The organism is Calyptranema fuscum S582 (assembly GCF_055793305.1).
On record NZ_JBSLYH010000013.1, the window covers coordinates 1 to 57,671 of the forward strand.

Below are 57,671 nucleotides of genomic sequence, written 5' to 3' on the forward strand. Positions count from 1 at the left end.
TTCAGGCGCGTAGCGCTATATTGCATAGGCTTTGCCCACTGACTAAAAATCAGACCATAAACACCCCTTGCCGAATTGATGTATGCCTCGTGTCAGCTACGGTCCTGAAGCCAAAAAGCGATCGCTACACCTGTTTGCAGCCCTGCTTAGCTACGCCAACGATGAGTTGGACTGTGATGAGGGTGCTCTGGATGCAATGCGATCGCACATTCAGATCCACTGGCAAACCGAGCAACGATTGGTCGTGCGCACCAAACTACGGTTTCTAGAAGCTCTGACCCAACTGGCAAAAAAACCTCTCAGTGGCGACCAGATCAAAGAAGCCCTACGCCGATTTGAAGATTATTTAGCCATTCTGGATGACAATCGTCCCAACAAAGGTGGATCGGAAGTTTGGCACTTTACCCTCAATCTTTGGCATGGACGAAACCAGACGTTGCATGTAGATGGTGGCGATCGCTCTGCCAATCTGCATCGCTTTGAGCAGGAATGGGAACACCGCCGCCCCCAGAAATCTAAGCCAGAGACGGGAAACTCAACCCACCTCACCCCGGCAACTTCCCAGCCTCAAGCACAGACACTGCATGATTCTGGCTCCCTCGCCAACGATCCCTTGCCCCTGGCTGATGATCCCTGGTGGCACTGGTGTCAAGAGAGTCTTGAGGCACAGCATTATCAACGGCTAACCACCAATCCCCTCACCCTCACCAATGGAGTTGCCTTTGACCTGCATGAACTCTATTTGCCATTGGGCTTACTGGAACGTCGCGAACAAAAGCGTCACGGGCACTATCAACAGAGCCTCGATCCCTTATCAAATCAAGGGTCAGTGTTTGAAGATGCTGACGACATAGAGGCAGATTGTGTTGTGTCGTTAGAGGAATTTTTGAGTCGGTTGCAATCGGCAGGTCAGCACCGAGTGGCGATCGTGGGTGAACCTGGTGCCGGTAAAACCACGTTGTTACAAAAGATTGCCACCTGGTTATTAGCACAACAGGCATTACCCATCTGGATTTCTCTAGCGGATCTGCAAGGAGCACCGTTAGAAGATTACTTGTTGCAAGACTGGCTCAAGCACGCAACCCGTCAGATCCGGGTTACACCGGAGTTGCAAGATGCTTTTGCCGACCAATGCCGTCAGGGACGGGTGTGGTTGCTGCTGGATGCCGTTGATGAAATGGCAATCGATGCAGCAACGGCTCTCAGTACGCTGGCTCGTCAACTGCGCGGATGGATTGCCGATGCCCATGTGGTGCTGACCTGTCGATCGAATGTTTGGGATAGTGGTAAGAATGCGATCGCCTCATTTCGCACCTACTGCAACCTTAGTTTTAGCAGCGGCGATCGCCATGACCCTAGCAATCCTGATGATCAGGTGGGAGTGTTCATCGATCGCTGGTTTCAGGACAGACCGGAATTAAGCCAGCAGCTGCGGCAAGAACTCAGCCAACCCAAACGTAAGCGCATCAGAGATGCGGTTAAAAATCCGCTTCGACTCGCTCTGCTGTGCCGCTCCTGGTCGTTAACGCAGGGCACCCTACCCACCACGAAAACCCTGCTCTATCAACAGTTTGTGGAAACGATGTATGACTGGAAGCAAGATCGCTTTCCTACCGCGATCGCCCAACGACAGCAGTTAAACCAAGCATTGGGACAGGTTGCCCTGCGTGCCCTGCGGCAACCCGAGATCCGCTTTCGCATCCCTCATTCGTTTAGCCAAGCTGCCTTTGAAGAGGCACTGGAGTGGATGACGTTGGCATTGCAACTGGGGTGGCTCAATCAAGTCGGCATTTCCAGCACAACAGGCGAAAAGGTCTATGCCTTTTATCACCCGACCTTTCAGGAATATTTTGCCGCGCAAGCGATTTCTGATTGGCAGTTTTTCCTGGATCCAGCCCACGATTGCCCCATTTTCAGTCCCCTCTGGCGGGAAGTGATCTTGTTGTGGTTGGGCAGACCGGATGTTGCATCCACGGACAAAGAGGCATTGATAGCCGCATTGACTCAGTTTGAGGATGGTTGTGGAGGGTTTTATTCTCATCGTGCCTATTTTCTGGCAGCAGCGGGGTTAGCAGAATTTCCCCAATGTCGTCAATCTCAGGCAATTTTAAGACAACTTCTGGAGTGGCGTTTGGGCTCATGTCCGACTCCTGTAAGTGAAGGCGCAAGAGCCGCCTTTGCGCAAGCCGATCGCCAGTGTGCGATCGCTGTCTTAGAAGCATTTATTTCCTCGGCTGAAAATCCATTTGCTCGCTGGCAAGCCGCTTATACGCTGGGCAAAACCATCGATCCAGGCAACGGGGTGGCGATCGCTGCCTTAATCCAACTCATCCACACGCTCCATAACGAAACCCTGCGGTTGCAAGTGATCGAAAGCCTGGGCAAAATTACGCCAGATCATGCCATCGTTCTTGGTTCTCTCGAACAGATCATGGCATCCACCCAGGCAGATGGGATTCGGCGTAGGGCTGCCTATAGCCTGGGAAAACTCCAGTCCGGTCATCCTGACGCGATCGCCACCTTAGAACACCTGATCGCTACAACGTCTCATGCCACGTTGCGCTTACGCACTGCCGAAAATTTGCTTGCCCTCGATCCTAACAATGCCACTGCCACTGCCCTAATGGAATCGCTGCCCCAGAAACTGGCAAAAACGAGCCAACGGTATCTGAAAAAATCAACCCAACCTCAGGATCTAGAACGTTGGATCGTGAGCCTGGAACACCGCTTAGCTGCTGCCAAGGATGCCGTTAACCAGCGGCGCATTGCCTATCGTCTGGGAACCTTACAACCCGGACATGCTCAGGCGATCGCCCAGTTGCTGACGCTTTTGCTGTCACCGGAGTCAGCCCCACTTTACAAACGAGTCGTTGAGGACTTGAAGGATGTGTTACTCGATTCGCAATTGCCTCAGGTGGTGGCTCGCTTGAACCCCTGGCTTTTGGACTCCGCCCGCGACCCCTCACTCAACCCATCGGTGCAAGCGCAAGAATGCTATAAGTTGCTGTGGTACTGCGCGCAACGCCTGCCGTATCAAACTTTTTTGAGGGCATCCCAAACCGGGGAGGTTTAAAAGTAAAAACCCTCAAACTGGGGGGTTCGAGGGCTGGAGTTCCTGAAAATCGTCACTGTACTAAATCATGACAATGGTCTGAGGAATCCACAAGAGGGGTCTGACCCACTAAATCAATCAATTTGCCCAAAATTTCCTAAAAAAGTCTACCTATCGACGGAAATCCCCATTAATCGTTTAACTGAAGAACCACTGCTTAATACTAATCTTTTATGAAGTTGCGCCAAACTAGAACCCCCTGTAGTCCCCCTTGGCAAGGGGGACGGCGACAGCCGGGGGTTGAATAAGACGCAGCTTCACATTAAATCGGTATAAGCCGCAGATTTTTTGTTGTGTGCCGCGCTCCGCGCGGCACACAACAAAAAATCTAAACATATCCAAGCGTGAAGCGCTGTAATAGGGATGTGGGGGTGAAACCGCCGGTTTCACCCCCACATCCCTACCCAAAACCCGTATCGGCAGCTGAGTAACACCCTCAATGGGATGCTGCCGTATAAATTTCTTCAGAATTACGGTCTTCGATGGGAATGTAAGGAGCGTTATGAGTACCTGTATAAATCTGGGTGGGTCGGAAAATGCGGTTTTCAGCCAGTTGTTCTTTCCAGTGGGCTAACCAACCGGCAACCCGAGCGATCGCAAAGACCGGGGTGAATAGATCGGTGGGAATATTCAGTTTGCGATAGACCAGGCCCGAATAAAAATCGACGTTAGGATAAATTCCTTTTTGCCCCAATTTCTCAGCCACTGCTTGTTCTAAAGCGATCGCCACGTCGTAATATTCGTCTCGCCCAAATTTTTCAAACAATTGCTCGGCAAGCTCTTGCAAAATCGTTGCTCTCGGATCTTTGACCTTATAGACCCGATGCCCAAATCCCATAATTTTGGTTTTGGATTCCAGGCATTTTTCCAGATATGCCGGGACATTTTCAACCGAGCCAATCTCTTCCAGCATCGTAATCACTTCTTCATTGGCTCCACCATGAAGCGGTCCCGCCAGCGTTCCTACTGCGGATGCGACAACCGCATAGGGATCGGTCAACGTAGACGCGGTCACCATAGCTGAGAAAGTAGAGGCATTAATTGTGTGCTCAGCATGGAGGGTTAAGCAAATGTCAAAAATCCGAGCGGCTAAGGGATCGGGTTCCTGCTCATTCAACATGTACAGGAAATTAGCGGCATAGTCTAAATCATCGCGGGGTTGCACCGGATCGTTGCCCTTGCGAATCAGCTGGAACGCTGCCACCATCGTCGGAATTTTGGCTAACAGACGCACCACTGCCGCCCGAATATAGGCAGGATTATCGAGCGCCCGCCGAGAATAAAACAACCCGAGAGCGGCTGCACTGGCTTGTAATGCATCCATCGGATGCCCACTATCCGGAAAACATTTCATCATGTCGCGGATGCGGAATTTGAGGCGACGATGATATCGAATTTCGTGTTCAAATGCAACGAGTTCATCTTGGGTGGGCAATTCACCCCAAATCAACAGATAAGAGGTCTCTAAAAACGTGCTGAACTTTGCCAGTTCTTCGATTCGAATGCTGCGATATTCTAAAATGCCCCGTTGACCATCTACGTAGCTAATGCTGGATTGTGTGGCTGGAATACCTTCCAAGCCCGGCTTATATTCGCAAACCGTCATAGTCTCACCGTGCGCCCGTAATGAACATACCTAGATTGTCTGAGAATGAGTCAACTTTGTCGCTGGATGGAGCGGTTTGGCAGCCAATTCAGCAAAATTGACGTAATTCCCGATTGACATAGTGTATATCTTAAGTTTTGCCGATTCTATATCTAACACCACACGATTTGTTGAGATAAGGGAGCGATCGCCGTCTTTACTTCATCACCCAGGTCGTCCACATGATGATAATGCTGACAAAGAAGATCACCCAAAGCAACGGAATACAATCGGATTCACTCACACAGAGCTGTCCATTTAACAAGTTTTGCTCCGTACTGGAGGTAACAGCGACCAGCTTGAGCGATTGATAAGAAATAGGAACTAACGTTGCAGCATCTTGATGAATTGACGCGATCGCAATATTTTCTTCTACCATATTAAAATCGTCCTCTCAGATCGAAATGCTTTGTATCTCTTAGGGTATAGCGATCGCAGGAGTTTTTCTGGCAATTTTTCTAAACCCTATTAAAATCGGGAGTCGCGCCATGCGCGACTCCCGATTTTAATAGATGAACATTCCCCAGGAATGTTCTAAATTCGGCTATCTTTATCTGGGATGCCTGATCCCTCAAAAGTTGGGAACGAGGTTATCCATCCAGGTGAGAGACGCAGGTTGGGGCACATTGCCCGTTTGTTGCAGATGGCGATAGAGCCGATTTAAGGCACTCATATAGGCATAGGCAGACGCCACCACAATGTCGGTATCCGATGCTTGCCCCGAAAAATAGCGGTCTTGATGGCGCAGACGAATGGTGACAGTGCCCAGAGCATCAATGCCTTCGGTCACGGATTGGACAGAGAATTCAACCAGTTGGTTTGGGATCTGGGTCAGCCGACTGATGGCTTGACAGACCGCATGAACGGGACCCGTTCCGACCGCAGCATCGGTGAGAATTTCGCCATCGGGTTTGACGATGGTAACTGTTGCCGTAGGACAGGCGCAGTCGCCGCAGGTCACTTGCACATGCTCCAGTTGAAACCCCTCGCTAACCTGGACTTGAGTTTCATCGCGGACGATCGCTTCTAAATCCCAATCGGAGATATCTTTTTTCTTGTCTGCTACGTCTTTAAATCGGTGGAACGCTTTATTCAGATCCTCTTCACTCAGTTCAAAACCCAATTCTTGCAAGCGCGTCCGAAAGGCATTGCGACCGGAATGTTTGCCTAAAACAATTTGATTTTCTGACAAGCCGATCGAGGCAGCATCCATAATCTCATAGGTTTCTCGATGCTTCAGCACGCCATCCTGATGAATGCCCGATTCATGAGCAAAAGCATTGACGCCCACGATCGCTTTATTCGGTTGCACCAGCATTCCAGTCAACTGCGAAACCAGACGGGATGTCTTATAAATTTCTTGCGTGTTGACCTGGGTCAAGGGCAACTCAGACTCAACGGGACGCCCAAAATAGGGATTGAAGTATGCCTTACGCACCTGCAATGCCATGACAACTTCTTCGAGAGAGGTATTGCCTGCCCGTTCGCCAATACCGTTAATTGTGCATTCGATCTGGCGAACGCCTGCTTCAACCGCTGCCAGCGCATTGGCAGTGGCTAACCCCAGATCATTTTGGGCGTGCATTGAGAGAATGACCTGATCAATATTGGGGACATTGGCTTGAATGCCCTGGATCAAGCTACTAATTTCTTTGGGTGTGCGGTAGCCAACGGTATCTGGAATATTAATCGTTGTCGCACCTGCTGCGATCGCCCGTTCCAGCACTTGATATAAATAGTCGAGATCAGAGCGCGTCGCATCCATGGGCGAAAACTCGACATCTTCGACAAACGATTTAGCATAGGCAACCATTTCTTCCGCGATCGCCAGCACTTCACTACGAGACTTGCGCAATTGGTATTGCAGATGGATGTCTGACGTAGACAGGAAAACATGAATCCTAGAGCGAGCTGCCGGTTTGAGCGCGTCCGCCGCTGCCTGAATATCTTGTCGTACCGCTCTTGCCAAACTACAAATGACGGGGCCACCTGCGCCACCCACCTGTTGGGCAATCGTTTGCACGGCTTCAAAATCGCCCGGACTGGAAACTGCAAACCCCGCCTCAATCACATCGACCCCCAGGAGAGCCAGTTGATGAGCGATCGCCAGTTTTTGATCGACGTTTAGCGTGGCACCGGGGGACTGCTCACCATCACGCAACGTGGTGTCGAAAATAATCACTCGATCGGGCTGAGGTTCAATGCTCATAAGGATCTCCTGGAACTATGCTGGGGAAAGCTGATCTTGACTATTTTATATTGTATACGATCTGATTTCGTATACAATATAAAATATGAATTTAAATGACCTGGCAGCGACAGTGCTGCAACAGCAGCGCAGCACCCCCGATCTGATTGCCGATGCCTTACGGCAAGCGATTTTGCATGGGCTATTTACAGAAGGGCAATCGCTTCGACAAGATGAAATTGCTACTCGGTTTGGTGTCAGCCGAATTCCGGTGCGGGAAGCATTGCGGCAGCTAGAAGCTGAAGGCTTGGTGATTTTTCACCCCAATCGAGGAGCCATGGTGACGACGCTTTCGCCCGCAGAAGCCCAGGAAATTTATGAAATTCGCATTGCTCTAGAAACGACGGCTCTGCGGCTTGCTATTCCGCAACTGGTAGAAACCGACCTGCAAAAGGCAGATGTGCTTCTGGCAGCGTTGGATCAAACCGTAGATATTGGACGTTGGGCAGAACTGGACTTTCAGTTTCACCGCAGCCTCTACATCCCTGCCAACCGTCCGCGACTCTTGAGTTTGATCACTACCCTTCAAATTAATAGCGATCGCTATCTGCGTCTTTTGATTGCCAATGCCGACGATTTGATACCTTCTCAAAAACAGCACCATCAACTGTTAGAGCATTGCAGACAAAACCATGTCGATGCGGCGATCGCCCTGTTACATCAGCATCTAAGCTATACTCAATCCCAGCTGGTGACGTTTTTACAACACCTGTAAGCATCGTGCAGCTCATGGCATAGCTTAATCCAGCCATACAATTTGGGATGGGTGCCGCGCTTCGCGCGGCACCCATCCCAAATTTCATAGATTTTATAGATCAAATCAGCGGCAAACTGGCATCATCTTGCCTTGCCAGTCTAAGCCCGATTCACTCAAGCGAAATGAATGCGCTTCAAATCCATCTGTCTGTTGCGAGGGATGCAGCAAGATTCAGTGGAAAGTTGTAATCAGACCTATCCCAAGACCTATCCAATTTGCCAGTTCAGTACTTGCCTTACGATTCATGTGCGATCGCTTACTTTGACTCGTTACAAGCTAAGCGTAAGCCTATAGGTTTAATAGATTGCACAAATAAAAGTTATTTGTGTAGCTCAACTGAATCTAATAATGAAATAAACAGAGATTTTCTAACCCAAGAGTTATCTCTATTCAAAACAAACAAAGTATATCTTTGGATATATGTTTAGGGTTTATAAAGTAAACTAATTTACTGATACGTCCGTATGTTTTCGCAACAGTGTGTTTTTTATTACTATCTTTATTTTCTTTAAGTGATTATGCGTATCCATCAAGGATCCTTACGAAAGTTTTACTTTCATGACTTAATTAACTCTCTTGATTAACCCTTCTTTATCAAGAGCCATTCTTACCTGTTTTTTGGCTCAGGATAGGTAAGTTTTTAAAGAAGACGTACGGTTGTTTTTTGATTTTTCAAGATAAAAATCAGACACAATTGATACATTTAATTCATCTTCTGAGCCATTGAATGCATCTAAATTTTATCTTTATAAAGATGGCTGAAAAACCCACATCTATCCCTGTGAAGAGGTTTAGGAAATTCTTACGAAATTTTTAAGGAGGATTGCGCTTACCGACTTCGTTACAAGTGATACGTCTATGTAACGTTTGATTTCTATTAAGCTAAATTACCCCTTTATAAATTCAAGAAATTGATTTTCAGACAACCTTAGCTCAGCTTACCTTTGAGCTTAATTCAAACTAATCTTCACCCCTGTTTCATTGATTTATAAAGGGTCTTCATTATCGCTTTACGTATAACTACGGGATTAACCCTTAACTTTCTATTCATAAGTGTGCTACCCATTTAACTCCATGCAGGATCTTAAGCTACCTTCCCTAGAGCAAAAGTTGCCTTCCCGCTCCATGCTATCCAATCTGTTAATTACTCTAATTAGCATTGGTCTGATTGTCTGGACACTTCAACTTTTGCGGACTCGCTTCACATCGGTTGTCAGCATTGACGCCGTGATCAATGGTGCGGTTGTAGACATCAAAGCACCCCAACAGGGCATCGTTTCAAATGTAGCGGTCGCTACCGGAGAAAAAACTCAATCCGGGCAGTCTATCTTGCTTTTGAACAATGAGCAGGTGAGTGAACTGCAAGTTCAAGAAATTAATAGTCGTTTGAATCAATCCAGAGCAGATTTACAAAGTGCTCGGGCTCGCTTAGATCAACTGGTCGCGCTGAGTCAGATCTCTGCCTCTGATAATCAAGCCCAATATCATCTAGAAAACCTGGAGGTTGAGCACTCTATTGATCAAGTGGCTTCAGACTTAAGAGGGGCACAGGCACGATTGCAGCTGGCTAAAATTAGCCGCGATCGCGCAGAACAGTTGCAATCTGAAGGGGCAGTATCTCTGGCAAATCTAGACAGTGCGATCGCTGAAGTTGAGCAACGGCAAGCCGAGGTCGATAGCCTACAAAATCGCCAGGAGAGCTTGCAAGCCAACCAGGAAGCCGCACAACTGGGTTTAAATTTAGACCGGACTCGGAGCAATTATGACCCCAGAATTCGGTTACAAGAGTTGCAATTTCAAATTTCAGAGCAACAACAAAAAATTCAACAGCTAGAACAAAGCATCAAAAACTCTGAGGCAGAGCTGGCACAGGCAAAACTGGATGCCGAACGTCACCAAAAAATTCAAATCAATGCATCCACAAACGGTGTGATTTGGAGCTTGGCAGTGCAACCCGGCACCTTTGTGCAGCAAGGAGAATCTTTGGGCAAGTTGCTGGATTGTAGCCGTCGTTGGGTGGATGCGTTTGTGGATGAACAAACCTTGCGATCGCTACAGGTTGGCAGTCTGGCAAGCATTGAGCTGTATGGGGATGCATCTAAAACATTAACAGGGCGAGTCGGCATGATCCGTTCGGGTGCAGGACGCCTTTCGGTCGGAGAAGATGTTGCCGTTCCAGTTGTCTCTAATACGCCACGCAAAGCTCAAGTGCGGATCAATCTCGATCCAGAGACGAACCCAGCGGCACAAGAACAACTGTGCTATGTCGGCTATACCGGCAAAGTGACCTTCGATATCCGTTAGCTCGGAGATACATACGGCAGATATTTCTAATCCATTAAGGCGACGATGCTGGGCTAAGGGAAAAGGGATTCTGCTCCTTGCAATCAATACTTACAGGTAAAAAATCGTCCTAGATGTCGCGTCCGAATGGTTTGCAGGAGTGCAGACTGCCATTCGAGATTCATGACACCTAGTTGATGTTTCGCAACGATTTCTGTAAGGGGTACGCATCTATAACCCGCTTGATAGCTGGGTTTAATCAGTCGAACCAACATTTCTGAATCCTACTCAACCTAAACTTATGCGCCTACTCCCTAAACCTCCTAAAACATCGGTCAGACCCCATCCGCTACCACCTTCTCTACAGGTACCAGTTCCAGCGCCTCAACCCATTGTTGCCCAACACCAACATATTTCTCCTTGGGTTTGGCGGTTGTTTATGCTCAGTTTGGTTGCGTGGTTTGGTGCTGTTTTGGTTGCGGTTGGGCGTCCTATCCTGATTCCGTTAGAAATTGCCAACCCTACCTTTCTAGAAGCTACATCTGGATTCCTGCAAGTTCCGGAAGATATCAATCAATTATGGTTACCCACCGTTGGTGTGGTTGGATTATGTGTAGTGCTGCGCTGGATTAAACCGACGAATCCTAGTCGCCTGATTGTTCGCAGTGTCGTGGCTTTTTTTGCGCTGCGCTATCTGGTCTGGCGATCGCTGGTTACGCTCAATCTTTCCCATTGGCTCAGTATCAGCATTAGTCTAATCTTTTTGATTAATGAACTAGTTTGGGTCGGGTCTTACATCCTTTACTTTTTTCAATCCACCTGGACTACTGAAAAACGCCGCCATAAAGAAGCGGATCGCTACGCTCAAGCCGTTCTTGCCGGTGAATATTTGCCTACGGTCGATGTCTTCGTGCCTAGCTACAAAGAGCCGGAATACATCGTTCGTCGAACCGTGATCGGATGTCAGGCAATGGATTACCCCAACAAAACCATCTACATTCTGGATGACACCCGCCGCCCCCACATCCGCGAGTTGGCAGAAGAACTGGGTTGCCAATACATCACCCGTCCTGACAATAAACATGCCAAAGCTGGCAACCTTAACAATGCTTTGGGGCAAACGAGTGGCGAATTGATTGTCATCATGGACGCCGATTTCGTCCCTTTTAAAGATTTCCTTACCCGCACGGTTGGCTTCTTCCAGAATCCCAAAAATGATTTAGTGCAAACCCCACAACACTTTTACAATCCCGATTATCACGCTCGCAATCTAGGGTTAGACCGCTTTTTGCCCAATGATATGGAGCACTTCTTTGGCTTTGTTCAACCCGGTCGGGATGCCGGCAACTGTGTGATTTGTTGTGGCACTTCTTATGTCGTCCGTCGCAGCAGTCTGGAAGCCGTAGGTGGATACTATACTCGCTGCTGTGTTGAAGACTATCAAACCTCGATTCGGATGCTGACCGAAGGTCATCGTCTGATTTATCTCAATGAAATTCTCAGCATGGGTGAATCGACTCGCACCTTCGCTGACTTTATTGACCAACGTCTGCGCTGGCTTCAGGGCAATCTGCAAGTCTACTTCTGCGGCAACGAACTGCCCATCTGGTCTAAGTTAAATTGGTTTCAGAAAAGCTACCACCTGACGTTGATCTTGTTTTGTTTCAATCCAGTAGTGCGATTGATTTCGTTAGTGGTTCCAATGCTGAGTCTGTATTTGGGTGCTTCTCCGTTGGTGGCATCGGTAGCAGACTATATTTACTACGCCATTCCTTTCTTGCTGCTGTACAACATTAGCTTCACCTGGGCAACCAACTATCGCCTTTCTGCTTTCTGGAACGAAGTCTATGAAACTGCATTTTGTTTCCCAGCGTTAGGACGACTCTGGCTGGTGTTACGCAATCCTTTTGCCAAAGCCAGCACTGCCACCCGTAAAGGGGTGAAAGAAGAAACGAAAAACTACAACCTGCACCTGACCTGGCCACTACTGGTGTTGATTGCATTGACACTGGTGGGCTTATTTATGCATTACGGCGGTTACTTTCTGGGTTGGTGGCCCCATCTTCAGTATGAATATCCCGGTAAAGGATTACTGGTTTTTTGGACCATCTATAACCTGGTTGTGATGTCGGTTTCCGTTTTAGCCAGTATTGACCAGCCCGTGCGTCGAGTGGTCGATCGCTTTCCCTTACGGACGACCTGCAAACTCACCATCGGCAATCGCCTGTACTGGGGACATACCAACGACTTGTCTGAAACCGGAGCCAGTGTAACTCTGACCACAAGCTATCTGGATTCAGATATTGATCCGAATGAACCAGCGTCTTTAGAGTTTGTGGAACAAGGATTTGCCGTCAATCTTGAAGTCTTGCGTTGGGGCATGAAAGATCATTATGTGAATGCCTCTTTGCGCTTTACAGATATGACGCTAGAGCAAAATCGGCAATTGGTCACCTGGTTGTATGGCAATATGACGTCGTGGAAACAGCCCAAGAAACCAGGTATTTTAGATTCACTGTTGGCACTGATTGCCGCTGTTTTGAAACTGAAGCCTGTGTTAAGCAAGTACACTTAATCCGTCAGCCTAGTGTTGCAAACACCAAATTTTGCAACACGGGGGGTTGGGGGCTTCGCCCCCAAGAAGGGGTGCAACCCCTTCACCCCTTACAAAACTTTCGTTTTGCTGTACTAGTGTTACAAACACCAAATTTTGCAATTGGGGGGTTGGGGGCTTCGCCCCCAAGAAGGGGTGGAACCCCTTCACCCCTTACAAAACTTTCGTTTTGCTGTACTAGTACAGGAATCCCTATGGGAAAACATGGGTGTGGTGCGGCTGTACCACGCCCATGTTTCTTATATAGCAGCCGAGAGGCTGGTTGAACGGGGTGCAGGGGTGAAACCCCTGGCTGGGGGCGCAGTTCCCACACCCCCACTGTCCTAACCATCTACTCAATTTTCCAACGCTACCCAATAAAGAATCACACTTTAGCTAGATGAGGAGCAGGTTATGCTCAAGCTTTTCAAACAGTACTTAGGCTGGAGTCGATGGGGACTATTGGCTGGTGTTGGTGCGATCGCCCTGTTTGCCCTGCATCTCCTGACGACGTCTCCGACTCCATCTGTTTCCCTTCCATCCGATCTGAGCGATCGCATTACCGCTCTCAGAACCACCGCCGTTGTCCTTCAGATCAAAGATGCTAATGGGAACCCGATCGAAAATGCTAAAGTCCATCTCCAGCAAACTCGGCATCACTTTCCCTTTGGCGTTTCGTTACGCACCGATATGTTTGCAGATGGCGGTAATAGTGCCGACCAAAATCAGGCTCTGACAATTGCTCAAACCCAGTTTAATGCCAGTGTGCCGGAAGATGCACTGAAGTGGTATTCGACAGAACCAACCCAAGGTCAAGTCAGCTACACCGATGTCGATCGCATTTTAGCCTGGAGTGAGCAACATGAGTTGCCCATGCGCGGTCATCATTTATTTTGGGCAGTCGAAGAACGCAACCAGGATTGGTTAAAATCACTTTCTGAAACTGATCTGCGAGAGGCAGTTCATCATCGCGCCACTGAGATTTGTACGCGGTACCGAGGACGTATTGCAGACTACGATGTGCTCAACGAAATTTTGAATGGTGATTTCTTTCAGAAACGGTTAGGCGATCGCATTATTCACGATATGTTTCTCTGGTGCCATGACGCCGATCCAGACGCTCAACTTTACACCAACGAATACAACATTCTCAATGGCGAACAACGCGATCGCTATATCGATCTGATTCGTTCTCTCATTGCGGACGGCGTGCCGTTGGGTGGGATCGGGATTCAAGCCCATATTCGCCAAGATCTAACCATAGAGGGAATGCAACACAACCTGGATCGGTTAGCCGAATTGGGATTGCCCATTAAAATTACAGAGGTGTCGGTGGTTGCAGATATAGATGCTGCCCAGGCACAAGAATTAACCGATTTATATCGAGTGGCGTTTGCCCATCCGGCGGTGCAGGGCATCTATTTGTGGGGATTTTGGGAAGGGTCTAACTGGGAACCGCGATCGGCACTTTTTCGGCAAAATTTTGAGCCAAAATTGGCAGCACACGCGTATCAAGATCTGGTCTATCGGCAGTGGTGGACGGATGAATCAGGTACAACAAATGATCAGGGAGATTATTCAACCCGAGCATTTTTTGGCAATTATCATGTCACGGTTGAGGCGAATGGGCAGACCAAAGCAATGGAGTTTCGTCTTCTGCCCGATGAGCGATCGCCTGCTGTCGTGAGTATTACGTTTTAGAGGGTGGTGAGAGAGAGCCGTGCGGAGCACGGCTCTCTCAACGATTTGTACTTCACACCATGGAGAATTGCTGTACGTGCCAGGGTCAGTGCCAAATTCTCATGCCAATTTAATTCGCACCAGATACCGTAAGGGCGCATCGCGATGCGCCCTTACACTAGATCGGTGTGTCGTGGAGTCTGTTTAGATCGGATCAGCATGTCCTAAATACAGCAGCGCGTTAAATTCGATCGTTAGAATAGCAATGTCCTGAGTCAGCAGGGAACAGTGCATGAAAAAAAGATGGATCGGACTCATGGTCTTACTGATAACATCCTTTGGCATTGTTCTAGGGTGGAACTGGACTCCATTGCAGCCCATATCCAGAGCGATTGAAGCCAGCTTTCAGCCGTCATCCACGCCGGATGTCATCCATCCACCCACGCTTTCTTTAAATCCCCAGACCAGCCCACAGGAGCCACCCACAGTCGATGCCGATCGCCTGATGGCAGATCTGACTGCGCTATCCTTCAGTCGATCGAGTGATGCCGACCGCGATCGCGCCCGTCAATATATTATTCATTCGCTAGAATCAGCTGGATGGCAACCTCAAATCCAGGCATTTCCGGGTGGCGAAAATATTATTGCCGACCGACCCGGCACTGACCCGGATGCAGAGATTGTGTTGCTGGGGGCGCATTATGATTCTGTAGAGCGATCGCCCGGAGCAGATGATAATGCTACGGCTGTTGCGGCTACGCTAGAAGCTGCCCGACTTTTGGGCAGTTTGCCAACGCCTCAAACCCTGCGGCTTGTGTTGTTTGATCAGGAAGAAGCCGGATTGTTGGGAAGTTTGGCGTATGTCGATCAACCTGACCATCGTCAGGATCTCAAAGGTGCGATCATTTTAGAAATGTTGGGTTACACTTGCCAGACCGACGGCTGTCAACACTATCCGCCCGTATTGCCTATCACACCGCCCACCACTCGTGGAGATTTTATTGCCATCATTGGCGATCAGGGGCATATGAACCTGATTGATAGCTTTGTTCAAGCCAGTCGTTCCGACTTGCCCCAGATTTTAACCTTGCCTGTTCCCCTACTGGGACCTTTCACCCCCGACCTACTTCGCAGTGACCATGCTCCGTTTTGGAATAAGGGGTTGGGAGCTGTGATGGTGACTGATACTGCAAACTTTCGTAACCCCCACTATCACCAACCCAGCGACACCTCCGATACCTTAGACCCAGAATTTTTCTCCGGTTCAGTGCAATTGGTGGTGAATGCGGTGACTCATCTACTGAGCGATCGCACGTAGACTCCCATGAAGGCGTTAGCAATTCTGATGGATTTGAATGCCACGACGCTGCATCGTTTGCTCAAATAAATCGGTGGGCAATGCCTCTTCAACGGCCCATACCCCCGGTTTTTGTAACTGCCCGGATAACACCAGTTCGGCAATGCTGCCGGTGCCATAGCCAGCGGCGATCGCTGTATTGTCATGCACCAGGGTCGAACAATACGTATAGGGCTGTCCGTTTTTGCTGCCTTTGACTTCACAGCGAATGCCGACGCCAATGCCACTAAAGCGATCGCTGACCTGGGTCATGCGCTGGCTGACACGAGAAAGAAACTCGATGCCATTGGGGTTGCGCACCCACGATTTCGGGAAAATATGGGCAGCAATCCAGGTGAGGTGATTGTAGAAATCGGGCACTGAGCCAAATTTTGTAATTACAGTTTTTACTGGAAACGCTTCGGCTAGGGTGAATGTTTCTGGCATTTCATACCAGTAAACGTGGACTTTGTTGTAGGGCGGCGGTAATTGCAGGGGTTGGCGATCGCTATAGGGTTGAACCTGTTGCCAGCGACCGTCGATCCAGGCAGGAAAGGGATTGAGTAAGCCCAAAAATGTAGTTCGCAGTACCGTCAATCCGGCTCCACCAGAACCGCCCACTACATAACTTAAGTGAATTTCTTCGGGGTGTTCCATTTGCTCAATTCCCTGACGCACCATACTATTCGAGATGCCAGGGAAAATGCCTGTATTGATAATGGCTGTGATTCCGGCGGCATTTGCCGCATCCCGGTAGGCTAATACCTTGCGTGTAAAGCCGACATTATCACACACATCGATATAGTTGACTCCTTGTTCAATACATAGCTTCAGTACCGATTCATCCCGATGATGGAAAGGCCCTGCACAATGAATCACCAAATCAGATTGGGCGATCGCGTCCCTTAACTTCTCCAGTTCTGCCAAATCTAACTGCAAAAAATCACACCGAGGCGATCGCATGGAGGAGATACGACTGCTCGTTTTACCTGTAATAACGATTTGAGCTGAGGTGTGGTTGAGGATATCTTGAGCCACACAATTGCCGATGCGACCTCGCCCACCCAAAATCAAAATGCGCTGAGTCATGTCTAAAAATTAGGACTGCTATATCGCCTATTCTATGAAATGACGCGCATGGCTCGGCAAAAAACAGAAAACCCCCAAATCCGGCAGAGGATTTGAGGGGTTTAATCAGGGTGCATCTACCATTCCAATGTTCTAATCGACCCTGCTGTTATCCGGAAAAATTTGAAATTGATTTATAGCAATGCTCAATAGCATGACGTACAAGGTGTTGTGAGAGCCGCGCGGAGCGCGGCTCTCACAACCACAATAAATGCTTAGTTAATCCCTAAGTCGGCGAGGAGTTGGCGATCGCTATCGATTTCTGGGTTGGCGGTAGTCAGGAGTTTTTCTCCATAAAAAATAGAATTAACCCCTGCCAAAAAGCAGAGGGCTTGAGCTTCGCGGCTGAGGCTGGTGCGTCCTGCGCTGAGGCGAATTCTGGCTTGGGGCATGAGAATCCGAGCGGTAGCACACATGCGCACCAGATCAAAAGAATCGACCGGCGTTTGCTGTTCTAACGGGGTTCCGGCTACTGCCACCAATGTATTGATAGGCACGCTTTCGGGATGAGGATCAAGATTCGACAAGATTTCCAATAAGCGGGCGCGATCGTGCAGTGTTTCGCCCATGCCAATAATGCCACCGCAGCACACCGTAATTCCTGCCTGCCGCACCCGGTCTAAGGTTTGCAAGCGATCGTCGTAGGTGCGGGTGGTAATAATGCGATCGTAATATTCGGGGCTGGTGTCTAAATTGTGGTTGTAAGCGGTTAGACCTGCGTCTGCCAAGCGTTTTGCCTGCGAGTCATTGAGCATTCCAGCCGTGACACACGCCTCTAGCCCCAACTGCCGCACCCCCCGCACCATCTCTAGCATCGCCTCAAACGATGCTCCTTCGCGAATTTCACGCCATGCCCAACCCATACAAAAGCGGCTGGCACCCAGGGCTTTGGCTTGCTCGGCTTGCTCAATTACTTCGCTAACATTGGCGATCGCCGGTTTTTCGACAGCTGTTTCGTAATGGGCAGACTGCGGACAGTAAGCACAATTTTCAGCACATCCACCCGTTTTCACACTCATCAGCGTCGCGAGTTGCACGCCCATATCCGAATTGAACTGACGGTGAACCGTTTGGGCTTGATAGACCAACTCCAGAAGGGGTTGTTGGAGCAGCGTGAGGATTTCTGAGGTTGTCCAGTTATGACGAATCGTTGACACAGGTCGTGATGCAATGAAAGTGCAACTTCAAATCATATCTTCTCTGCTGCCCCAGAGCATAAACTTAAAAACAGGCGTTACTGAATCTAAATTTTGTTTAGGATCGTGGATTAAATAAGATCGAATATTGGATCGTTTGTAGGGGCGAACGGCCGTTCGCCCCTACAAGCAATCATCGGAGTTATTTAATTCCCATTCCTTAGGATCGTGGATTCAATAAAATCGAAGATTTATTTTTGTCAGCGCGGCTTCGCCACGCTGACAAAAATAAACGTCCGAGTTTTAATTAATTTGTGATCCTTAGGCATGGGAAACCGAGAGTTTCCCATGCCTGAATAGACTCAGAACCCGTTATGCCTGAGATTGTGATCGCCCTATTTCCCTGCGCTATGTCTCACTTCTTCCAATTTGAAGCAGATTTTGTTGAGTCTCTCCGGTGTATCCCAATGTCGGTGCGGTTGAAGTTAGATACCTGCGGGGTCAAGTTAAAGCTCAACCAATGGAACCAATTGACCCAGGCAGAACGACAACAGGTCGTGAATCAACCCTGCACCACTCCCGCAGAAGCGGAAGCCTATCGATCGCTGTTGCATCGACTGGTTGAGCAGCACGGGGGCGATCGCCCAGCCGATTTACCCATCGATCCTTTACCAGAATGGATGAATGAAACCCAGATTCCCCAGGCAGTTCAAGACAAAGTCGCAGAGGTTGGGCGATCGCTAACCCTGGAGCAATGGGCACAATTACAGCCCGTACAACGGTTTGCCCTGATTAAACTCAGCCGCTCCAGCCACGAAAATAGCAATTTTTTACCTGCCTTAAAAGAATTTAATGTGTTGTAATGCTGCCTTATAGCGTTTTGCGATTGAGTACGCCATCGTTATTTTTGTGAGAGCCGCGCTCCGCGAGGCTCTCACAAAAATAACCTGGTTATAAGCGATTGAAAATCGCTGTAAAACCTGAATCAGGCAAATATTTTTTGAGCGCCGTACGTCTGAACACAAACGGTTTAAAATCCCCGTGTTGGCGCGGCTTTGCCGCGCCAACACGGGGATTTTGGTTGATCTCTAATCTTTTACTTTTGCCAGACCACTAAGACAACGCCACTGACAATCAAGCCCAGACCAAATAGACGAGTGGTGGGAACGTATTCGCGAAACAGGAAACTACCGATCAGCACCGAAAAGACGTAAATTAGCGCTGCCGAAGGTGCCGCGATACTAAGTTTTACTTTAGTTAACAAAAGAATATAGGTTAACGCACCCAGACCGTAGCAAGCCAAGCCTGCAATTAGTTCTGGGACAAATAAAATGCCGAGGATTTGGTCGATCGCCCCGCCCGGATTGAACTTGGCTAGCTTGAGAGCGCCTGCTTTGAGGAAAAACTGCCCCGCCGTGCTAGCTAAAATAGAAATAAGAAGCAAGCCAAACTCTTGGGGAGCCACTTCGTTATCCTCACATACCAGAATCTCAGTCTTCTACTTTACAACAAGTTTAAGGAAGACTAGAGCTAGAATCAATCGCTATATCCAGTTAAGAAATTGTTGCTGATGAGGTAAACCTGCATGACAAGTACCGTCCAATCTCCCTATACCAGTGAAGAAATTGCCGTTTGGCTGCGGGGATTGCTGACTATCGCCTGGGCAGATGGTCATTTCGATGAACAAGAAAAGAGCTTAATTGCTGAAATTACACAAGATGAGTTAGCGCCAACGATTGACATCAGCTCATTTGAGCCGATCAGTCCACAGGAGTTGGCGATCGCTCTGGGGCATAACCCTGAAACTGCCGAAAATTTTCTCAGAACGGCTGTGATGGTGGCGATCGCCGATGGCGTCTATTCTCAACCCGAAGATGAGATCCTTCAGCAATTTTGCACCGCGCTCAATCAACAACCGATCATTTTAGAATCGCTGCGGCAAACCTTGCACTATCATCCGTCAGTGGCTAGCAGTTACCCGCTAAACAGTGCAGCCGACTTAGCCATCCAACGGCAACAGGCACAAGCCCATCAGGTTGATGTATTGCACCCCGTCAAAGATTGGCTGGATGGGTTGGATATCCAAGACCCTAGAGTTGCCCGGTTTCTGTGCAAAATGATCCCGCCCCAATGCCCGTTTGAACGCGATGTCAAACTGTTTGGGCGCAAAGTTGTCCACATCCCTGCCATGTGCAAGATCAATCCCCTCTATGATCAGCTGGTGGGTTTACGATTTCGGGCATTGTCGTACCTTGCCGATGACTGCGGCGAAGATGTCACCCCGTATTGCTAATAGCTTGTATTGTTAAATGCCTTCTGCCAGGGTTTCAGGAAGGTTGTATGGTGTCGGCACCCTTGTTGCCCACCGAGGTTAGCTTCCAACCTGTAATACTTTTCAGGTAAAGCGTGCCCACCGTTCCTAGAAAGAGTAAATAGGCGATCGCTTGCACCACATATAACGTTTGGGTATAGCCAAAGAAAGCTTTGAGCAAAATGCCAGGAAATTGGCGATCGGGTAACACCTGACTGGCATCCCAGACCAGGGGTCCTAAAATGCAAGACCCTGTTGCCGGACACAGGGTTTGATAGGCAGGATTGATCTGGGAAAACAGATGCAGGGCAGTATCAAAATAGCGCAGGGCTGACACAACTAAACCAGAGACGATCAGCAATAGCAAAACGCCCATGACCTGAAAGAATGCACGCAGATTGATTTTGATGCCCAGTTGAAATAGCAAAATGCCGATGCCTGTTGCTGCCAGTAAGCCCGAAAACGCCCCGATCGCTGGCATCCAGCCTTGCTGAAACTTGGCAGCAATAAAAATAACGGTTTCAAATCCTTCTCGCAAAACAGCGATCGCAATCAGCCCAAACACTGCCCAGCCAGCCCGATCGCTGGTCTGCAACGCCGTTGTAATCGAATTCTCGACCTCGGCTTTCAATGATTTTGCCTGTTGCGTCATCCAGATCAACATCCAACTCAAAAGGGCGATCGCAATGATGCCAAAGCCACCCTGGAGCAGTTGTTTAAAAACAGGGGCATAGGCTTGATTGGTTGTTTCTAGTAAATGAAACAGGGCATTAAAGCCAATGCCGACCAGAAGACTGACCCCAATGCCCACTGCAATGCCGCTATAGACCCAGGGATTTAGCCGACTTTGATCCACCTTTTTTAGATATGCCATGACGATGCCAACCACCAGGGCAGCTTCTACTCCTTCGCGCAGCGTGATGACAAAGGTGGGTAAGGCGGCTGTGAAATCCATAAGACGTTAGAAACGAGAAGTAAAGAATACGAGGCAGGGTTTGTCCTGATCTCGTTGATTCTAACAAGTGCGATCGCACTTAGCGTGCTTCAGATGGAATAAATCGGAACGGGACACCCGTGGTGTCCCGTTCCGATTCATAAGATATATGGGTACTGGGAAGAGCCGTGCGGCTCTCTCGACAACCGCTTGTGAAGTTGCGCCAAGCTAGAACCCCCTGTAGTCCCCCTTGGCAAGGGGGACGGCGACAGCCGGGGGTTAAATAAGACGCCCATCTGAAACAATGAACTAGTCATGCACCACAACCAGCGTTTCGACCGATGCCCAGTTAAATAGCCATTCCGCATGATCGACGGCGACGTTGGTGCACCCATGACTGACAGGCGTGCCAAAGCGATTGTGCCAGTAAGCGCCGTGAATTGCGTAGTTGCCATCGTAATACATCACAAATGGTACATCTGGAACGTCGTACCCATCGCCCCGCATACGGGCAGTCGGTAGCTTCGTTTGGATCTCAAAAATACCTGTGGGTGTCGGGTGTTCGGCGCTGCCCGTGGAAACAATGACCGCATGAACCGGAGTATCGCCTTCCCAGGCAATTAACCGTTGCGTTGTCACATTAATTTCGATCCAGCGTTCGCTGCTTTGACGCAGTGCCAGCATCATTTCTTGTTCAGGCATGGGCGTTTCTGGCACCGTTTGGGCGATCGCTGCTGTAGAGACACTGATCAACCCAACTAACGCCAAACTCAACGCCAAACCTAGAGAAACTCTCTGCCACCCTTTACCCGATCGACCTGTAGCCAAATCTATCCCAGTTTTCATAGCTGATTTCCCCTCTGTAGCGACAAATCGTTGGTAGAACACACCCTGCCGACTGGGGAATAAACACATCACTCTCTAATGAGAACTACCACGGGATAAGGGCAAATTCCATAAAACATCATTCTTAAAAAAAACAGCCTTAAAAATTATTTTATATTAAGCGGAGTAAACCCCAAATATGGGCTGCTTATATAATTTCTACATAGGAAACTTATAAAAATACCGCTTAGATTCTCAATATTTTTTACAATCGCTGTGAAGAAAATGGAAAGATTTATCTTTAACAATGAACAACGACTATATACATCTATTAAACAGATCTGGATTGGGCTTAAAGAATGGATCGAGCGTATCTGTTCAAGTCTTTTGTTTAAGCAAATTAAGATTGTATTTAAGCGCGTCTATTTATTCTTTAATCAAAATGTCAATGATTGGTCAACTCAAAAATTGCGGCTGGTTTTGGTTGTAACGGCTTTGTTGATAGTGATCAGGGAGCAGGACATTTCTGCTTTTACAGAAAGTTATTTGGATTGCGCCTCTAAGTTTTTATTTCCACGTTTTACTCCTTGTCCGTCTCTACCCCATATCTTTAATTCTTTTGTTGTATTAATACTTGCTAGTACCATCATCTATTTCTTATTCTTGTTATTCAATCTGTTGAATCAGGTGAAAGAATTTAGATTTTATGTATTCTTTCTATTGAGTTTTTTCTCTATCAAATATTGGAGCTACTTTAAAGACGGGTATTTACAGCGTGACCTTGCCACGTTCTGGAATCTGATAGCACCGCTGATAGCACCGGCTGAAGACTCAACCATTTTTGGCAGTATTCTTCAGTACATTGCGATTGTTTTGTCAGGCGTCATTCTGTACTTATTTTTTCGTTGGCTTTCATCAACTAATGGAGTAACAATTTTGCCATTTTTAGATGAAAGAAATCAGGTAACCGATGCAAAAAATGGAGAACAAGATAGTCAGGCGATCGCAAAATTGTTAACGGCTGAATTGCATGGGATTTACCATATTTATAATCAGCTAGAGGATGGACAAGCGAAGATATCGCCTCACTCTGCTCTTTCAGCTATTTGTAGAGGCATGATTAACTTCCCGCCGCTGGGCGCTATTAAAGGTGAAGATCTGCAAAAGATCCTGGCAGGAGAGGGAGGGTCAACTTCCATTCCTTTAAAGTCTAGCTCCGTTCCGTTAGGGGCATTTTTGTTGAGTCTGCAACAACTCTGGCCGCAGGGGTCTGTGCAGGTCATCACAGGTAGCATTCAGATGTGGGATAACAAACTGCAAATCACGGCTCGTTGCCAGCAATCGAACAGTCATGCCGATGTGCATGCTTATCAAGTCAATGCTGACGGTCAACCTGCTGAAGGGATGCTTATTCCTACAATGGTTAAGGAATTAGCCTATCAAATTGCTCTAGATTTGACCCCCAAAGCTGTCCCAACTGTTAGTTGGCGTGCATTTCAACGGTTTACTGAAGCATTACACCACCTTCACCATTACGAAAGCCATTGTCAACAAACAGAATCTTTGAATGATCTCGAACAGGCTTATGAATGTTGTAAACAAGCTCGGCAACAAGATCGGAACTACAAAGAAATAGGAGATTTGCTCAGCATTATAGGATTTCATTATTTGAATGAAGACCAGTGGGATATGGCAAAAAATATTTTAGAAGAAGCTCTCGAAGCTAATCCGAATAGTTCCTATGTTCATACTGCCTATGGGCACACTTATTTTTATCAAGCAGATTACAACACCGCATTAAGACATTATTTTCATGCACGCGATCTACAAAAAGAGCGTCACGAAGTTTACATCCGTATTGGTATTGTGCAAGCCATCAAAGGTGACTATCTTGAAGCCAGAAAGAATTTTTTAGACTCTTTATACTACGAGTATGATGGCAATTATGCTGCCCGTAGTGCGCTTGCCTGGCTCGATTTCCTTTGCTATCTAGAGGCATTAGAAGAAAACCATAATGAAACGGCAGTTAACTTTTTACTAGAGCGAGCGTATCAACGATTAAGCCAGATTCCTCAGACCCAAAGAGGTGCTCTAGACTATAGCAACTTTGCAATTTTCTTATTTTATAAGAAAGGGAAAGACAATATCAGAAAAGCTTATGATAGCTGGATCAGAGCATCACAACTTTTTTCTAAGCGAACACCGTCTGATCAGCTTAAACAAGCATTTTGCCGATTGCTTATCTATAGCGAATATGACACATCTGATCACCGAGATGTCATTGATCAAACGTTTAGAGAACTGAGCGATCTAATTGCTGATAAAGAGACAGTTCCTCAAGCCATCGTAGACAATGTTTTGAAAGATGCAAAGATCCTCTGGAAAGCTTGCATAGAGAGCGATAATGTAATCGCCAAAAAACGATTGCTTGAAAAAATTCGGTCTAATGCCATTCTGTTTGAGGTGACGGTTAAAGAAATAGAAGTTTCTTTTTCTAACCGCTTTGTTTTAGATCTGGAAACTCTAGACATTCAACTCATTGATCCTGAAATTCGCCAAGCCTGTTCCCCTTCTCCAGACCATCAGTTTTTGGAATCAACTCTGAGAAAGTTTATTATGGTACTGGAGTAGAAGTGCTTTACGCAGACCTCAAAGCTTTAGTTAAGAACCATTTCAGCCCGTTGTCATGAACTGCGTTAGTAGTGTGATTGGTCTGAACATTCCTGATAGGCTTTTCAGCTCAAAGAAAGCTGAATCAGATGGGAATCATACATCTATCAACCTAATTTTGAGAGGAGGCAAAAAAGGTATGGATTTAGAAGACGGAAAAAGAATTTGGGTTTGTGTCGAGTTTGTCAGAGCACGCGATAACGCCATCTTGCGGGGAACCATGCTCGAATCTGATTTTAATAATATTGTTGATGGGCAATTTAGGAAGAAATTTGTTCAGCTCAACAATACGCATTGGACTGAAAAAGTAAAGAATTTACAAGATGGCACAACAGGAGTAAAAATCGTTGCTTTTGGAAAAGATACGGAATGGAAGTGGCATACTGGAGAGTACTTGATTGACGTTGATAGAATCTTTGCAATTTCTATTCTGAATGATGTTTCAGGTTTAGTTGCCGCTGATCCTCGGGTTATTTGGTAAATGGGTTGAAATGGTTGCAATCCGAAGAGATTATGTTTGGGGTGCAGCAACCATGAGGCGATAACAAGTCGCTATTCTTCTATGGATAAATCACGTAAATAATAAAAGCGATCGCTACCATCACTTCCTTTTCTACGACCCAAATAACCCGCTAACGGCGAAGAAAGTTCAATTAAAATTGGGTAAAAATCTTGAAGAGCCAGAACCTGCGGAGGGTTTGAACCACAATAGACACCAAATACCGTATTTAAATCAACATCTATAGCGTTAACTTGTGTTAGATATTTTTTGACAATCCGAACAATATATGAGCGGAGTTCAATTTTTTCTAAGACCGTCCTAACATACTCATCAATCTTGTAATCAATTTGTCCAGAGTCTAAATACTTTTTTAGTTCAATCAAATCTATTGATCCTGGATATTTTGCCTTCAACTCAACTAATTTCTGTAAGCTCATAGGGTTAATAATACTAACTTTCCAATGTGCTGCCGCTTTCAAAACATCTGGAGTAGGCTTACCGGGACCAATTATCAATTTAGCAGCCGTTAAAAATCGGTCTGTACCTAAATGCATTCCACCAAGTTTAATTAATTCCTCAGTTGTATCACTGGGAATTTTTTTTCCTGCTTTACACTCACCTACTAAAGGATAAGGTGTTGAGCAAAACAGATCTAATCCACCCGCTCCACCTTTATGTGCTTGATCGATTGTAAAGCCAAGAAATTCAAGACTGCGGTGAACTACGTTTTCAAAATCTGTACCAGCTTGGTAATTACTTTTCCCTTTATCCAATTCTTTACTACGACTACCCAGATCAACGATCGTCTTAATCCAAGATAAGTCAGGATTAGCTACTCTTATAGCTGAATTATCTGACCATCCTAGAAATACTTCGATATCTTTCTCTAGTAATTTAGCTTTTGAATCAGTAGTAGCTAATTGAGAAATTACAGACTGTAATTTCTCTAACTCAGGATATAAAGGTGCTTGTAGATTGATAAGTTGCTGTTTGCGTTGACTGAAAAAATCATCAGTTAGTATAGGAGCATTGTCATTAGCTAATAAATAATTAGGTAGTCGAATGAAGCTACCTATCTTACTCCCATTGATACGTTCTAACGATATTTCAATCGGCTGCGGTGACTGGAATACTCTCAAGAAAAGCAAAAAGATCTTGAAGCGTTCTTGCAAAACTTTTTGCAATTCTGCATTTGACCAAATTGTTAGTTGTGCGAGTTGCTCTACTTCTTTAGGGTCACTATAAATTTTACAGAACTCAAGCTTTGCCCAAAGTTCGATAAAAGTAGTTAAACTACTCTTGGATTTCTCAACAGGACAAAGAGCAAAGGTTTTACCTTTGCTAACAAAGGTTTGTGACAATGCAACGATCATTTGCCCTTTACTAAGGGCTTGTAAGTCTGATTCTGGTACACACAGTGCAGAATTAATTGAGATTGAGCTATTCATTACATCTCATATTCTTACGCTATTGACAGAAGCTCAAGGGCTTCAGATTCTTCATTAGTATTAAGAGCATCAGAAATCTCTTCAGAAAATAGCTTCTTAAGTTCACTATCTTCATCAATGACTTCCTTGGGATTTTGACCTGACGGATCACTCAAAATTTCTTGAATTAAAGAGTTGGTTGAAATAGGATGTTTTTCATTAATGAATCGCTGAAAGTCTTCATCTGTGAAAATCTTTCTGTCAAGCTCTTTGGACATCCTATGAAGTGCTAGAAGAGGTTTAATTTCCTCATCTTTGAATGATACCCACTCTCCGCCTTGCTTCTTCAGAAGTTGATTCAGGCTATTATTAGCGACCTGCCAATTCTGTGGGATTGATTTAGATCTGATTAGGCAACTACGAGTTATTGCAAAGTCTTGGTACCAAGTTAAATACTTTATTGAAGCTCCAACAGTTCTGCCATGAGAGTCTTGTGCAACACAGACCCCAATTTTGACCTCTTTTCCATTTTCTTCACCCAGAATACGAAAATTGATCCGTCCTTTATGTTTCCATTTAGGATGAACTTCTCGATCGATTTCATGGAGAGTTACACCTTCTACAGTTTGTCCTCGTAAATACTGCAAGGCAAACGCAAGTGCGTTTGCAATTTTTTCATTATCATCAGAAAGATCTTCCAACGTTGCTTCGATTTGTTGGTAAATCTTCTCAAATTTCTCAACTGGATCAATTTTTGCTGCACTAAAGTTTTTAGCACACCACTGCAAAATATCTCTAATTGTGGCTCCGTCTCCTATCTCTCTTAACTCATTTTCGTTAAATGGATAAATTGCATGAGGAGGTGTTAGTTCTTGATTAGAATAGAAATCATCGAGTAAATAAGCAACCAACATTACAGCATCATTAGGCTTTAAATGATTGAGTGCTATTTCTTTGTGCGCAATTCTATCTTTAACAGCATTAGCAAGAGTTAACGAATGAAACTCTTCTTTCCAAGTCTGGGCATACATTGCAGTTATGAGAATGCCTCTTCTCAAGTTGTTGTAAATGTCTTTAGCTAAACTACCAACCACTTGTGCTCTGCTACAACCCGCAAGCATTAAATCATCTTCATCAGCTGATTCAGTTCCATCCAGTTCATCAAAACAGATAACTGGTGTAGTGTAGTGGCTAATTAAATACAACACTTGACGAGCAATGCTGAATGCTTCAACATCTCTATCTTCTTTACTCAAGTCAGGCAAATCCATCATATTAGCCTGAGCTTCGGAAAGTTCTCTCCCTGCTAACCAGTTAATTGCAAAGGGTGCGTGAGCTTGAGATAGAGTCCAGAGAATTGCTTTGATAATGTAAGGATTCTCGATATCTGAGTATTTTTGAGAAATCCTTTGAGTAAGTTTGTTAACGACTTGAGGATCTCTCGCTAATGCTTTAGGAAATTGATCAATCAGTTGTTGAGGTTCAAGGCTTTTTCCTATACTTTGATTGATCAAAGCTGTTGCGAGTTCTTGCCATTGCATGACTCCTTTGTTGCCTGTTTTCTTCAAACTAGATGCTAAGTTTTGTAAAAACTGATGCTTGATCAAGCTCAAGTTGCCATACTCGCACATGTAGATGAAAAACCCATCACCTGTGCGCTTTAAATGTTGACGAATCCTACTGAGAACGTGAGTTTTTCCAACCCCTTTAGGCGCTAAAAGTGCGAAGCCTATTGTATTGCTGGGATGGTGACCAGAGTTAATTTTCTCGATTGATTCTAGAATTTCTCCAGATGCGTGAGAATGTAGATTAGGTAAGTCTAAAAAGTTCTCATCCCAGATGTGATAAGACTTAGTGACAAAATTACTCTCAAAGGGATTACATTCCTTAATGGCTTGATTGAGAGCATCAAGGGAAGAGGGTGAAGTCATGATCTTGTTAACAAGTGTAGAACAGAGATTTTATGTAGGAACAGTCAATTTTTATGCAGCAACTCGCTTTGCGTAGCAGCGCAGTTTGCCCAATTTTGTTGTAACAGAGTCCTCAATTTTATCTGGAGCGCTATCTTCCACACTTTCTTCCAAAAGTTGCAAGAAATCGTTAGATTGCAGTTCTAAAAGCCATTCATTGAATTGAGAACGAGAGACTTGTTCGCCAATTTCTCGACGGATGCGATAGATAGGCACCATGTTACCCATGTTGTAGTCACGATTGAGGCGATCGTAAATCTCTAATGCAACTGGTTTAAATTCTTCATAGGAAGCGATCGCAGTTTTGTCGTTTTCAGAAGACGATGCACCCGTATTCATGGATCGAATTAATCTCAGTAGAGCGTTCGCTTTGCCTTTACCGATCTGGGCATCAAATTCAAAATCAGAATTCTTTAAAGCATTGCCCAGTAAGTTACTTAATTTATCTGTTGAGAGTGTAACTTTCGAGCCGGAAATGGCGATCGCTTCTTTACTGACTAATTCATCCAAAAACTCTTTGTAATCAACAGCTTTTTCACCTTTTCTGACCACTTTTTTGGTGATTTCACCTTTTCTAACGTCAGTTTGGATAATGCCTAATTCCCACAAAGTTAATAGTAGACGAACTCTGGACTGCTCTGGTGAATTTTTCAAAGCCATAATGATCCTTGCCTTAATTTATGTATGCAAAGTGAAATCAGATTTCATTGTCCGTCTTAGTAAATGTTCCCTCAACTCTTCGCAAGCTAACGACATCTCACCGAAACATTACGGTTAATTCTTCCAACATTCATGAAGTTGGGCTTTACAAATAAAAGTAATTACTCAAAGAATATTCCTTTCAAGGTTGCTTACAGCACATAAAACATCCAGAATGTAGGTATGTCCTGTAATGCAGTCGTTCTGTCTGACCCTACACCTGATGGATGCGATCGTTTATCAGTCATATGAGCTGATTGAGGAAAAAGTGGCGATCGCGGCAGGGAAAACCGAAAAGGAGCCAATTCAAAGGAAACAGACTAAATGAGTGAATCTATACAGAGCACCGATATCCTCCAAAAATTGTATTACCTGAAACCCGACCTCGAACAACGCTATGGCATAACTCGTATTGGGGTATTTGGTTCTGTGGCACGCAATGAAGCCCATAGTGAAAGTGACATTGATATCGTGGTAGATATGGCACCCGATCTGTTAAAGCGAGCGAGCCTCAAAGCAGAATTAGAATTATTGTTTGGCAAAAATGTTGATGTCGTGAGGTATTGGTACGGCATGAATAGCTTCTTAAAAACAAGAATAGATAGGGAAGCAATTTATGTGTGATCAATCCCTTAATTGTTGAAGTCTCAATCAAATGACTGAACCCATACAAAGCAGCGATATTATCCAAAAATGGTATTCCCTTCATGAAACACCCAGAAGAGTGACATCGCCAAATCTTCAATTTAAAGACATCTGGTTCGTCAATGTTCTATCCCTATGAAACCGTTTTATCGAAACCCTTTTTATTATTTTGCTTTTAGTATCCTGGCTGTTGTTTGCATCTGGGCAGCGACAACGGTCGCCCAAAATCCTAACGCTTCTGCCACTACTAGCTTTACAGAGTGGTGCTTACAGCAATCTACATACCCCATTGCCACCCGCCATACGATTGTGACGTTAATGGAACGGGTAGAAGCCAATGATTGCACCGAAGCCAACCAAAAATTGTCAGACCTGACCGAACTGAGCCTGACCCAAGCTGAAATTTTGGCAGCACTGAGTGATCTGCGTCCCCTGACGGCACTGCCTCAACTGACCACTTTAGCCCTGACAACCGAACAAGATGCAGATTTGACGGTGCTTCAAGCATTACCCCAGCTACATCATCTGGAGCTGCATGAAAGCTATGGCATTCGCGATTTGCAAGCGTTTGAAACCATGACCCAGTTGCGATCGCTGGTCATTATCAACCACAGCACCACTGGGCAACTGCGAGATTTGGCACCCTTGCGATCGCTCTCTCAGCTCACCGAATTACGCATGGAAGGACACCCCATTACCGATTTACAACCGCTGACTGCACTCACTCAGTTACAAACCCTTTCCTTAGCGTTTAACCAGGGTCTGACCGATCTGACACCACTGGCAGCATTGCCCCAGCTGCAACGATTAACCATCACAGCCGCCGCTATTGAGGATCTACATCCCCTGGCTAACCTGCAAGACCTGACTGCATTGCATCTAGCAGCTAACCAAATCAGTGATGTAAGTCCATTGCGATCGCTCATCCGCTTGACTGACCTGGATCTGAGCGAAAACCAGATTCAAGATCTCAGCCCATTGTCATCCCTATCATCTCTCACCCACCTGCGCTTGAATGACAATGACATTACCGATCTCACGCCAATTCAACCATTAACAGCATTGACCGATCTGCAAGTTGCCAGCAATGCGATCGCCACACTGCCATCTCTCCACACGTTGACCCAACTGACTCAGCTCAACCTCAGCACCAACCCCATCCACGATCTCGGTTCTCTCTCGGACTTGCCCCAGTTGCAAACATTAGAATTGGGCGGTTCGACACAATCAATCGATCTGGGAGATCTGAGTCCATTATCCAGCCTGACAACGCTGACTCAGTTGTCGATAGTAGCAGCGCAACTAACCGATATCCAACCCTTGCGATCGCTAACCAACCTGACCCGACTCAACCTCAGCCACAATCAGATCGCAGACCTGACACCCCTGAGTCCGCTAGTCAATTTGACAGACCTACGCCTGGATTTCAATCAGATTACAGACGTGACCCCGTTGCGATCGCTCAGTCGCTTGCGAATATTAACTCTGGGTAGCAATCAGATTACCGATCCACAGCCCCTTGCTGCTCTGACCCAGTTACTTCAGCTGGCGTTGCCGCTCAATCCGCTTAACTCAGCAACGTGTCCCCTGGCGCAGCCGTCGGCGTGTCGATTTTAGCCTGTGATGCAGCCGCAGAGGCTTGGCAGTCTAATTCAATCAGCCGAATTGCCAACAAAAGTTCTGCTAACACCCGTTGAAACGTATAATACCAACCGCGCCAGCCATCCCAAATGCCGCCTTTGAGAATCAGACAATAGAGCAAAATTACGAAAGGGGCAATGAGCTTTTGCTGCCGAATGCGATCGCCCCAACTCAATTGTGAAGCAGGTGTCTCTCGGAGTTTTTTAGCTTCTAAAATCATGTATCGATCTTGCGCCCATAACCATCGGTTCAGGGGTTTGCGATCGTCATGGTAAACATAACCCGTCAGCATGGCAGATGATCCCTTCACCTGTAAAAGTTGGGTATGCCCATCATCGATATAGGTTGCCCGACAGCGGTTAAACAGAATTTGGCGGGGAGGTAATAGCGTGCCGCGCAACGGCTGACCGAACACACAATACTTAAATCGCGCCAGGTATCCGTCTACGTCTGGATGGGGCGATAAGCCTCTGATTTCATCGATCAGGTCGTCCGAAACAACGTAATCTGCATCGAGGGACAGAACCCAATCAGACCTAACATGCTGCAAACCATAATTCCATTGCTGCGCGTGGGTATCAAACAGCCGCTGCAATACATGGACGTTGGGATAGCGTGATAAAATTTCTAGCGTTTCGTCGGTACTAAAACTATCGATCACAACAATTGACGTTGCCCAGGTCAACGGTTGAAGCGTCCGTCGAAGATTAGGAGCTTCGTTATAGGTAAGAATTAAAGGCGTAATTTTTTCTAACATTGGGTGTTGCAGACGTCTTCTCAGGATCACAGTTGATTGTTGGCAGCGCGGCGTCGCCGCGCTGCCAACAATCCATCTGCGGGTTTATCAAATCCACGATCCGTAGCGAGGATCGTGCTATAGGTTTGGCATAACGTTTGGGCGATGGTATCCCAGCTGTAGTAGTCAAAAATCAGTTGACGGGCGCGATCGCCCATTGCTCTGGCTGACTCCAGATCCGTAAGGCAATCCATCAGTGCCGTGGCGATCGCATCACTGGTTACATCCACCACATGGGCAGCCTGGGCGATCGCAGCTTCAGGGAAATTGCAAGCCTGAGTGATGACACAGGGTAAGCCTGAAGCCATCCCTTCTAACACCGACATACTGAACCCTTCCGAATACGACGGCGCAACGTATAGATCGGCAGCGGCAAACGCACTGTACTTCAACACCCCGCTAAGCAATCCGGTAAACGTCACCGCCGACAAACACCCTGCTTCGGCAAAGTAATGATGTGCTGTAGGCAAAAAGCCGATATTGTCGGGGCCGGCAATTACCAAATGGGTGTTGGGAAAGCGCGCATGAACCTGGGCAAAAGCATCGGCTAATAGATCCAGTCCTTTTTTGGGATCAAGCCGCCCCATAAACAGGATCAGCGTTTTGGTTTGGGTATCCGGAAAGTGTTGATAAAAGCAGGTCGGGTCGGGCAAGGTGGCAAAATCGTCAGCATGAATGCCATTGGGAATTAAAACGGTGGGAGTCTTTAGCCCCAATGCCGTGACATTCGCCGCTTCGGCTGCCGTCAGCACATGGATGGCTCTGGCACATGTCAGCGCTTTCGCTTCAATCCAGCGATAGTAGATCTGCTTCTTCCAGGCTTTATAGGATAATGCCCAGGGTTCTAACATCCCGTGTGGCGCTATCACATAGGGCACTCGCTGATGGTGACATGCCCAGTATGCCGCTGTCGTGGGTGGCGAAAAGATGGCATTAATATGCACCAGATCGTAGTCAGACACATGAGCAAACAGCCATTGGGTGAGCGCAGGGCTGATTTTGTAGTCTTTGATGTGCCAGTACGGAAAGTATTGAATGCGATAGGAGGCTTCCGTGATCCACTGCTGCAAGGGCACCTGCAACCGCACGGCTGTATCAGCATTGGTGGTCACGATATCCACCGCAATTCCCTGTCGAGCAACGGCTGCGGATAGCTCTAATACACTTTTAGAGGAACCCCCATAACTCAACCCCACGGCTGGAATCACGACTAAGAGTTTCATGGTGTCTAACCCCGATTGATCACGTTCCGTCGTTAATGACCTTGCACACCGCTATCGTTGACACGGGCGATCGCATATTCAATAGCCTGTCGTAACCCCTGAGCAAACGTGTCTGGCGAAAAGGTTTGAATCTGTTGCAATGAGGCTTGCCCCATCGCTGCCAAATCCACATATCCAGAACTGAGCTTGAGCATTAATTCCGTTAACTCTGCCGGATGCTGTGGATCAAAGCCATAGCCATTCACCCCGTCTACAACCAGTTCGGCAAAACAACCACAGCGGCGGGAAACCAGCACAGGTAAACCCGCTGCCATAGCTTCATTGACGACTAATCCCCATTGCTCTTGCCAACTGGCATGAATCAAACATTGGGCATGGGCGTAGTACGGTAACAGGTCGGCAGGCTGAAGAAACCCCGGCAAATGGACAACAGCGGTTAATCCCAGGGTTTGAATAGCGTGTTCTAATTGCGGGCGAAGCGGACCATCCCCGCATATCACCAAATCCCAGGCGTCATCTCCCACTGTTTGACGGTAAGCCGCATAGGCAGAGAGCAAACCCAGCAGATTCTTTTTGGGAATAAATCGACTCGTTGCCAGAAAATAGGGAGCGTTGCAAGGTCTGGGTAAGTGTCGAATGGTATGGGGATGAAAGCTATCATTGCCGACAACATCATAGCCCAGAGAGATGGCTTCAGCAGGCATTCCCATCTGGATCAAGTACTGCCGATGAATCACTCCGGCAACCAATGCCGCTTGATAGTGCCCGATAATGTACCGTTTGATGCTTTCTCGCCAGCGATCGCGCACGGCATCATCAGCTTTAGTATCCGACAACAGCACGGCTGGTTTACGATACAAGCGGCTCCACAGCAACGCAAACAGCATCCCCCGCACACCATAGCCACAGATCACCACAACGTCGGGTTGAATCTGATTCAACGCCTTAAAAATAGCACTGCCTAATCGCCATAGCGGTTGAGTTTCTGAAGGCTGTTCAGACAGCACCACTCTTTCGTAGGGCACAGTGGAATGGCTCGGTTGCCAGGGGTAGGTGCTGGAGGTTTGACCCAGTTCAATCAGAAATAATGAATCATAGGGAAACTGACGGGTGAAGTGGGTATATCGAGCTTCCACATAGGCACTGGTCATCGGCGTGAGTGCCGCGATTTTCATAAATCGCCTCTATAGGAGTTCGATGGATAAACTAGATTGCTTGCTGCAAACTCATACTGGGGGGGTACTTTTTCGCGACAATAGAATGCAACAATGCCGATAAAAACGGAGTAATAGACTAAGTCTGGAAAGAAATCAATGGTGCCATGGGTCAGGCTGCGCATGGCAGTTGTAGCTAACCCGGTATAAAACACCTGACTGATGGCACTTTTGTAATAAATAGCGGAATACCAGAAGTGTTTGAAGAGATAGCCCAGTAAGCCAAAGAATACACAGCCTAGATAGCCAAATTGAAAGAAAGCATCGCCAATACCCGTAATCGTCGAGCCGGATGGAACAGAATAGCCAAAACTACCAATCACATCTAATTTGACCGGAGCAACCATCAAGGCATCTTTCAAGCCACGTCCTACAATTTGGGCTGGAACAAACCGAAAAACCAGATTATCCCAATACCCCAACCCATATTGAAACTGCCCGGTTCGTTCAGCTACATCCATCAATACTGCTGCATTTCTCAGTTCCAATATCTGCCCCGACAAGACATTCTCTAACCCATTGGTTAATTCAGGGGTAAAGATCAATCTCCAGGCGTCGCCCCGATAATTACCAACTAACGGAATCAGGTAAACCGTTAATAGAACCGCACCCAATGCTAACCAGCGTGGCGGAATGTATTGCCAGGTATAGAATAAGGCTAAACCCAGCGTTAGCACAAAGGCAGCTGCGCCCTGACGCCGACCTGCTTCAAAGGCAGCTTCAAAACTTGGCAAACCTGCGATCGTAGCTAAGGCAATATTAAAAACATTCGGCTGACGTAATGCGATCGTTAACAAGATCGTAAAAGCCGGATAGATCAGAGAGAAAAAGAAAGCGTAAATGGTAATCCGTCCCGTCCACATCGAACCACCTGTTTCCGAGGCAGGCACGGTGGAAATGAGGTAGCGAGATCCATAGCCAATAATCGTCAGGGCAATGCCAGAGATCAATAGTTTTTTAGGATTAACTGCAAAATTTAAGCGATTTATCCAATCGGCTTGAGGTCGCCACTGATAGCCAATCCAACACATGCCCGCACACAAGCACGACATCAGCAGCACACGCTCAACGCCGGTCTGGTCAACTGCTCTGGGATTTTGGACTAGAGCGATCGCCTGCGGCAAAATAAAGGCAGAAAAAATTCCACCCATAAAAAATGGATATTGATAGACGCGATCGGGACGGGTCATGCCCCAGCCCAATAACCCCAGACAAATCAAGACAAACAACGACAGATAAAGGTCAACCATGACAGCGCAATGACACAAAAACGCCCCTATTACCTACGTTTTTTCAACCTTTGGTCAGACAATCCGGATGGTTTGGGGCAACAGTCCCTGTGCGCCACAGGGTTTCAAAGTCTTCCAGGGTGCGATCCCAGGAGGCATACCTCGCCTGTTGCTGAGCCTGATGCCGTAGTCGTTGGAAGCGATCGCCATCCCTGAGCAACCCTTCCAGGGCATCGGCGATCGCGTCTCCAGTACAATCCGCAGGCAAGCGAATACCACAATCTAACGGAATACTATCGCCCAATCCACCCGTCTGAGTAATGAGGGCAGGCAATCCACAGCGCAAATATTCCAGAGCTGCAATGCCAAATGCTTCTTGATATGACAGCAACGCCCCTATGTGACACTGTTGCAATTCATGAATCAATCGCAACGGTTCGTTGAGCTTGTTGATGAACCCTAAATGCTCAACTTCAGGGTCGTGGGGAAACAAATTATCTGAGGGACCAATCACCCGTAAAACTGTACGATAGCCCCGTTGGCGCAGAATGCGAATGCCTGCCACCAGCCGATCTAAGCCTTTCCGCAGAGGAAGTTTACCGACAAAGGCAATCCGCAAGGGCACTCGTTTACCATCGGGTACATCGGCATCTTCCCAGGGGAGTGAAGTCGTTGGAAATGCCGATTCTGGTAGATTTGCTCCCGGAATAATTACATGGACTTTTTCGGCAGCAACCCCACACTGTTCCACCACTTGACGCGCTGCCCAGGGCGACATGCAAATCACATAGCGAGCCGCAGCATATTGAGCTTGCTCTCTCGCCAAGGCATGCTGAGCTGTCCAATGCCCAATGGTTTGGGCGACGCCATAGTCTTCAAACAGGCAGGGCAGGGGAAAGTCGATGTAATGGGAAAACGTGATTCCTAGCGTTTGACACCGATCGTGAGGGGGAAACAGTTGAAAAAAGCTAATGATATCACCGATGGATTGGGCATCTATTTGACGCCATAAAGCTTCGTTTGCCTGTCGGGTATATTGAAAGCCACCGGGTCGCTCTAAACGCAATGGCGATGTTAAATTCCATGCCAATTTTTGTCTGGAATTTTGTTGAGGATTCAGCGCTAAACCCGTCTGTAAAAAATGCGACCGCTGTCCCGCTTGCAAGAAAAAATAGGGGATATTACTCCAACAATTAATATCATTGGCATCACCAATTACGGCAACGGCTCGATCCCTAGTCATTTCCTTTTTCCGTAGCAGTTGAAGCTAGATGTTTATTGATATAAATTGCATCTCCCCACGGCGATCGCCCTTCTCTACAAATCGGGATTTTAATAGTTTGCAAATAGAATCCTGCCTCTGTCATCAGGGTATGTAACTCCGGGAACAGAGAGTCGTTTTCATAGTGAGAAAAGAAAGTGACTTCTAAAATAACAAACTTTGTTTTCTTTAAAGTTTTTTCTGCTCCCTGCAAGACAAATTTCTCATACCCCTGCACATCAATCTTCAGTAAAGAAACTTCAGGCAATTCATCTAAAATATGATCCAGTGTATCCACAGAAACCTTGACCGTTTCTTTCAGATCCCAACCATCCTGATAAAAATCATTCATCTCGCTTCTGGGCTTGAGCAGAGAAACGTTATGAGAATGACTGGTGATATGAAGTTGCGTTTCTCCCAATTCACTCCCAACCGCCAGGTTTAACAATTTCACACCCGGATAAGACCCCAAACGTGATTGAAGTTTGGGTTGTAATTCAGGCGAAGGTTCAATTACAATCAGTTGTTTTGGCTGAGCAAGGGATAAAACTCCTAAACTCCATAACCCCTCATTTGCTCCAACATCTACGATGTAATCAAGCTGATTTACGCTGTTATTCGGTAAAAAATTAAGCCGAGTTGATGCTAAAGAGGCTGACTTTGAAGCAGATAGGGCAGACCAAAATGCCTGTGAATTTGAAAAGCCAATTCTGGCAAAATCACGATAGTTTTTAACGTATTCAATGACCCCGTAGGGAAGCAAATTTTTAATTAGGTGTCTCATAAGCCTCGATTTATCAAAGGGACTATCGCAATTTTCAATGGCATGATGTATATGGTGTTGTGAGAGAGCCGCGCGGAGCGCGGCTCTCTCACAACAATCGGAATCTACCCAGGTGTGAAGCACTATATCGTGTTGTGGTTTTAAGCTTGAAACAAGAGTTGCCAATACGTTTGGGCAGCATGTTTAGTGTCATAGGTAGACCAAATTTTCGTAACCTCAGATAGACAAACAGAACCCGCAAGGCTTCGTAAAATGGCATGACCCAACTGCGTCGGATTGGCAGGTTCAACCAGCATCCCCCATTTCCCCTGTTGCAACACTTCCGCACAAGAACCGACATCGGAGGCAACAACAGCTACACCGGCTGCCAATGCTTCGACCAGAGCAATGCCAAAGCCCTCTGCCGCTGTGGTGGAAAAAGCAAAGACGTCCATTTGTCCCAGCAGTTCGGGAATATCCTGGCGATCGCCCCAAAATTTGACATGAGTCGTCAACCCCAGATCCTTGACCCATGTTTCTAATCTGGGTTGTTGTTCTCCACTGCCCACCAGCCATAATTCAGCCGTTGGATGTTGGGCTAATACCAGGGGCATCGCTTGAATCAACGTCTTTTGATCTTTGATTTCATTTAATCGCGCCACCATACCAATGATCGGATGAAGCGGCTTAATGGCTTTTCCTACCTGTGCCCGTTGATGAATATGACGAACATTACAACCATTGCAGATCGTCACAATGCGATGGGCCGGTAAGTTGAGATCGTCAACCAGGCGATCGCGCACATAATTAGAACACGCAACGAGATGAGACGTCGTCCAAAAACTCAGACGAGCTAGCGATCGCCATTTTGATCGAAGGTTGGGTTCATCGGGTGGTGCATTTTGGACACTGGCAATAACGTGAGTCACACCCGCTAATTTTGCGCCCAGGCTGAGCCATGTATGGTTGCCGAATGACCAACAAATTAGCGCATCGGTTGGATGCTGGCGAAAATAGCGATAACTTTTGTAGACCAGTTGAAGATACTGTCCCGGAGCATGATTCAGGGTCGTAATCGGAACATCTAACTGTTCAAATTCAGCTCGTCGCGGTTGATGGCGGGCATCTAACACCACAACAGCATTATCTGCCCATGCTGAGAAGTGACGTAACACCTCTAAGCACATTGTTTCCGCACCCCCAACCCCCAGGTTATTGATAGCATGAACGACGGTGGGACGGTGTAATTTTGGTGAACCCATTGTCATGACGGGAAGCCACTAACTCCTGATAAATGTCTGCCATCCGGGCAGCTTGCACGGTGACATCATAGTGCTGCTGAATTCGTTGAAAGGCTGCTTCTACCTTCTGCTGAACAGCCACAGAATCCGGATCAAAGGTGGCGATCGCCTGCCATAGCGGTTGCAGGACGTGGTCAGATTCAGGAATTGACCGTTCCGACGGATCTCGAAATCGTTCAGGGCGATCGCGTTGCCAAAAGGTTGCCACCTGGTCATCCACCAATGGCGGGTTCAGTTCCCGATACTCTCCCATGCCATGAAGCCCCAAAACCGGCACCCGACACGCCATCGCCTCTGCCAAAATTAACCCAAACGGTTCATGCTGACTTAAAAAAATTAATGCATCAATGGCAGCATAGGCAATTCGCACATCATCCAGCGATCCAAGAAACTGGATGCGATCGCCCAGCCCCAAATCATGAACCTGTTGTTGCAAGTGCGCTCGATCCTGTCCATCGCCAAACACGGCAACCTGCCAGGATTCCGGCAAATGTTGAGCAATCCGAAACAGATCAGGAAACCCCTTAGATTCAATCACACGCCCCACCATACCCAAGACCTTGGGTTCAGGCGACAATCCTAGCATTGCTCTGGCAGACGGGCGATCGAGACGGTGTTGTAACCCTTGCACATCGACAGCATTGGGCAAAACCTGACACTGCTGAGGCAATGCCAAGCCAAATTCAACCAGAGTGTTTGCTGCACTGGGGTTGATGCAGACAAAACAATCCGTGGTTTGCCGCTGCCAAAGACTGGCAAGACGGCTGATCCAGGTTTTGGGTGGAAACAGGGGTCTTCCATGGCAGTGGGTCACTTGAGCTTGAATCAACCCACTCAAAAATAATCGCAAGACCACCAATGGATCTTGAAAATGAATCACATCTGGTTGCAAGTCTTGCACCAATCGACGCACCTTCCACCATCCCCTAACGTCCCAACGTCCCCGCACACCGGGATAATGACAGGGAACGTCAGAACTGGCTGCCACAGGTCCGGCTGAACCATAGACAAAAACAAGATGGGCTTCAACATTGGCTGGATCAACATGGTTGGCTAGCAATTGCCCAACCCGCAGGGATCCACCTATCCGGGCGTCATCCAGATAGTGAATCATCAGTACTTTTAGAGGATGGCTTGCTACTTCACAATGGTTCATCGTGTATCGTTAGCCCATCTACAATGGGGTTTGTGGAGGTTCTCAAACATTATGGTTTGAGTATCCCAATTGGTTTGCGGACTTCCAAATACTGCGAAATTTCGGGCGCATGGTTAAAGCGATCGGCATGGGAATCAAACTGACCCAGCGTTGAAGTGCGATCGCGATAAGTAGACGGCTTTAAATCAGTAAACCCTACGTCACAGCAGATCTGTTGTAACGCCTCTGAGGTGTATAAATAGCGATGTCCATGATTGTAAAAAATATCGTTTATCTCGTCGCAATGATCAGGCAAGGTGAGAACTTTTTGCGAGAAATACGTCAGATCAGGAGTCGTCAATCGCAAGGTGCCACCAGGCTTTAAAATGCGCCAACACTCTTGCAGTAATAAACGACCTTGATCTAAAGAAATATGCTCGATAACTTCTTCGCAAAAAATTGCATCAATGGATGCATCTGGAAAGGATAAAGGATGCGTAATATCAACGTAAGCATCTGCACGCGGATCAACATCTACACTGAGACAAGGGGCTAGACAATTTGACCCACTACCCAGGTTTAAGATCTTCTCTTGATCTGTACGCAGCCAACGCTCAACATAAGGACGAGTTACCCAACTTCCTATCCACCTCCACAAGGGTAGATACAGCCGACCCAGGTAACTCAGCAGCGCATGAAACAAGCCATACTTCCCCGTATAGTAAGAAAACTTAGCCCATAAACCGACGGGTGGAATACTGCTGAAAAGTGCATCGGTCATGACCTGACAGTCTCCAAGAAAAAGTGTTCTAGCTGACCTACGGCTTGTTGCCAGGTATAGTGCTGAATATGCTCCTGCCCCTGTGTTGCAAGATGCTGCCGCAGGCAATCATCTCTCAACAAACTATCCACAGAATTTGCTAGCAGATCCGGACGTTGAATGGGTACCAATAATGCTGTTTGTCCATCGATCGCATAGTCTCGTAAACCAATGCTATCTGACGCCACCAGAGCTGCACCACACGCGATTGCTTCCATGCCCGGTAATCCCCAGCCTTCGTAATGGGAGGGAAACAAAAAGATCGAAATTTGGTTATAAAAGGCTCTCAGTTGCTCATCAGTGGGTAAGCAAATAAACGTCACCCAGTCCGGCAAATTAACTGGTTTCGAACCAAAGGCAAAGACAGTTAGATCGGCACCATGGGTTGTTTTGAGTAAGGTTAGAGCGGCGATCGCATCTTCCAGTCCCTTGCCCAGCCCTTCTCGTGCCGGAAAACCAATCGTTCCCCACACTCGCTCTGCAATAGGAATATCCAAGCCGTAGCGTTCAAAATCCAGCCCGCAGGGAATGTAAGCACTGGGGAAGCCACCGTTTTCTGACACCATCTGTTTGACAGCGGGTGATGTTGCCACCAGGGTTATGCCTGAACGAAACACGGCACTCATGCGATCGCGAATGTCAGAAGCGGCAGTCTGCCAAACTTCGTAATCGTAGACGATATAGATGGCGTGCCCTGTGCGTTGGGAATAGTGTTGGGTGATTTCTGCCACAGACCAACAGGTTGCCACAGTGATATCAGCATCTGGAATAAACCGTTCCTGTAAATCGGGAACCAGGAGCAATTGCACCTCAGGATGAAAGCTAAACCAGGGGGCAATTCCTCCACTCAGCATGGGTTTGAGATAAGTCCAGAGATAGCCTGTCATGCGATCGCGCCAGTGCGTTACAGGTGCAAGACTCCGAGAATGAATCACTGTCACCTGATGCCCTCGTGCTGCTAAGCGATTGGCGTATTCATACTGCACCTTAAATCCACCAATCGGAAAACGCGGATAAAACGGCAAGATAAAATTAATGTTCATTCTGTTGTGTTGATCAAGGTTCTATTTGTTGCCAAAATCAAGACTTTCAGATAAATTTTCTAGAGAACTATAGCAATAGTTAAAATAGTACGTTGCCTCTTCGAGAATCGAGTGAGGTAAAGCTACAGTTTGGAGTCGATTACTTTTAGAAATATATCCTAATTTGATCTTTTCAGAAAAATCGCCAGATGCTTTTTTCCCTGTCATTCTTGTCCGTTTATATTCAGAAGATAGAGCTTGATTTAAACCTAAAAAAGATTGCAGCTGACTTAAAGCTATATCTGTGGAATTTAGGATTTGATCATAGGTCAGCAAACAATAATCTTTTTTAGCCGACAAAATTTTGCCATACTCGACTAACGTTATTAGTCTTGATTTGTAATAGCCTAATGCTCTTTCATAGTCATACTCAGGATCAATATTGACAATACTGTTGAGAGTACCTACAGGTTCTCTTAATAGAAACATAATCCTAACTTTTGGAGATAAAATAATCTCAGGGTCTGGCAGAAAATCATCATGAAGGATTTTGTCGAAAATATATTTTTCCAAAAATGTAAAATTTCTTAGATGAAAGTGTATCTGTGTTCTTAACTGATTAAAATCATCCTCGCTTCTATACGTTGTATAGGTTTCTCCATATCCACATATTTGTGGGTTAGAACATAGAATATGAGAGACTAACGTCGATCCAGAACGAGAATGACCCAAGATCCATAGGACATTGGGGGAAAATTGTTTTATCGAACTCAGATAAGAATAATAGCTATGAGTTAGCTGATAACCGACATGGCTTATAATCCTTTTAGACATTGACCCATTTAATAAATTCATGTTTGGCAAAGTAAGTTGGTTCTCATTTAATGAACTTTTCTATCTCTATCTGAAGTCTTTCAGCTTGTGAAGTCCATACATTTTTATGAGCAACGTCTAAGCATTTTTTGGCTGCTACTCCAGGTTCTTTTAGAGCTTTTTTAATATTTTTCGCGAACTCTTCTGGATGTTTTGAAATTCGGATTAATTCACTCCAGCGATTGACTTCTGGGACAACATTATTGGCGATGATGGGCAAAGATGTTCCCATATAATCCCAAAGTTTGGTTGGGCAAGCATTGAGATTAAAATTGCAGTCAGAATAAACCATTAACAACAGATCAAAAGCCTGTAAATATTCTCCTAATCGCTGGTGAGAAACAGCACCGATAAGGTGAACATTGGGTAGTTGGCGGACTTGTTCTACACCGCGCCACCAGTTCTCTGATCCCTCCTGAGGTTGGGGTAAAGCTCCCCCCAATACGAAGGTGACATTGGGTAATTGGGCTGCAACCTGGGCAAGATAGGCAAAATCAAATCGATAGTTGAGGGTGCCAATATATCCGGCAATGGGGCGGGAATAGTGACACAATTCAGCAGGTAGCGGATTAGGGTGCTCCAATGGCTGATCGACCATAAATTGGGGTGAACATCCATGGGGAATATGAATGATGCGATCGCCTTTTTCCAGATATATTCTTCTCAGTTGATCCGCCCGATATTGCGCCACACAGACTGTAAGATTGGCGTGTTTTACTGCCTGTTCTTCTGCGTTTTGAGTTTGACGTTCTCGTCCTTGCCAATAATGTTGATAATCATCAACATTGTAGTAAATTGAAAATGCATTGAGTTGTTTGGCGAGGCTGTGATAGTAGGGATAGCTGAAGACAAAAACTAACGGATCATTCTTTTGAAAGCGTCGAATCAGATGGGCTAGAAATGTTTGAGTGAGTGCCCAGTAGTGAAATAACCATCCGGGCGGACAACAAATCCTTTGTTCCCAAATATGATCGGCAATGGCACGCGGCTTTAGATCCGTTGAGTAGTGACCATATAGTTGATGAAATTGCCTGAAATCATAGGGACGCAAAAGCAAAATATCCGCAAAGTCGGAACACGCGGAAAATAACTGTTGTGTCCAATAAAAATTGGCATCTAAAACGGCTAATTTTAATCGACCATCCATTGTTATCGTTATCTCTTTCTGAGAATTGTTAGACCATCACAATGGGAGAATAAATCAAACTTCTGCATTGCCTTGAAGACGGCTTTACGAGTTCCTGCAAAGCCAATGTAGTCAGTATCATGCAGGGCAACGATTCCATTTTTAATGAGACGGGAAGACCATGCTTCCAAATCAAATGCTGTATTCACATAGTCGTGCAGTGAGTCAATAAAAATGAATCCAATTGTTCCGGCGTTCCATTTTCTAAAGGCGTCCCCTGATGTCTGTCGTATATGGGAAATATTAGGAACATCTTTAATGTTTTGCTGAAATTGAATGTAGTCGTCTTGATCGCCTCCATAGCCTATGAATGGATCAATACCGATTACGTTTCTAGTTGTTGATTTACCTAGAATTTGGGTAGTAACCCCCCGATAACAGCCGATTTCAACCACAACTGTTCCTGATAAATGCTCTGTGGCTTTAAGTCCATGCAAGAGATATTGCATATGAGTGCGACTGACGGCAGTTTGGGTATAGTCAGCCGGAGGAAGTTCTGGCGGATCTACTATGTCTTTCTCAGGGAGCTTATATTTTTCAAAATTCCATCTAGCTTCTTGCTCTGATACTCTTGCTTGGGCTGTAAACAGCAATCTAACAGGGTGCCACTTAGGAAATTTTTTGATTGCAAAAGGATCAGTTCTCATTCGTTTTTAATCTAAAATTTGATCGGATCTGAAGAATGGAATAGGCGATCGCATAACCAATTCCACGGATTTTGATTAGCTCATAAATCATTCGACTTCTGATCGTAAATGATGTGCGATAGAGAGAGGGATATTTCTTCAAAACATGATCGATAAAATTGATCCATTCAAAGGTATGAATGCGATCGCCTTGTTGCAGATCTTGAAGTAAAACCGTGATCATTCGCTTTAATAAGCCCGCCCGGTAAACAGGCAACCATTCATCTGGTACTTGAATTGCTCCAGACTCAAGCAATTGCCACCATTTCAGCAAATCTTTTTGGCTCTTGCGATGAGTATCTGAGTGTAACGTCGAAGCAGAATGTAATCGATAGGATGACAACACATCAGGGATACCTAAAACTTTTGCTTTCCAACCCATCCTGATAAAGAATTCAATGTCTAATGCGATATTCAGGTCAGTTCTGTAAGGATTTTCTAAAATCAAGTCTCGCTTTACACACATTCCTGAACAACCCGGCAAAAGTCCCCAAATCACTCGATCTAAATAGTCGTTTCCCGTCAAAAAAACCTCTTCAGGATGGTAGTTGATTCGCAAAAAAGTATTGTGTTCTGAAATTAAGTTCATCCTGCCAAATACCAATCCCAAATCGGCTTGACAGTTAATAGTTTTGGTCAGAATTTTAATAGTATTTTCATCTAATACATCATCTTGATGCAGCATGACGATATAATCCGATCGGCTGTGTTGATACACGGCATTCCAGGCAGCACCGATAGAATGAATAGTGTTATCTTCGACTATACGAATATAGGGTAAAAACTCCTGGCAAATTGCCCAACTGCGATCGCTAGAATTGTTAATCACAACGACAATTTCATCAGCCAATTCAGTTTGAGCTAAAGCGCTTTGGAGTGCCTGATGCAAATATTTTTCGCCGTTTCTTACAGGAATACCAATCCCAATGCTAACCATGCCGTTTCTCCATCACACTGCCTGAAAAACGGTCAACAACCGCTCAGCGTACTGTGTCCAGGTATATTCTCTGGCTCTGGCTCTGGCGGCTAGTGCCATGCGATCGCGCAATTCTCGCTGTTCTACCAATTCTTCAATGCGCTGTGCCAGCATATCTGGATCCCGTTCTGGGATGATAAATCCTTCTATGCCATCGCGGACGACCGACCCCGAAGCTGCTGTGGTGATGATGGGTAATCCCGTTGCCAGAGCTTCGTAAGTTACTTCTGCGGAGCCTTCTGCCAAACTGGGCAACACAAAAATGTCAGCCGTTGCATATTCTTGTTTGATCTGACTACGGGGCACTCGCCCAAGAAACTGAAGCGATCGCATCAAGGAATGGTCACGAATTGGATCGGAAACATTCCCGGCAACCCGGAACTCGTAACCGCGAGATTGCAAGCGGTTAGCCGCCATACCCAGGTAGTGAATCCCTTTGCGCAAATCTGCCGTTCCAACGAACAAAATACGTCCGCGTATAGGCTGATTTTCGATCTCAAACCAGGAATGATCGACGGCATAGGGTACGACAAAACAACGCTCAGTCGGAAACCCATAATTCGTTGCCTGATCTTGACGCACAGCTTCACTGGGAGCGATCGCCCAGTCGGTCAATGACAATAATTCTTGCACCCACTGACGCCCGGAATCAGTTGCCCGTTGACTAAAACGTTGGGCAAGGGGCGCTTCTAAATCGGGAAATCGCTCTCGCTCTCGTTCAGCAATCATGTGAGCGCTCCACAAAATGAAGATTTCTGTGACTGTTGTTAGCCCCCGTTCTTTGGCAAAGCGAATCAGCGGCATCCCTTCGCCAAACATAGTGAATAGATGCGTGGCTTGCCCCAATCCCCGTTGCATCATGGCACGTCCAAAATCGTGTTGGAATTGCACAAATGATTGTATGGATTGTTCAGGTCGATGACGGGCTAAGCGCTGACGCAGAAGATAAACCAATACTTCATTGGCAAATGTCTGAGTCTTTGGCTTTAAATTTGCGGGCAATCGGCGGTTGATCAGATTTTGTAAACTTCCCCGACGCAAGGATGATGGACAAAAGTCAGCGATCGCTTTGCCGATGCCCACATCAGCACAAAGATCGGTATAAAACGTATCTAATAAACCTGCATGGGCAAGAATACTGGGAACTGCGTAATTGCGTCGTGCCCCTGTTTGAACGGCAATAAACTGTTTCATCTGGCATCACATTCCACAAAAACCAAGCGCTCTACTGAGGGGTCACTGCTTTGGGGGATGCAAGTGAACGTGAAACCTCTGGTTTCACGTTCACTTGCATCCTGCTATTAAGCAACGCCGTCTACTGACCTAATAAATAAGACAACCACGCCTGTTTCAAAGTGTTGTAAGAATACCGTTGCAAGTAAAACTGCTGAAGCTGAATCGGATCAATTTTTCCTTCCTGTAAGCGCTCGACCATAAGCTGAACCCCTGCAATAAATGCCTGCGGTTGCGGCGGCACTACCAACACATTCGGGTTATCAACGGCATAATCCGGAATACCACCGACACCATAGGCAACAAATGGAACACCGCACGCCATGGATTCCAATAACACCAGCGGTGCGCCTTCCGCACCAATTGTTGGCAGGAGCGTCAAATCATACTGGCTGAGCAAATCAACGTATGCTTGTCCGTCTGGATATCGTCCAAAACAACGAATGCGATCGCCTAATCCATGGGCTGCAATATAGTTTTGAATCAGAGCTTCTTCCGGTCCACTGCCATGAATATGCAACTCTCCCAGCCAATGTTTTAATGAATCCCACTGTTGGACTAACCAAAAAGCCTGTTTATGGGGGACTAAACGACTAAATAAAGCCGCTTTGACGGTTCCTGGTTGGATCGGTTTGACAACAGGTTGAGGTAAACGTGCGGTGACTTCCAACGGTTCTGGAATCGCTGGCAAACTGGCGATCGCCTGCGTCCAACCAAACGATCGGGCAAAGGTTTGAGCCACGATGGGTGATTGTCCGACCACTTCATCAAAGCCCCAGCGAGCTGCCCAGCGAGAATCACGCCAATCTCCAGCGACCCCGGACATGACTTCATGAAAAATCCGCCGAACCTGTTGACCCGCCAACAGTGGGGGCAAAAACAGATTCCATCCAGTTCCGGCTGCCAGGTAAATATCTGGATCAAACTGCCGAATCAGGGCTGTTATTTCAGAAAATCGCTGAAATTTCGATCGATGCCAACGATAGTTAGAACTGGAATAAGGAGCGCAACAGATGAATTGCGTGTTTCCCGTTTTGAACGGTTGCAGATCAGCTAATTCTTCAGGGGTAGGTGGCTGGTTACCTAAGGAAATCGCCAATGTGTCAATATTGGCTTCACCTAAGGCTTTGGCAAGCCATCTCAAATGACTTTGCACGCCCCCTTGCCCCAAAAGATATCCCGCAAGCACAATCCTCATAACAATTTACGCAAGAGCTTACTCTTTAATTTTTCAATTACAGCGCTTCGCGCTTGGATATGGTTAGATTTTTGGTTGTGTGCCGTGCGGAGCGCGGCACACAACCAAAAATCTGTGGCTTAAGCAATTGACCATGGTTGTAAGTTCTAAGTTTTTAATTAACTTCGTACTGCATTTCTTTCAATTGACGATCTGCAATCTTATGAAAAATAGAAACTTCTTGATCAGTCATCTTTTCATGCCACCGTCTCACACTTTCTGAGCTAATAGTTTGACTCAGCCGTTCATGTCCGCTCATGCCGTTAAACATACTATTAGCAGAGTAATATTTAGGGTCTAGTTGCTGTTCTAGAAAGTCTTCTCCTATAAAATCCATGACTTGTTTCATTACTGTCAGAGGATCTTGGACAAAAGATTCATATCTGACATCTATAATCTGCTGACTTTCTCCAATTTTCTGTCGGGCAATAATTGATTCTTTCCAAAGATTGGCAAATCGTTCTATAGGTTTATGAAAATGTGGAGGTAAGCGTTTATTAGAAACATAGCAATCTCGACCGTCTCGAATCATATGAATAAACTTTGCATTAGGAAAATGCTGAGTCAAAAATTTAAGCTGGAGAACATGGAAAGGCGTTTTCTCCAAAAAATACTTTCCACCATCACGTTGAATTACGAATTTTGAGACATTATCGTAAAAATCAACTAAATCTTTGGAATTCTTCAGCAACCATGACAATGGTTCAGTTGCAGGACCTCCAACGACTTGAAGGCGCTCATAGCTTTTGAGATTAAAGATATCTCTAGGAACAAAAAAGAAGGTTTCACTATTAATTCCCGATAATTGCGGATGAGAAAGCAATACTGAAAACATTAAAGTTGTTCCACTTCTGGGAGATCCAAGCACAAATATATGTGGCTCTGAAGAGATACCAGATCCATATCTCCAAGCCACATTCCTGATAACTTTAATAGGATTACATAAGCTAGTTAAGCGTCTGGGAAAATCAAATAGTACGAGATGACTCATAAACATTAAAAGGTTTGGGTTTGTAATTTCCAATAAGAAGCATATTTGCCATTCAATCGAAGCAGCTCATCATGCGTACCTTGCTCGATAATACATCCTTGATCAAGCACAATAATGCGATCTGCCTGATTGATAGTAGACAGACGATGAGCAATGATTAAAACTGCTCGTTGTTTTCGAATTTTCAGGATAGATTCTTGGACTAAATGTTCGGATTTGCTATCAAGAGCACTAGTTCCCTCGTCTATGATCAAAACTTCGGATTGACGCAAAATTGCCCTGGCTAACGCGATTCTCTGTCGTTGTCCTCCAGACAACTGGATTCCTAACTCTCCAATAATTGTGTTATATCCCTTTGGCAATTCCATAATAAATTCATGAGCATGAGCAAGTTTTGCTGCCTCCATGACTTCAGCATCAGAAATTCTTTTAGAGTCAAGTTGAATATTTGCAGAAATTGTGTCATTTAACAAAAAGACATCTTGACTAACAACGGCTACCGAATTCAGCCAACTACTAAGACTAAACTGATTTAAATCATTACCATCGACATAGATATAGCCTGAGGTTGGTTGATATAAACGCAGGAGCAAATCAGAAATGGAAGACTTACCGGCACCTGAACTTCCTACTAGAGCAACCACAGTATCCTTGGCTAGAGCAAAAGATACTGATTTTAGTGCATAGTTTTTTGATGTTGGATATTTAAGAGAAACATTATCCAGCAAAATTTCCTGTTCCAACCCAGGAAAAGTTTTTCCAGAACTTTGAATAAATTCTTTATCCTGTTCATTCAAAATTTCACCTAATCTACTAATAACCCCCAGACGACGAGCAATATCGGTTGTAGCAGAACTAAGTGTACTAAATCTACTCGAAAGTCTATTTAAGACAGCAATAAATGTGATTAGTTTGGGTAACGTCGAAGCATTTTCATTATCTAAGACAAAAAATCCAAGACACAAAAATAATCCTATTGCAATAATCATTAAGCTATTGGTTAAAGGATTAGCTATTCCCAAGATCCAACCAGATCTTTTATTTAAATCGACTATTTTATCAATAGAATGATTGATTTTCTCAACAAACTTGCGTTGAAGATCAAACGAATAAATAAGCCGTAAACCGTGAAAACTCTCGATGATTTCTTCACTCAATTCTGCTCTGGCGACACTGATCTTTTGTGAAATTCGACCCAGCCTAGAGATTAAAGCTTTATGAAAAATTGAAATTAGACTGAATAGAATGACTGCAACAACGGTTAAGGGTATAGAGATAAATAATAAAATAACACTATACGCAAGCATGCTCAAAACAGCTACTAGTAAAGCTCTGAGTCTTTCCGCTGACTCACTAATAAAAGGAGATTGTCCTGTAACAAAATCAGATAAATCTCCACATCTATAGCGACCAACACAAGACCAAGAAAAGCTCATAATTTTACGGTAAACCACCTTTTGAATATAGCTTTCTATATTATTGCCAAGATAAGTATTAGCGATGTTGCCTATGAGCAAAAAGCTACTACGAAGCAGTTGTAACAAAATTGCTAGACTAATCAATCCTAGAAAAAGATCACTTCGTTTCAGGCTGTCGAGATTAAATCCAATACCGAAGTTTGTTAAATGAAAATCCGTCTTTAATTCTGATATTGAGTTGCCATTTAAGACACTTAAAGCTAAGGCAATTAGCGCGAAAGTGACACCTTCAAACACCGCAGCTACTGAGCTGCTAAAGAAGCTAATTGATAATAACCTGCGATTTTGATATACAGATTTTAAAAGGAGTTTATGGGCTGGATTATGGATTTTTGGCAAGACATTCAAGTGATTTTTCTTAGATTGGAATAAGTTTTTGATTGTTGATGACAAGTCTGCCATGGTAGCACCTGAATACGTGATGAATTACTGTAGTTCAACCTGTAATAGAACAGGCAAGGCATCTTTGGTTTGGCTAAAAATTTGTTTAATACTTATTTCTTATCAGAGCAATATTTTGTTTAATAAAAATGCCTTGTTTGACTAGTGATTTTTAGGAAAGATCTCATTCAACTATCCCTATCTAAGGTCTGTTTTAAAGGTTATTTTTTTCGTGCGCGAAGCGCACGAAAAAAATAACCCTCTTAGCGAGTTTTAAAACACGCCCTAGTTATTACTGCATCTCCGTTGCCTGGGTTCTTCTTCTCATACATTGCTTTTAGGGCGCAATCAGGACAGGTGCGATCGCAGCGCATAGATAGATTGAATGGCGATCGCCTCTCCACATCAGCAATCTACCGTCCAAAAGCAGAGAATTTACGGATATGCGGTCTTTACATCTACGCCCATCCAGCCCACATTCTAAAAATATGCCTATCAGGGCAAGGGTAAACGCCCATTTAATATCAATAAATTCAGTGAAATTGCTGAGTTCTTCGACTTCACCCATTCGTGAAAATTAAGCTCGTTTGGTGCAGACATTAAAATTTTCCTGCCAGCAAACTTTTAGAGTTCAATATGTATTGGGTTGAGTTACAAATTTGTTGTGATCCTGGCGATAAATCCACTGGTATTTACTGGAACTAGAAGTACAATGACACCAGTCATCTAAACCAAATCCATTTGGGGAACCGTAGGTTCTCGCAGAGAACTCTAATGTCCCACCATGTAATCGAAACCTATCCGCAAATTTAATAAAACCGAGGATTTATTTCTGGCATCGCGGCGGTGCCACGCTGCCAAAAACAAACGTGCGGGTTTTAATTAATTTGCGATCAGATCTATGTCATCTATATTCAGGTTGGGCGAGGGTCGGGGTGCCAACGAGAGGAGAGCACAGCATGAGAAGCTATCAGTATCAAGATCGTCAAGACCATTCTCCAGTGCCACGCCGCAAAAATCCGATTATTCGGGTTTTTAGAACGCTGTCGTTGGTGGCAACGGGTGGAGTTGCATTGGCTGGATTATTTGTCGGCTTCGGCATCTGGCGAACCGGCGATCGCTTTCTATCCAGTCTCACTGCCGTATTTACAGCTCCCCAACCAGAGCCAAAGGTAGATGTTCGATCTATTGTTCTCCACCAAATCCGGGGAGCCAGCGAGCTAACCACTGCCGTTTTTGCTATGCAAGCCGTTGTTCCTGCCAGTCGCGATCGCACCGTAGGTGGCTATACCATTGGCAAAACTACCCTTTTATATATTGCCTATGGCGAAGTCCGCGCTGGGGTTAATCTTGCCGATCTAGAACCCGAAAATATCACCGTGATCGGAGACACCATTCAGATCCAACTGCCCCCACCCCAAATTCTAGATAGTAAAATCGATGTCAACCGCTCCAATGTGTATGATTACGATCGCGGCTTCCTGGGGTTAGGTCCAGACTCTGCCCCCGATCTACAATCTTTGGCACAACGAGAAACCCTGAAGCAAATTGTCCAGACCGCCTGCGATCAAGGGTTGCTTCAAGAAGCCAACGAACGTGCAGAGTTTGCCCTCACTCAACTGCTCAATACTGCTGGCTATAAAGAATTTTTGATTGACACACAGGCTCCGTCTGCGAGTGCTTGCGCGGCTCCTACAGGCGACGCTGCTCCCTTAAATGATGATAGTACGCTCTCAGTTCCGGCTTCCCCTAGTGTCACCGAAACACTTCCCGCACTGCCTGTTGAGGAAACGCTTCCCGGTCAAGGAACTTTTTAATCTCACAAGCGTCAACTGCCCAGGTATGTTTGTCCAAAATGTACCGCTTACGCTTTACTGAAAGCAAATTTTAGGATTAGACATCTCATTTCAGCGATAGCAATCACCGTAAAACTTAACACCCGTTGTTAGTTTGGTAACCCATAGTTATTTTTGTGAGAGTTGCTTGAAGTGTAGCTCTCCCAGAAATTCGGTGGGTTTTGTTTTCTTTCCAATAGCGTGTTGTATGAAGAATGGTTCGGGATCATGGATCTAAGAAACTCCATATTTTTCCGAGAGAGCGGCAGCTCCGCCGCCGCTTTCTCAGAAAAATTACAGGCTAATTCATCTCTGATCCTCAGCGTATTTCCGACCCTACAAACTCAATTAAGATTGCTATAAACTTTGGGAAATCTAATCTCACCCAATTCACTCAGAACAGATTGATTGTTTTTTGTGTGAAATTGGGAAGCCTAATTATTAAATTGCAATGAAGCCACTGGGGGAGATTTGTCATGGCAATAGATCCAGGAAATACTCGCGGGACTGCCAGAAAGGTCAGGGTAAAAGCAGCCCAATTTCGCTTTCGAAATTCAGTGGGTCCTGATGACAGAAATGACTATTTCACCTTTACACTGACCAAAAATATTAGTTTTAGGGCCAGCTTAAAGGGTTTGCGAGATAACGCAAACATGATCTTGTTTGGTCCTGGGACTCGGATTAGAGCTACGAAATCAGGACGAAAACCTGAACTCATCACGGGTGACTTGCGTCCAGGCAAATACTTTCTCCGTGTGTTTTATCCCAAGCGGACTGGCAGTGGCACCCCCTACACTCTCCTGCTTAAACAACTAGAAGTGTTGCCCGCCGACGAAGCTGGCAATACCCTGGGTACTGCCACAGCTTTGACAGGCAATAGTAAATCAGGTCGATTGGGTGATAAGTTCAACGGTGTTCTCGATACCAATGATTTTTACAGTTTCAATGTCAGTGCAGCCGATATTGACAGCACCCTAAGCCTGAACCTGACCGGGCTACAAGCCAACGCCAATCTCTCCCTCTACAAACCTGACGGCACCCTTCTCCTTACTTCTGCCAAAGCCGGTGTAAACCCGGAAAGTCTATCTCTCAAATTGACCGAAAGTGGAACTTATCGGGTGCAGATTGCGCTCATCGATACCACTAAGAAGACAACTTACAGCCTGACCAAGGCAATCACCCCCCCTGCGGATACGGGTGGTTCGTTCTTTGCCAACCCCAAAGCACTGCCTCAATGGGTACCCGCATCGAACACCTCCAGTAGTTTTAGTGAGCGGCTGGGCGATGTCTCAAACGGAGTAACCGATTCTGACGACTTCTATCAGTTTGTTGTCAACAGCACCGATGACAGTGGTGTCCTGAGTATCGATTTATCCGGGTTGTCAGCAGGGGTTCGTCTAGATCTCTATAAAACAACAGGTGGCGTAACCACGGTTAATACGTTTATTAACGTTGTTGCGACTTCATCCAATGGCTCACTGGATTACACCATTGATCAGACAACCAATGAAACCTATTACATCAAAGTCAGCCCGGTGACTCCTGGGCAACGCACTCGCTACACCATGACCACGTCTCTAGAGCCACCTGATAATGTGGGCAATAATCTGGTCGTGGTAACGGGTGACACAGATTCGGTTAAAGACAAAATTACGGTTACGGATCCGAGTGGGCTGATCACTGAGACTCGTTCAGATATCGTTACCGCCACAGATGTTGATGTCTTTAACTTTGAGATTGCAGCCGGTGAACAACAACGCTTTGTCAATTTTGCCTTAACCAATAACTCTGGGACAGGTAACGTTGGTTTACAGCTGTATAAAGATGTCGGTGGTGTCGCAACCCTATTAACGGCTCAGCCTCTGACTCAAATCGCAGGGACATTGGGCGAAGGTACTTACTTTATTAAAGTGTCTTCAACGGGTGGCACTAAAGTCGCGTATACCCTGAATGCGATCGCCAAAGATACGATCGCGATTCCTACACTAACCAAGGACATTGCACCAGGCGACGTCGATTCTAACCCGACCAACCTGACTGATATCGGTGGCGTTGCCTACTATGCTGCACAAGAATCGGGCGGCAACTTCTCGCTGTGGAAGAGCGATGGAACTTTAGATGGCACCATCGAACTGGGAACCTTTGGCAGTTCAGCCCCCTCTGACTTCGTTGCCACAGGTGGCAGCAATATCTTCTTTATTGTAGATAACAGTCTCTACAAGAGTAATGGAACGGTCGGTAACGCAAGCCAGGTAACGAGTACTGGTGTTAGCCTCAGTACCCTCGAAATTATTGACGCAGGCGATGCTCCGGGCTTAATTAGCATTGGTAATTTCTTGTATTTTGCGGCGGCAACAGCGGGTACGACCAATATCGGTTTGTATCGGATTAACACAGGCACTAACGTGGTTGAGGCTGTTCAAGCAGCTGGTGCGTATACCTTTACGAATCTCACCAAGGTCGGAAATGCCCTCTACTACTCGTCCAACATCGATCCCGATGCCGGGACTGAATTGTATCGGATTGATGATGGTACGGCTACAGGTACTATTACACCCACGCTCTTTAATCTCAGCAGTGCGAATATTGGAGATGCTTCTGATCCTTCCCAGTTTACAGTTGCAGATGCTGATACCCTTTACTTTGTTGCTACTGGAAATTCTGGAGCAGAGAAGGTTTGGTGGATCAACAATACAGACGCTCCCGGCATAACAGAGGCAAGTAACTCTATTACTTTCACAGGAGAAACCTTTGCTTCTCAAATCGCTGATTTGACTTACGTTTCTGATTCTGTGTCTGGGGTAGATGCACTGTATTTTGTTGCACAAAGAAACCCGGGTGGCAGTGAGTTGGATAAAGAACTGTTTAAGTACGACACTGCTTCCGACCCAACGGTAAGTTCTGGTACGGCAACTGTGGTTGAGGTCAGTGATGGCACTTACGACGATAACGGAACAACTCGCTTTTTATCTTCTAACCCGACAAACCTGGTCGCGGAAGGTGGGGTGTTGTACTTTACAGCCAGCGACCTTGCCGATGGCGTGAACCCTAACGATCCAACAGTTATCAACAATGTGGAACTGTTTAAGTTAGAAGACAGTGGTACATTGACCAAGTTGTCAACTGAAACGGATGATGTGCCTAGCTTTGATAACTTGATAGGGGTGGGTGGCAAGTTGTTCTTTACCCTGGGTACGGGTGTGAACACGCAACTCTGGATCACTAACGATGCAGGTACGGGCATTGAACAAAAAACGGGCTTTGATTTAGTCCAAAACCCAACGAAGCTGACGGAAATTGGGGCACGACTCTTCTTTGTTGCCTCTGATCAAGATCCCGATACGCCAGACACAGGTGCAGAAGTTTGGGCAGTAGATCCTTAAGCGTTGCAATGCGTCCTACAATCTGAAATTAAGCGACATGGGTTGTGCTTGCACAGCCCATTTTTGTCTGTAGCACGGCGATGCGGATTTGATAACGGTTTTTGCACAAATCCTGTCTTTAACAACCATGACATCCATCTAAAATTTTATGTTTACTGAATCAGATCTGACCGAATCGCTGGTTATGCTCACAATTATTAGTGAAGAGGTGTTGAAAGATAGCATTTTAGGGTTGCTAAAAAATTTAAAGGTACGCGGCTATACCATGAAGCGCGTTGCCGCAGAAGACCGATATGGTCAAATCATGGGATCTGCCGCAGGTGATGACAGCAATGTTGAGATCAAAACATTTGTATCCCGAGAAATTTCAGATGTAGTGCTACATACGCTAAAAAAGCATCGCGGCGAACACTCGCTCATTGCCTATCGGCAAGAGGTTGAGGTTTTAACAGACTAAAATCTTAGTGGAATAATAATTTTAGATTATGGTTAATGGGCTGGAAACGTTTGCTCAGCAAACGTTTCCAGCCCATTAACCATAAATTTGAACTTCAACCACAGAAATGCTTATAGTATCGGCAGTTTTTTTCTATGCCAGGTTCTGCTTCTAGCACGAATGCTCAGCAAGATGCCTCATATAATAATTGAAGAGAGTGCAACAAAAATTTGGAAAGTTGCCAATCAGATAGTAGTATCTGTTCTGTCACCAGGTTATCCGGTGCTCAGCCCGGTTCACCATTAACTACTTGAAAGCGATCGGCTAAGCGCTATCCGCGAACTAGGAGAGAGTTCATTTATGGCAATGCTCGAGACCAAAACCGAACCCATGGTCATTAACATGGGTCCTCACCATCCATCCATGCACGGGGTGTTGCGGTTGATTGTTACGCTCGACGGCGAAGATGTGGTGGATTGTGAGCCGGTGATTGGCTATTTACACCGGGGCATGGAAAAAATTGCTGAAAATCGCACCAACATTATGTACGTTCCCTATGTCAGCCGCTGGGACTACGCGGCAGGCATGTTTAATGAAGCAGTGACAGTCAATGCTCCGGAAAAGCTGGCAGATATTGCGGTTCCCAAGCGTGCCAGTTACATTCGCGTCA

Annotated in this window: 47 protein-coding genes (1 of these 47 running past the window's edge); 17 read left to right on the plus strand and 30 right to left on the minus strand. The window is 46.0% G+C overall.

Annotation, left to right across the window (positions count from 1 at the left end; all coding sequences use genetic code 11):
• Positions 1–82 precede the first annotated feature (82 nt).
• Positions 83–3,073, plus strand: a complete 2,991-nt coding sequence (locus ACR6Z4_RS10925) for a HEAT repeat domain-containing protein (protein ID WP_479717297.1) — start codon at positions 83–85, stop codon at positions 3,071–3,073.
• Between the two features lie 475 nt (positions 3,074–3,548).
• Here ACR6Z4_RS10925 and ACR6Z4_RS10930 read toward each other — a convergent pair whose 3' ends face one another.
• The 3 genes from ACR6Z4_RS10930 to ACR6Z4_RS10940 all read right to left on the minus strand — a co-directional run bounded on the left by ACR6Z4_RS10930 (position 3,549) and on the right by ACR6Z4_RS10940 (position 6,966).
• Positions 3,549–4,718 carry a citrate synthase gene (locus ACR6Z4_RS10930; protein ID WP_479717298.1) on the minus strand — a complete coding sequence of 390 codons (1,170 nt, stop codon included), beginning with the start codon at positions 4,716–4,718 and terminating at the stop codon, positions 3,549–3,551.
• Between the two features lie 196 nt (positions 4,719–4,914).
• Positions 4,915–5,136, minus strand: coding sequence for a hypothetical protein (locus ACR6Z4_RS10935; protein ID WP_479717299.1), 222 nt, complete (start codon positions 5,134–5,136; stop codon positions 4,915–4,917).
• Between the two features lie 192 nt (positions 5,137–5,328).
• Positions 5,329–6,966: a 2-isopropylmalate synthase gene (locus ACR6Z4_RS10940; RefSeq protein WP_479717300.1), complete on the minus strand. Its 1,638-nt coding sequence runs from the start codon at positions 6,964–6,966 to the stop codon at positions 5,329–5,331.
• Positions 6,967–7,051: 85 nt separating this feature from the next.
• On the opposite strand from ACR6Z4_RS10940, the gene ACR6Z4_RS10945 reads away from it, so the two are divergent.
• The 5 genes from ACR6Z4_RS10945 (at position 7,052) to ACR6Z4_RS10965 (ending at position 15,636) form a co-directional block, all read left to right on the plus strand.
• The gene (locus ACR6Z4_RS10945; protein WP_479717301.1) at positions 7,052–7,720 is read left to right on the plus strand and encodes a GntR family transcriptional regulator; all 669 of its coding nucleotides are present in this window, start codon (positions 7,052–7,054) and stop codon (positions 7,718–7,720) included.
• A gap of 1,116 nt (positions 7,721–8,836) precedes the next feature.
• Positions 8,837–10,066, plus strand: coding sequence for an HlyD family secretion protein (locus ACR6Z4_RS10950; RefSeq protein ID WP_479717302.1), 1,230 nt, complete (start codon positions 8,837–8,839; stop codon positions 10,064–10,066).
• A 280-nt stretch (positions 10,067–10,346) separates the two neighbouring features.
• Positions 10,347–12,620, plus strand: a complete 2,274-nt coding sequence (locus ACR6Z4_RS10955; RefSeq protein ID WP_479717303.1) for a glycosyltransferase — start codon at positions 10,347–10,349, stop codon at positions 12,618–12,620.
• A 432-nt stretch (positions 12,621–13,052) separates the two neighbouring features.
• Positions 13,053–14,339 (plus strand): endo-1,4-beta-xylanase, encoded by a 1,287-nt coding sequence (locus ACR6Z4_RS10960; RefSeq protein ID WP_479717304.1) that lies wholly within the window; start codon positions 13,053–13,055, stop codon positions 14,337–14,339.
• Between the two features lie 271 nt (positions 14,340–14,610).
• Complete coding sequence (locus ACR6Z4_RS10965; protein WP_479717305.1) at positions 14,611–15,636, plus strand: M28 family peptidase; 1,026 nt, start codon at positions 14,611–14,613, stop codon at positions 15,634–15,636.
• A 15-nt stretch (positions 15,637–15,651) separates the two neighbouring features.
• Here the strand turns inward: ACR6Z4_RS10965 and ACR6Z4_RS10970 are convergent, their stop codons facing one another.
• Both ACR6Z4_RS10970 and bioB read right to left on the minus strand, forming a co-directional pair.
• Positions 15,652–16,743, minus strand: a complete 1,092-nt coding sequence (locus ACR6Z4_RS10970; RefSeq protein WP_479717306.1) for a saccharopine dehydrogenase family protein — start codon at positions 16,741–16,743, stop codon at positions 15,652–15,654.
• 254 nt (positions 16,744–16,997) lie between these two features.
• Entirely contained in the window at positions 16,998–17,939 is a 942-nt protein-coding gene (bioB, locus tag ACR6Z4_RS10975; protein WP_479717307.1) for a biotin synthase BioB, read from the minus strand.
• Positions 17,940–18,328: 389 nt separating this feature from the next.
• On the opposite strand from bioB, the gene ACR6Z4_RS10980 reads away from it, so the two are divergent.
• Positions 18,329–18,781, plus strand: a complete 453-nt coding sequence (locus ACR6Z4_RS10980) for a nitrate reductase associated protein (protein ID WP_479717410.1) — start codon at positions 18,329–18,331, stop codon at positions 18,779–18,781.
• A 233-nt stretch (positions 18,782–19,014) separates the two neighbouring features.
• Here ACR6Z4_RS10980 and ACR6Z4_RS10985 read toward each other — a convergent pair whose 3' ends face one another.
• Positions 19,015–19,383 (minus strand): DMT family transporter, encoded by a 369-nt coding sequence (locus tag ACR6Z4_RS10985; protein ID WP_479717308.1) that lies wholly within the window; start codon positions 19,381–19,383, stop codon positions 19,015–19,017.
• A 120-nt stretch (positions 19,384–19,503) separates the two neighbouring features.
• Here ACR6Z4_RS10985 and ACR6Z4_RS10990 point away from each other — a divergent pair, with 120 nt between their 5' ends.
• Complete coding sequence (locus ACR6Z4_RS10990; RefSeq protein WP_479717309.1) at positions 19,504–20,211, plus strand: Mo-dependent nitrogenase C-terminal domain-containing protein; 708 nt, start codon at positions 19,504–19,506, stop codon at positions 20,209–20,211.
• 34 nt (positions 20,212–20,245) lie between these two features.
• On the opposite strand, the gene ACR6Z4_RS10995 is transcribed toward ACR6Z4_RS10990, so the two are convergent.
• Positions 20,246–21,184 carry an FTR1 family iron permease gene (locus tag ACR6Z4_RS10995; protein WP_479717310.1) on the minus strand — a complete coding sequence of 313 codons (939 nt, stop codon included), beginning with the start codon at positions 21,182–21,184 and terminating at the stop codon, positions 20,246–20,248.
• A 288-nt stretch (positions 21,185–21,472) separates the two neighbouring features.
• The gene (locus ACR6Z4_RS11000) at positions 21,473–22,009 is read right to left on the minus strand and encodes a L,D-transpeptidase (RefSeq protein ID WP_479717311.1); all 537 of its coding nucleotides are present in this window, start codon (positions 22,007–22,009) and stop codon (positions 21,473–21,475) included.
• A 264-nt stretch (positions 22,010–22,273) separates the two neighbouring features.
• Between ACR6Z4_RS11000 and ACR6Z4_RS11005 the strand changes: the two genes are divergently transcribed.
• The gene (locus tag ACR6Z4_RS11005) at positions 22,274–24,619 is read left to right on the plus strand and encodes a tetratricopeptide repeat protein (RefSeq protein WP_479717312.1); all 2,346 of its coding nucleotides are present in this window, start codon (positions 22,274–22,276) and stop codon (positions 24,617–24,619) included.
• Positions 24,620–24,692: 73 nt separating this feature from the next.
• Positions 24,693–25,139, plus strand: coding sequence for a hypothetical protein (locus ACR6Z4_RS11010; protein ID WP_479717313.1), 447 nt, complete (start codon positions 24,693–24,695; stop codon positions 25,137–25,139).
• 71 nt (positions 25,140–25,210) lie between these two features.
• Here ACR6Z4_RS11010 and ACR6Z4_RS11015 read toward each other — a convergent pair whose 3' ends face one another.
• Genes ACR6Z4_RS11015 through ACR6Z4_RS11025 form a run of 3 tightly spaced genes read right to left on the minus strand, consistent with a single transcriptional unit; the run spans position 25,211 to position 29,217 of the window.
• Entirely contained in the window at positions 25,211–26,608 is a 1,398-nt protein-coding gene (locus tag ACR6Z4_RS11015) for a DUF1802 family protein (RefSeq protein WP_479717314.1), read from the minus strand.
• Positions 26,609–26,622: 14 nt separating this feature from the next.
• Positions 26,623–28,518, minus strand: a complete 1,896-nt coding sequence (locus ACR6Z4_RS11020) for a P-loop NTPase family protein (protein WP_479717315.1) — start codon at positions 28,516–28,518, stop codon at positions 26,623–26,625.
• Between the two features lie 51 nt (positions 28,519–28,569).
• The gene (locus tag ACR6Z4_RS11025; protein ID WP_479717316.1) at positions 28,570–29,217 is read right to left on the minus strand and encodes a hypothetical protein; all 648 of its coding nucleotides are present in this window, start codon (positions 29,215–29,217) and stop codon (positions 28,570–28,572) included.
• Positions 29,218–29,449: 232 nt separating this feature from the next.
• Between ACR6Z4_RS11025 and ACR6Z4_RS11030 the strand changes: the two genes are divergently transcribed.
• From ACR6Z4_RS11030 to ACR6Z4_RS11040, 3 genes are all read left to right on the plus strand, one after another.
• Entirely contained in the window at positions 29,450–29,584 is a 135-nt protein-coding gene (locus ACR6Z4_RS11030) for a hypothetical protein (RefSeq protein ID WP_479717317.1), read from the plus strand.
• Positions 29,581–29,880: a nucleotidyltransferase family protein gene (locus ACR6Z4_RS11035; protein ID WP_479717318.1), complete on the plus strand. Its 300-nt coding sequence runs from the start codon at positions 29,581–29,583 to the stop codon at positions 29,878–29,880. The genes ACR6Z4_RS11030 and ACR6Z4_RS11035 overlap by 4 nt, the downstream gene beginning before the upstream one ends.
• Positions 29,881–30,036: 156 nt before the next feature.
• Positions 30,037–31,518, plus strand: a complete 1,482-nt coding sequence (locus ACR6Z4_RS11040) for a leucine-rich repeat domain-containing protein (protein ID WP_479717319.1) — start codon at positions 30,037–30,039, stop codon at positions 31,516–31,518.
• On the opposite strand, the gene ACR6Z4_RS11045 is transcribed toward ACR6Z4_RS11040, so the two are convergent.
• The 19 genes from ACR6Z4_RS11045 to ACR6Z4_RS11135 all read right to left on the minus strand — a co-directional run bounded on the left by ACR6Z4_RS11045 (position 31,469) and on the right by ACR6Z4_RS11135 (position 51,915).
• On the minus strand, positions 31,469–32,299 hold the full coding sequence (locus ACR6Z4_RS11045) for a glycosyltransferase family 2 protein (protein ID WP_479717320.1): 831 nt from the start codon (positions 32,297–32,299) through the stop codon (positions 31,469–31,471). The two genes, ACR6Z4_RS11040 and ACR6Z4_RS11045, sit on opposite strands and share 50 nt — an antisense overlap.
• A gap of 26 nt (positions 32,300–32,325) precedes the next feature.
• Complete coding sequence (locus ACR6Z4_RS11050) at positions 32,326–33,561, minus strand: glycosyltransferase (protein WP_479717321.1); 1,236 nt, start codon at positions 33,559–33,561, stop codon at positions 32,326–32,328.
• A 32-nt stretch (positions 33,562–33,593) separates the two neighbouring features.
• Complete coding sequence (locus ACR6Z4_RS11055; RefSeq protein ID WP_479717322.1) at positions 33,594–34,736, minus strand: glycosyltransferase family 4 protein; 1,143 nt, start codon at positions 34,734–34,736, stop codon at positions 33,594–33,596.
• Positions 34,733–36,025 carry a hypothetical protein gene (locus ACR6Z4_RS11060; RefSeq protein ID WP_479717323.1) on the minus strand — a complete coding sequence of 431 codons (1,293 nt, stop codon included), beginning with the start codon at positions 36,023–36,025 and terminating at the stop codon, positions 34,733–34,735. Before ACR6Z4_RS11060 ends, ACR6Z4_RS11055 begins: the two co-directional genes overlap by 4 nt.
• A gap of 43 nt (positions 36,026–36,068) precedes the next feature.
• Entirely contained in the window at positions 36,069–37,247 is a 1,179-nt protein-coding gene (locus tag ACR6Z4_RS11065; protein ID WP_479717324.1) for a glycosyltransferase family 4 protein, read from the minus strand.
• Positions 37,240–38,049 (minus strand): FkbM family methyltransferase, encoded by an 810-nt coding sequence (locus tag ACR6Z4_RS11070; RefSeq protein WP_479717325.1) that lies wholly within the window; start codon positions 38,047–38,049, stop codon positions 37,240–37,242. Before ACR6Z4_RS11070 ends, ACR6Z4_RS11065 begins: the two co-directional genes overlap by 8 nt.
• Before the next feature lie 140 nt (positions 38,050–38,189).
• A complete protein-coding gene (locus ACR6Z4_RS11075; protein WP_479717326.1) occupies positions 38,190–39,290 on the minus strand; it encodes a glycosyltransferase in 1,101 nt (366 codons plus the stop codon).
• Positions 39,241–40,485, minus strand: coding sequence for a glycosyltransferase family 4 protein (locus ACR6Z4_RS11080; RefSeq protein WP_479717327.1), 1,245 nt, complete (start codon positions 40,483–40,485; stop codon positions 39,241–39,243). Before ACR6Z4_RS11080 ends, ACR6Z4_RS11075 begins: the two co-directional genes overlap by 50 nt.
• Before the next feature lie 49 nt (positions 40,486–40,534).
• A complete protein-coding gene (locus ACR6Z4_RS11085) occupies positions 40,535–41,245 on the minus strand; it encodes a class I SAM-dependent methyltransferase (RefSeq protein WP_479717328.1) in 711 nt (236 codons plus the stop codon).
• On the minus strand, positions 41,242–42,327 hold the full coding sequence (locus ACR6Z4_RS11090; protein WP_479717329.1) for a glycosyltransferase family 4 protein: 1,086 nt from the start codon (positions 42,325–42,327) through the stop codon (positions 41,242–41,244). Before ACR6Z4_RS11090 ends, ACR6Z4_RS11085 begins: the two co-directional genes overlap by 4 nt.
• A gap of 21 nt (positions 42,328–42,348) precedes the next feature.
• Positions 42,349–42,879, minus strand: a complete 531-nt coding sequence (locus ACR6Z4_RS11095; RefSeq protein ID WP_479717330.1) for a hypothetical protein — start codon at positions 42,877–42,879, stop codon at positions 42,349–42,351.
• Positions 42,880–43,183: 304 nt separating this feature from the next.
• Entirely contained in the window at positions 43,184–44,326 is a 1,143-nt protein-coding gene (locus tag ACR6Z4_RS11100) for a glycosyltransferase (protein WP_479717331.1), read from the minus strand.
• Positions 44,327–44,334: 8 nt separating this feature from the next.
• Positions 44,335–45,012, minus strand: a complete 678-nt coding sequence (locus ACR6Z4_RS11105; protein ID WP_479717332.1) for a class I SAM-dependent methyltransferase — start codon at positions 45,010–45,012, stop codon at positions 44,335–44,337.
• On the minus strand, positions 45,002–45,988 hold the full coding sequence (locus ACR6Z4_RS11110) for a glycosyltransferase family 2 protein (protein ID WP_479717333.1): 987 nt from the start codon (positions 45,986–45,988) through the stop codon (positions 45,002–45,004). The genes ACR6Z4_RS11105 and ACR6Z4_RS11110 overlap by 11 nt, the downstream gene beginning before the upstream one ends.
• A 12-nt stretch (positions 45,989–46,000) precedes the next feature.
• Positions 46,001–47,221, minus strand: a complete 1,221-nt coding sequence (locus ACR6Z4_RS11115; RefSeq protein WP_479717334.1) for a glycosyltransferase family 4 protein — start codon at positions 47,219–47,221, stop codon at positions 46,001–46,003.
• Positions 47,222–47,342: 121 nt separating this feature from the next.
• The gene (locus tag ACR6Z4_RS11120) at positions 47,343–48,458 is read right to left on the minus strand and encodes a glycosyltransferase family 4 protein (protein WP_479717335.1); all 1,116 of its coding nucleotides are present in this window, start codon (positions 48,456–48,458) and stop codon (positions 47,343–47,345) included.
• A 154-nt stretch (positions 48,459–48,612) separates the two neighbouring features.
• Positions 48,613–49,488 carry a sulfotransferase family protein gene (locus tag ACR6Z4_RS11125; protein WP_479717336.1) on the minus strand — a complete coding sequence of 292 codons (876 nt, stop codon included), beginning with the start codon at positions 49,486–49,488 and terminating at the stop codon, positions 48,613–48,615.
• A gap of 5 nt (positions 49,489–49,493) precedes the next feature.
• A complete protein-coding gene (locus ACR6Z4_RS11130) occupies positions 49,494–51,368 on the minus strand; it encodes an ABC transporter ATP-binding protein (protein WP_479717337.1) in 1,875 nt (624 codons plus the stop codon).
• 316 nt (positions 51,369–51,684) lie between these two features.
• A complete protein-coding gene (locus ACR6Z4_RS11135) occupies positions 51,685–51,915 on the minus strand; it encodes a hypothetical protein (protein WP_479717338.1) in 231 nt (76 codons plus the stop codon).
• Between the two features lie 391 nt (positions 51,916–52,306).
• Between ACR6Z4_RS11135 and ACR6Z4_RS11140 the strand changes: the two genes are divergently transcribed.
• The 4 genes from ACR6Z4_RS11140 to ACR6Z4_RS11155 all read left to right on the plus strand — a co-directional run.
• Entirely contained in the window at positions 52,307–53,164 is an 858-nt protein-coding gene (locus ACR6Z4_RS11140; protein ID WP_479717339.1) for a DUF4230 domain-containing protein, read from the plus strand.
• 494 nt (positions 53,165–53,658) lie between these two features.
• Positions 53,659–56,565, plus strand: coding sequence for a pre-peptidase C-terminal domain-containing protein (locus ACR6Z4_RS11145; protein WP_479717340.1), 2,907 nt, complete (start codon positions 53,659–53,661; stop codon positions 56,563–56,565).
• 148 nt (positions 56,566–56,713) lie between these two features.
• Positions 56,714–57,022, plus strand: a complete 309-nt coding sequence (locus ACR6Z4_RS11150) for a P-II family nitrogen regulator (RefSeq protein WP_479717341.1) — start codon at positions 56,714–56,716, stop codon at positions 57,020–57,022.
• 339 nt (positions 57,023–57,361) lie between these two features.
• Positions 57,362–57,671, plus strand: the beginning of a protein-coding gene (locus ACR6Z4_RS11155) for an NAD(P)H-quinone oxidoreductase subunit H (RefSeq protein WP_479717342.1). Its footprint extends 875 nt past the window's final position; the window shows 310 of its 1,185 coding nt (coding positions 1–310); its start codon is at positions 57,362–57,364; the stop codon falls past the right edge of the window.

Bases quoted from the DNA above. Each gene is read 5' to 3' on its own strand.
- ACR6Z4_RS10925 (WP_479717297.1), top strand. From the start codon at position 83: ATGCCTCGTGTCAGCTACGGTCCTGAAGCCAAAAAGCGATCGCTACAC.
- ACR6Z4_RS10930 (WP_479717298.1), bottom strand. From the start codon at position 4,718: ATGACGGTTTGCGAATATAAGCCGGGCTTGGAAGGTATTCCAGCCACA.
- ACR6Z4_RS10935 (WP_479717299.1), bottom strand. From the start codon at position 5,136: ATGGTAGAAGAAAATATTGCGATCGCGTCAATTCATCAAGATGCTGCA.
- ACR6Z4_RS10940 (WP_479717300.1), bottom strand. From the start codon at position 6,966: ATGAGCATTGAACCTCAGCCCGATCGAGTGATTATTTTCGACACCACG.
- ACR6Z4_RS10945 (WP_479717301.1), top strand. From the start codon at position 7,052: ATGAATTTAAATGACCTGGCAGCGACAGTGCTGCAACAGCAGCGCAGC.
- ACR6Z4_RS10950 (WP_479717302.1), top strand. From the start codon at position 8,837: ATGCAGGATCTTAAGCTACCTTCCCTAGAGCAAAAGTTGCCTTCCCGC.
- ACR6Z4_RS10955 (WP_479717303.1), top strand. From the start codon at position 10,347: ATGCGCCTACTCCCTAAACCTCCTAAAACATCGGTCAGACCCCATCCG.
- ACR6Z4_RS10960 (WP_479717304.1), top strand. From the start codon at position 13,053: ATGCTCAAGCTTTTCAAACAGTACTTAGGCTGGAGTCGATGGGGACTA.
- ACR6Z4_RS10965 (WP_479717305.1), top strand. From the start codon at position 14,611: ATGAAAAAAAGATGGATCGGACTCATGGTCTTACTGATAACATCCTTT.
- ACR6Z4_RS10970 (WP_479717306.1), bottom strand. From the start codon at position 16,743: ATGACTCAGCGCATTTTGATTTTGGGTGGGCGAGGTCGCATCGGCAAT.
- ACR6Z4_RS10980 (WP_479717410.1), top strand. From the start codon at position 18,329: ATGTCTCACTTCTTCCAATTTGAAGCAGATTTTGTTGAGTCTCTCCGG.
- ACR6Z4_RS10990 (WP_479717309.1), top strand. From the start codon at position 19,504: ATGACAAGTACCGTCCAATCTCCCTATACCAGTGAAGAAATTGCCGTT.
- ACR6Z4_RS10995 (WP_479717310.1), bottom strand. From the start codon at position 21,184: ATGGATTTCACAGCCGCCTTACCCACCTTTGTCATCACGCTGCGCGAA.
- ACR6Z4_RS11000 (WP_479717311.1), bottom strand. From the start codon at position 22,009: ATGAAAACTGGGATAGATTTGGCTACAGGTCGATCGGGTAAAGGGTGG.
- ACR6Z4_RS11005 (WP_479717312.1), top strand. From the start codon at position 22,274: ATGGAAAGATTTATCTTTAACAATGAACAACGACTATATACATCTATT.
- ACR6Z4_RS11015 (WP_479717314.1), bottom strand. From the start codon at position 26,608: ATGAATAGCTCAATCTCAATTAATTCTGCACTGTGTGTACCAGAATCA.
- ACR6Z4_RS11020 (WP_479717315.1), bottom strand. From the start codon at position 28,518: ATGACTTCACCCTCTTCCCTTGATGCTCTCAATCAAGCCATTAAGGAA.
- ACR6Z4_RS11025 (WP_479717316.1), bottom strand. From the start codon at position 29,217: ATGGCTTTGAAAAATTCACCAGAGCAGTCCAGAGTTCGTCTACTATTA.
- ACR6Z4_RS11030 (WP_479717317.1), top strand. From the start codon at position 29,450: ATGCAGTCGTTCTGTCTGACCCTACACCTGATGGATGCGATCGTTTAT.
- ACR6Z4_RS11035 (WP_479717318.1), top strand. From the start codon at position 29,581: ATGAGTGAATCTATACAGAGCACCGATATCCTCCAAAAATTGTATTAC.
- ACR6Z4_RS11040 (WP_479717319.1), top strand. From the start codon at position 30,037: ATGAAACCGTTTTATCGAAACCCTTTTTATTATTTTGCTTTTAGTATC.
- ACR6Z4_RS11045 (WP_479717320.1), bottom strand. From the start codon at position 32,299: ATGTTAGAAAAAATTACGCCTTTAATTCTTACCTATAACGAAGCTCCT.
- ACR6Z4_RS11050 (WP_479717321.1), bottom strand. From the start codon at position 33,561: ATGAAACTCTTAGTCGTGATTCCAGCCGTGGGGTTGAGTTATGGGGGT.
- ACR6Z4_RS11055 (WP_479717322.1), bottom strand. From the start codon at position 34,736: ATGAAAATCGCGGCACTCACGCCGATGACCAGTGCCTATGTGGAAGCT.
- ACR6Z4_RS11060 (WP_479717323.1), bottom strand. From the start codon at position 36,025: ATGGTTGACCTTTATCTGTCGTTGTTTGTCTTGATTTGTCTGGGGTTA.
- ACR6Z4_RS11065 (WP_479717324.1), bottom strand. From the start codon at position 37,247: ATGACTAGGGATCGAGCCGTTGCCGTAATTGGTGATGCCAATGATATT.
- ACR6Z4_RS11070 (WP_479717325.1), bottom strand. From the start codon at position 38,049: ATGAGACACCTAATTAAAAATTTGCTTCCCTACGGGGTCATTGAATAC.
- ACR6Z4_RS11075 (WP_479717326.1), bottom strand. From the start codon at position 39,290: ATGGGTTCACCAAAATTACACCGTCCCACCGTCGTTCATGCTATCAAT.
- ACR6Z4_RS11080 (WP_479717327.1), bottom strand. From the start codon at position 40,485: ATGAACCATTGTGAAGTAGCAAGCCATCCTCTAAAAGTACTGATGATT.
- ACR6Z4_RS11085 (WP_479717328.1), bottom strand. From the start codon at position 41,245: ATGACCGATGCACTTTTCAGCAGTATTCCACCCGTCGGTTTATGGGCT.
- ACR6Z4_RS11090 (WP_479717329.1), bottom strand. From the start codon at position 42,327: ATGAACATTAATTTTATCTTGCCGTTTTATCCGCGTTTTCCGATTGGT.
- ACR6Z4_RS11100 (WP_479717331.1), bottom strand. From the start codon at position 44,326: ATGGATGGTCGATTAAAATTAGCCGTTTTAGATGCCAATTTTTATTGG.
- ACR6Z4_RS11105 (WP_479717332.1), bottom strand. From the start codon at position 45,012: ATGAGAACTGATCCTTTTGCAATCAAAAAATTTCCTAAGTGGCACCCT.
- ACR6Z4_RS11110 (WP_479717333.1), bottom strand. From the start codon at position 45,988: ATGGTTAGCATTGGGATTGGTATTCCTGTAAGAAACGGCGAAAAATAT.
- ACR6Z4_RS11115 (WP_479717334.1), bottom strand. From the start codon at position 47,221: ATGAAACAGTTTATTGCCGTTCAAACAGGGGCACGACGCAATTACGCA.
- ACR6Z4_RS11120 (WP_479717335.1), bottom strand. From the start codon at position 48,458: ATGAGGATTGTGCTTGCGGGATATCTTTTGGGGCAAGGGGGCGTGCAA.
- ACR6Z4_RS11125 (WP_479717336.1), bottom strand. From the start codon at position 49,488: ATGAGTCATCTCGTACTATTTGATTTTCCCAGACGCTTAACTAGCTTA.
- ACR6Z4_RS11130 (WP_479717337.1), bottom strand. From the start codon at position 51,368: ATGGCAGACTTGTCATCAACAATCAAAAACTTATTCCAATCTAAGAAA.
- ACR6Z4_RS11135 (WP_479717338.1), bottom strand. From the start codon at position 51,915: ATGGGTGAAGTCGAAGAACTCAGCAATTTCACTGAATTTATTGATATT.
- ACR6Z4_RS11140 (WP_479717339.1), top strand. From the start codon at position 52,307: ATGAGAAGCTATCAGTATCAAGATCGTCAAGACCATTCTCCAGTGCCA.
- ACR6Z4_RS11145 (WP_479717340.1), top strand. From the start codon at position 53,659: ATGGCAATAGATCCAGGAAATACTCGCGGGACTGCCAGAAAGGTCAGG.
- ACR6Z4_RS11150 (WP_479717341.1), top strand. From the start codon at position 56,714: ATGTTTACTGAATCAGATCTGACCGAATCGCTGGTTATGCTCACAATT.